Raw genomic sequence first — 57,671 nt, forward strand, 5'->3', positions numbered from 1 at the left:
ACCCACAATTTGCAGCGCACCTCCGAGGCCCCGCCCGAGCACCATTTCGTGGCCACCGGTGATGCCGGGCAGTTCGAGTCGCTCGCCCGCCGGTTCCTGGGTCCGGAAGTACTGTCCGTCCGCCACGTAGACCATGTGGCTGCGCAGTACCCCACGGGCAGCCTGGCCCGGATCACCCCCGAGATGATTGCTGCCGCGCAAAGCGCGCGCAACCGCCCCAGGATCTCGAACTTCGTGGGCGGCGGGTTCGCCGGGGCGCGCCGCGGCGGAGGGCGCGCGCTGTGAAGCTGACCATCGTGGGATGCACGGGTTCGTTCCCGGGGCCCGGCTCCCCGGCGTCGTGCTACCTCCTGACCGCCACCGACGGTGAACGGACGTGGAAGGTGGTGATGGACCTTGGCAGCGGAGCGCTGGGGGCCATCCAGCGATACACGGACCTGGAGGACATCGACGCGATCTTCCTCACCCATTTGCACCCGGACCACTGCATGGACCTGTGCGGCCTGCACGTTGCCATCCGCTGGAAGCCCGGCGGCTGGGGCCGCGGCCGGGTCCCCGTATGGGGCCCCGCCGCAACCGCTGACAGGATGGCCACCGCGTACGGGCTGGACCTGGACCCCGGCATGCATGATGAGTTCGACTTCACCAACTGGACCGAACGCGAACCAGTGACTGTGGGGCCGTTCACCATCACCCCCTTCGCCGTAAACCACCCCATCGAGGAGGCCTATGCCCTCCGGGTGGAGGTGCTTGAGCCGGGCAGGGACGGCACTCCGGTGTCCCGGATCCTGACCTACTCCGGGGATACCGATTCCTGCGCAGGGCTTGAGGAAGCTGCCAAGGACGCCGATTTGTTCCTGTGCGAGGCAGCCTTCGAAGAGGGCCGCGACGACGGCATCAACGACGTGCACCTCACGGGCAAACGGGCGGGGGAGGCTGCGGCGGCAGCCGGCGCCCGGCGGCTCCTGCTGACCCACATCCCGGTGTGGACGTCCCAGACCACCGTGCTGGCCGAAGCCCGGCCGGTGTTCCCTGGCGACGTGGCCGTTGCTGTGGCGGGCGTGCACTACACCATTTAGCGGTGGCCGCACTCGATAAGCTAAAGGCATGACATCTGAAGCAACTGCAGTACCCATTGTGCGAGCCGACGGCCGTGCCCCCGACCAGCTCCGGCCCATCAGCATCACCCGCGGATGGTCCAACCAGGCTGAGGGATCCGCGCTGATCGAATTCGGCAACACCAGGGTGCTGTGCACGGCCTCGCTGACCGCCGGTGTCCCGCGATGGCTCAAGGGCGAGGGCCGCGGCTGGGTTACGGCGGAGTACGCGATGCTGCCGCGCGCCACCAACACGCGCTCGGACCGCGAGTCCGTCAAGGGAAAGATCGGCGGCCGCACGCACGAGATTTCGCGCCTGATCGGCCGCTCGCTGCGCTCCATCATCGACACCAAGGCCCTGGGCGAGAACACCATCGTGCTGGACTGCGACGTGCTCCAGGCCGACGGCGGCACCCGCACCGCTGCCATCACCGGCGCCTACGTGGCCCTGGCCGACTCCATCCGCTTTGCCCGCGACACCAAGCTCATCGCCAAGAACGCCCAACCCCTCCTGGACACCATCGCGGCCGTGTCCGTGGGCATCATCGACGGCGTTCCCATGCTGGACCTGCCGTACGTGGAGGACGTCCGGGCCGAAACCGACATGAACGTGGTGGTCACCGGCTCCGGCAAGTTCGTGGAGGTGCAGGGAACCGCAGAGGGTGCCCCGTTCGACCGGGACGAGCTGAACCAGCTCCTGGACCTGGCGCTGCTGGGGACCGCCCAGTTGGCTGCCATCCAGCGCGAGACGCTGGCGGACACCCTGTGAGCGGTGCGGCGCCCCGGTTGGTGCTCGCCACGCACAACAAAGGCAAGCTCCGCGAACTCCGTGAGCTGCTGCGCGGCCAGGTGCCCGGGCTCGACGTCGACACCCAGGTTGTGGACGCCGCGGCGGCGGGTGCGCCGGACGTCGTCGAAAACGGCGTGACGTTCGCCGAGAACTCGCTGCTCAAGGCACGCGCGGTGGCCGGCGCCACCGGCCTGGTGGCGATCGCCGATGACTCCGGGCTCGCCGTGGACGTCATGGGCGGCGCCCCCGGCATCTTCTCTGCCCGCTGGGCAGGACGGCATGGTGACGACGCAGCCAACCTCGAACTCCTGCTGAACCAGCTGTCCGACGTTCCGGACGAGCACCGCGGCGCCGCGTTCGTCTGCGCCGCAGCACTGGCGGTGCCCTCGGATGCGCAAGGTCCGGGGCGCGAGGTCGTGGAGTACGGGCAGCTGGAGGGCATCCTGCTGCGCGAACCGCGGGGGGCAGGCGGTTTTGGCTATGACCCCGTGCTGCAGCCGGCCGGGGAGGACCGCAGCTGCGCCGAACTGTCCGCCGAGGAGAAGAACGCCATCAGCCACCGCGGCAAGGCCTTCCGGGCGCTGCTGCCGTCCATCGTGGCTGCGCTGGAAGCTGCGGGGTAGGAAGACCCACAAAAAGGTGCGCACCCCGGCGGGGTGCGCACCTTTTTGGACGTTCAAAAGGGGTCGGAAGGCTACTGCTCCGGCCGGCCGCCGTGGATGTTGCGGGGAGTCTTCTGCTCCGGGCGGCCGCCGTGGATGTTGCGGGGAGTCTTCTGCTCCGGGCGGCCGCCGTGGATGTTGCGGGGAGTCTTCTGCTCGTCTTTCGGTTCGTGTTCCTCGATGAATTCATCAACGGTGTCAGTGCCATAGGCCTTTGCCTGGCGTTTGGCGGACAGCCCGCGCAGGAGTTCGATGCCGATGGGAACCACCGAGACCAGCACGATGGCGATGAAGATGATGTCCAGGTTGTCGCGGACCCAGGGGACCTTGTCGCCCAGCAGGTAGCCCAGCAGCGTAACGCCGCCGCCCCACAGCACTGCGCCGATGACGTTGTAGATGAAGAACTTCCGCCGGCTCATTTGCGCAACACCCACGATGACCGGAACGAAGGTCCGGATGATGGGAACGAAGCGTGCCAGGATCAGGGCCTTGCCGCCGTGCTTTTCAAAGAAGGCGTGGGCATTCTCGATGTTTTCACGCTTGAAGAGCCGCGAGTTGGGCTTGTTGAAGAGGGTTGGGCCGGCCTTGGACCCGATGAGGTATCCCGTCTGGTTGCCGATGATGGCTGAGACCACGATCAGCAGGGCCAGGAGCCAGATGTTGAACTTGATGGTGTCCGTGGCCACCAGCAGGCCTGCGGTGAACAGCATGGAGTCGCCGGGCAGGAAGAATCCCACCAGCAGGCCGGTCTCGGCAAAGACGATCCCGCACACCAGCAGGACCACCCAGGGGGCGAGCGCGGGATCGGCCAGGAAGACCTGGGGGTTCAGCCAATCGGGCAGGAAGGAAGCCATTTTCGGCTGGACCGGTCCCGCACCGCCCAGCATGGACACAGCGAGGTCATTCATCACAGGAAAGTTCACCCCTCAAGGGTACTTGACGGGGCTGTGTCTCCCCGGGTGGGGCGTACGCGGCAGGTAAGGTAAGGGCCGTGGGTTTGGATTTTACGGCGATCGACTTCGAAACAGCGAACGGCTTCCGCGGCTCCCCGTGCTCGGTGGGGCTGACGAAGGTCAGGGGCGGCAGGATCGTGGCGGAAGCCTCCTGGCTGATGCGCCCGCCGCCGGGCTACGACCACTTTGACCACAACAACGTCCGGATCCACGGCATTACGGCCACGGACGTTGCGGGCACGCGCCGCTTTGGCGAGCTGTTCCCGGAAATCGGCGCCTTCATCGGGGACGACGTGCTGGCCGCCCACAACGCAGCGTTCGACCTGGGCGTCATCCGCTCCGCACTGGAAGTATCCGGCCTGCCCGGTCCCGCCTACGACTACGTCTGCACCGTCATGCTCTCCCGGCGCTGCTACTCGCTCGTCTCCAATTCCCTTCCCTTTGCCGCCGAGGAAGCGGGCGTGCCGCTGGTCAACCACCACGACGCAGCGGAGGACGCCCGTGCCTGCGCCGGCATCCTCATCGACATCGCCGCGCGCAACGGTGCCAACAGCATCGCCGAACTCTATCTGTCCCTGGGGCTGGCGATGCCCCGCCAGCAGGCCTTCGATCCCGCCACCGGCGACCTGTCAAAGCCCAGCCTGGCGGCCATGGCAGGCGCCTCGGGCAACGGGGCCGCCCTGGTCCGCCGGTTCCAGTCCGGCTGGCCGGAGGAAGGGTTGAACCCGGAACCCAACCTGGACGCCGAGCCCGGCCACCCGTTGTACGCCCAGACGGTGGTGTTCACCGGGCAACTCTCTATTAACAGACCTGAAGCAAAGGTGCGCTCCGCCCGGTGCGGCGCGCGGACAGAAAGCCGCGTCACCGGTCGGACCACCGTCCTGGTGGTGGGGGATGGGTTCGTCGCCTCGGACCTGCGCTCGGGCAGGCTCACCGGCAAGGCCCGCCGTGTCCTGGAACTCCATGAGCGGGGACAGGCCATCGAAGTGTTGTCCGAGGGCGAGTTCCTGCAAATGGTGGGCAGCGGGGACGTTCCCGAAAGCCCGGGCCCGGGTGCCGGCGATTCTTTCGATGGCGCCTACGCGCCTGCCGTCAGCGCCTGACTTTCCGGCGCTGGAGGGGGCGAACGGTCATGCGGCGCAACAAAGCTTGGTCGCCCGGGGGCAGCCTCCTTACGCTTGCGTCATGGCCTCCCTGTTCGCTTTCCCCAATCCCGTCAATGAATACGCCGCCCGCGTCACGGCAGCGCTCGTGGTGCTGCTCGCCGTCGTCACGGCCGTGGCAGGTTCCGTTTGGGGGCTGGCTGCCATCACCATCGGTTTCTGGCTGAGGCTGCTCTTTGGCCCGCGGATTTCCCCCCTGGCGCTGCTGTCGGTGAAGGTGATCACCCCCAGGCTGGGAAAGGTGAAGCTGGTCCCCGGGCCGCCGAAGCGCTTTGCCCAGGGGATCGGCGCCGCGGTGTCCACCGCCGCCCTGCTGCTGTTTGCTGCCGGTGCGGCACCGGCAGCCTGGGCGCTCCTTGGCATCCTGGTGGTTGCGGCGTCGCTGGAGGCCTTCGCCGGGTTTTGCCTGGGGTGCACGATCTTCGGGTTCCTGCAGCGCCGCGGGGTGATCCCCGAGGACGTCTGCGAGGCCTGCAACAACATCAGCCTTCGCCGGTCGTAACCCTTACCAGCTGATCGGCCATGCCCTGGACTACCTCCGGTGCTTCCAGGGCCCCTAGCCACTGCGCCGGGAGGCAGTCCTCCCCGTACAAGGCCCCCAAAATGTTTCCCGCCAGCGAGCCTGCGGTATCGCTTCCGCCCCCGTGGTTCACGGCCAGCGCCACGGCTTCCCGGAAATGCCGGGCCGGCTGCACGGCAGCGCCGTCGGCCGGCAATGTGGCAAGGACCGCATAAAGCGCGACGGCGAGTGCTTCCTCCGCCATCCAGCCTTCCCCCAGCACCCGGACCAGTTCCTCGGGGCTGGCGACACCCCTGTCCGCCAGGCGGACCGCGGCCTCAAGCCGTGCCGGCAGTTCGGGCGCCACGTCGGGCAGTGCGGCCGCCTGTTTGGTGACGGCGGCAGCAGCCTCCCGCAGCCCCTCGCCGCTCACCAGCCTATGGACCAGCAGGCTGAAGATGCCCGCACTCTGGCGCGCGGCGGGGTGTCCGTGCGTCAGGGCGGCGGCGTCGGCACTCAGCTTGTAGGCGGCGTCGGGAGCAATGTGCGGAACCAGCCCGAACGGCGCCGAACGCATCACCGTGCCGGCACCCTTCGCCCCGGCGTTAACAGGCCGCGCGGCGGTTCCCATTTCTCCGGTGGCGAGCCCGGTGATGCAGTCCTTCTCGGGATGCCTGCGCTGCCGGAGCACCTCGTTGCCGTCGATCCAGCGGGGCTGGGGCGCCGGCGCGGACGGTGCGCCCTCTTCGCCCTGAGTCGCCAGCCAGCGGAGGTAGGCCAGCCAAAGGCACGCGTTCACGTCGGCGCCCACGCCGGAGTTGGCCCACTCCAGTGCCTCCACCAGTCCGTCCACGGTGTACAGGGTCAGTTGGGTGTCGTCGGAAAAGTGGCACGGGCCGGACAGGTCCTCCAAGCCCGTCAAACCCTGTGCTCCGAAGCGCTGCCGGATCTCGGCGATGGAATCGAACTCCACGGCGTAGCCCAGCGCATCTCCCAGCGCTCCTCCCAGCAGGGAACCGTGGATCCGGGACTTGAGGGTGGGCACGGGGATGCCTGGGTCAGAGCTCATGGAGTAAATTTACCGTCCATGGACCGGGCCCGGCGTACCCCGGCCCCGGTCCACCGCGGACAGCCGCTGCCCAGCAAACGCACAGCCTGTGCTGGAATACTGCTCGGGTTGCCCCGCGCCGCCGCTGCTGGACTGTTCCGCCACTGCTGCACGTCCAGCACTGGGCGAGTGCAAGGCCCCGAACCGCAGCAGCCCTGAACCCCGCAAGCACCAGACCCCCAAAAGCAAAGGTCCCACCATGAGCACCCCAGTCCCCGCCCGCGACGCACAGCAGTCCGGCGGCACGGCTCCCGCGCACAGCGGTCTGTTGCCCCGCCTGGTGGCCGAGGCTTTCGGCAGCCTCTTCCTGGCGGTGGCCGGGCTGGGCGTGCCGCTGTTCAGCATTCCGCAGTCCAGCCCGGTTCCCGCTGCCCTTGCTGCCGGCCTGGCCATCACAGCGGCAATGCTCGCCTTCGGACATATCTCCGGCGGCCATTTCAATCCGGCCATCACCCTGGGACACCTCCTGGCCGGACGGATCCGGGCCGGCGCTGCCGCAGCGTATGCCGCCGCCCAGGTGGTGGGGGCGCTGGTGGGTGCGCTTGCCTTGTTCGGCATCCTGCGCACCCTGCCCAGCATCCCGGACAGCCGCACTGCCTTCGATACCGTGGCCGCCGGCTTCGGGGAACACTCGATCATCCAGGCACCCCTCGCCGCCGTCGTGCTCCTGGAACTGCTGGGGGCCGCGATCATCGTGGCTGTCTTCCTTGGCGCCGGCCGTGAAGGCGCCGGCCGTTCTGCCGCGCCCGTTGCCGTCGGCCTGTCCTTCGCGGCCCTGCTGCAGCTGGGGCAGTCGGTGGGGAACCTGCCGTTCAACCCCGCCCGCGCGGTCGCTTCAGCCGTTTTCAGTTCCGGCTGGGCCGTGGAGCAGCTGTGGGTCTTCCTGGTGGCGCCGCTGGCCGGCGGCGCCATCGCGGGGTTGGTATTCAGGATCGCAGGGGTGGCTGGGCCGGCTGCGCCCGGTGCCGCCAGTCGGGCTTCCGACGGCGGCACGGCCCGTGCGAACGGAACAGACCGGGGCGCCGTGGACGGGGATGTTGTGGAAGCGGATGCTGTTGGCGTTGAGGACGGCATCGAGGCTGATGGCGCGGATGACATCGTGCCCGCTGCGGCGGCCCGCCAGGAAAAGACAAGCGGGGTCAGCGAGGCCCAGGAGTTCTTCGACGGCAAACGGTCCTGACCGCTTTTCGCCGCGGCGTTTTTCTTCACTGTCAGTGGCTGCCGATAGCTTAGGGACATGCGGTTACTTCATACCTCGGACTGGCATCTGGGCCGTTCCTTCCACGGCGTTGGCATGCTGGACCACCAGCGCGCTTTTGTGGACCAGGTGGTGGCGGCGGTGGAGCGGGACAGCGTCGACGTTGTCCTGATCGCCGGTGATGTCTATGACCGGGCGCTTCCGGGCGTGGACGTGGTCCACCTGCTCGACGACGCACTGGTACGGCTCACTGCCGCGGGCGCAAAGGTGGTGCTCACCAGCGGGAACCACGACTCCGCCATCCGCCTGGGGTTCGCCTCCCGCCTCCTGGCGCGCGGGGGAGTGCACCTGCGCACAAGGGTGGAGGACCTCGCCCATCCGCTCCTGCTGCCGCTGGGAACGGATGCTGCCGGAAAGGACGCCATACTGGCGCTCTACGGAATTCCCTGGCTTGAACCGCGATTGGTCGCCGAACAGCTCGGCGCGGAAACGGCAAGCCACTTCGAGGTCACGCGCGCGGCAACCGGCCTGATCCGGGAGGACATCGCCCGGCGCGCGGCTTCGGCCACCGTCCACTCCGTGGTCCTGGCCCACACCTTCGCCAGCGGAGGCATCAGTTCCGACAGCGAACGGGACCTCAGCATCGGCGGAGTGGGCGCAGTTCCGCTGGATCTGTTCGACGGTTTCAGCTACACGGCGCTGGGCCACCTGCACGGGCGGCAAAAGCTGTCTGACTCGGTCCGGTATTCGGGTTCGCCACTGGCCTACTCGTTTTCCGAGTCCACCCATCAGAAGGGGGCCTGGCTCGTGGATATCGGTCCGGAGGGAGTGACCTCCGTGGAGGAGGTCCTGTGGGAGGCGCCGCGTCCCCTGGCCGTGCTGCGTGGTCCGTTGGAGGATCTGCTGGTGGAACCCGGTCACGCCTGGGCTGAAACCGCCTATTGCCAGGTCACGCTGACTGATGCCCAGCGTCCCGCCCGTGCCATGGAACGGCTCCGCGCCAGGTTCCCGGACACGCTGGTCCTGGCGTTCGATCCTCAGGGCGCTGCTTCCGCCGCGCAGGCCAGCTACAGCAGCAGGCTCGCAGGAGCGCCGGATGACCTCGCCGTATGCTGCGGCTTCCTGGAACACGTGCGCGGACGCAGCGCGGACCAGGCGGAAGAAGCCGCGCTCGCCGCCGCACTGGAGAATGTCAGGCTCCTGGAGGCGTCACGGTGAGGATCCATCATCTGCGCATTTCCGGGTTCGGACCATTTGCCGGAACCGAAGACATCGACTTTGACCGCCTCAGCGCCCACGGCCTGTTCCTGCTCAACGGGCCCACCGGTGCCGGCAAGACCAGCGTGCTGGATGCCATCTGCTTTGCCCTGTACGGCTCCGTTCCCGGTGCCCGGCAGGACGGCAAGCGGCTGCGCAGCGACCACGCGGAGCCAGGGCAGGAACCAGCCGTCACGTGTGAGTTCTCCGCGCAGGGCCGCCGCTTTGAGGTAACCCGGTCCCCGGCGTGGGAGAAACCCAGTGCCCGGGGGAAACACGGCTTCACGGTCCAGCAGGCCAAAACGCTGCTCCGTGAACGGGTGGGCGGCGCCTGGGTGGAGAAATCCGCCCGCAATGATGAAGCGGGCGCGGAAATCATGGCCCTGCTGGGAATGGACCGCGAACAGTTCACCCGGGTGGTGATGCTGCCGCAGGGTGATTTTGCTGCCTTCCTCCGCTCCAAGGCTGCTGACCGCCTCGACCTGCTGCAGAAGCTCTTCGGCACCCAGCGTTTCGAGGCCCTGGAACAGGAACTGTCCCGGCAGGCCGCCGCTGCCCGGGAGGACGTCGCGGTCCTCTCCGGGCAACTCGGGCTCCTTGCCGCGCGCGCCGAAACCGAAGCCGCCCCGCTGCAGCTTCCGGACAGCGGGGCCCCGCCGGCGGACGACATCCCAGGCCGGCTTGGATGGCTGCAGGATTCCGTTGCACGGCGCCTCGGGGACCTGGTGCAGCAGGCCACAACCGCTGGAACGGTCAGCCACGACCGTCGCGCTGCGGTGGAACTGGAGGCCGTGCGGCATGAGCGGCACCGGAAACTCCAGGCGGCCGCCGCCCGGCAAAAAGCACTGGAGGAAGAGGCGCCGCAGCAGGAAGAACGCTCCTCCCGGCTCACCAGGCACCGCCGGGCCGAGGTCCTGCAAGGGCAGCTGCAGGCTGCGGACGCCGCCGCTGCCAAAGTCCACGGCGCCGCTGCCGCCGCCGAATCCGCCATGACGTTGCTCCGCCTGGCCGCCGGGGACCACAGCGAACTGGCCCAGCTTGGTATGGGAACGGCAGGGGAGGCTGCCGGCACCCCGGGAGCCGCCGCCATCCTTGGGATCCCTGGCGCTGCAGATGGAGGCGTGCCCGGGGCTGTGGAGGAACTGGGCCGCCTGCGTTCGCTGCTGGCCGTCGTCGAGGCACGGCTGCCGGACGAGGACAGGCTCCAGGACCTGCGGAAACGGAGCCATGGGCTGGCCGGCAAGCAGGACCAGCTGCAGTCGGCCGTGGAGCTGCTGGGCCATCGTGCGGCGCACCTGCTGGCGGAACGGGAGCAACTGGCCGGCGGCATGGACCGGCTTGAGGCCCGTTCGGTGGAAGCCGCACTGCGCCGCAAGGAAGCTGCCGCCGCCGCGGAGCTCCTGGACGTGGTCAATCGGCACGGGACTGCTGTCAAGGGCAGGAACCTGGTCAGGATCCGCCATGAAGACTCGCGGGAGGAGCTGTTGGAGGCCAAACGCCGCTGGCTGGACCTGCGGGAGGAACGTCTCGTCAATGCCGCATCCGAGCTGGCCGCCGGGCTGGTTGCCGGAGAACCCTGCCCTGTCTGCGGAAGCGGGCATCACCCCGGTCCCGCAGATGCAGGCACGGGAGGACCTGGCCTGGCCCAGGACGAGGAGGAGGCCCACGGCGTCTACGAGGCTGCCGAGGCCACCCACGCCCTGGTGGCCGCGGAACTTGCCGGGGCAGAACAGGCAGTGGCCGTCCTCGCCGGACAGGGCGGAAACACCCCGCTTGAGGATGCACGCTCCGGCGCGGACAGCGCACTCGCGGCGGCAGCGGACGCCGAACAGGCCGCAGAGGAACTCCAGGACAGGCGGCACCGGCTGGAAGCACTGGACGCCGACATCGAGCAGGTCCGCGCCAAGCTGTCCGAAACGGAGGCTGAGCTGTCCCACACCGAGGCGTCCCTGGCCGATCTGGCCGAACAGGCTGCTGCGCTGGACAAGGCACTTGAAGGCCTGCGGGGCAACCACCGCAGCTTGAACCGCCGGCTGCGGGCACTTGAGGAAGCAGTAGCGGTACTGGATAAGGCCGTCGAGGCGCAGGGGCGCCTCGACAGTGCCCGGCTGCAGGCCGCCGAAGCGCAGGAACACCTGGAACTCGCGCTGCCCGGTGCGGGCTTCGCCACGCCGGACGATGTCCGTGGCCAGCTTCTCGCAGCAGCTGAAGCGGCAGCAGTGGAAGCGGCAGTCCGCGCTGCCCAGGACGAAGCCGCCCGCGTAGCAGGATTGTTCGAGTCGGAGGACATTGTGCTCGCTCTGGCCGAAGCCGCAGGAGGCTTCGTTGCGGATGGGGAGCGGCTGGCAGCGTTGCGCCTCGAGGCGGAAGCCGCCCAAAACGACGCGCGGGAAGCTGACCTGGCTGCCGGCCTGGCCTCCCGCTGCCTGGCTTCCCTGAAGTCCATCGCCGCCGAATACGAGGCCCTGGTGTGTTCCTCGCGGGAACCGGCGGAGCGGGCGCAGATGCTTGCCGGTTTGGCTGACGCCGCAGCCGGCCGCGGCGAGAACACCTACCGGATGAGCCTCAACAGCTATGTCCTGGCCGCGCGCCTGGAGCAGGTGGCGCTCGCCGCGTCCGAGCGCCTGGTGGCCATGAGTGATGGCCGCTACCTGCTGCAGCACACTGACGCCAAAGCGGCGCGCGGTGCAAAGTCAGGCCTGGGACTTGAAGTGGTGGACCAGTGGACGGGCTTCCGCCGGGACACCTCCACCCTGTCAGGAGGCGAGTCCTTCATGGCGTCGCTCTCGCTGGCCCTGGGGCTCGCGGACGTGGTCCAGCAGGAATCCGGAGGGGTGGAGATTGAGACCCTATTCGTGGACGAGGGCTTCGGGAGCCTCGATGAACAGTCCCTGGAGCAGGTCATGGATGCCCTCGAAGGACTCCGCGACGGCGGCAGGGTGGTGGGACTCGTGAGCCACGTGGCGGAGATGAAACAGCGGATCGGCACCCAGTTGCAGGTACTCAAGAACCGCAACGGCTCGAGGCTGCGGATCTCCGAAAGCATGGACTCGCTCCTCTGACCCAGGCCGATATACTGGGGCGCGTTACCGGGTTTTGCGCATCGGGAGGAGGGACGATGCGCACCTTACTGAACGAGCCCGGAATTGACACCACAAACTACCCCTTCAAACACCCGCAACACCACTGCCCGGGCCCTGACGGGCCGGGAAAGCCCAGGCCAGGAAGACCTTGGCCAGGAAATCCTTGGCCAGGAAAGGACCGGCCGGGATTCCGTGGCGGGCGCAGTGCGGGGACGCTTTTCGAGGCTTCCCCAACTGGCTGGCCCGGCCTTTATTCCGCTTGGACTCTTTGCGCGGCTTCCCCTGGCCATGCTGACCATGGGCACTCTTACCCTGGTCACTTCCGTCAGTGGCTCCTTTGCAGTCGGCGGGACGGCAGCAGGCGCGGTGGGTATCGGCTCCGCACTGGGCGCTCCGGTGCTGGGGTCCCTGGCGGACAGGCACGGACAGCGGCCCGTTCTGTTGGTGTCCGCAGTGCTCAATACGGTGGCCGTGCTTGCCCTTGTCCTCGCCGCCAATGCCATTGATGTGGGGGATTTCGCGCCCGCTGTCCTGGCGATCGCCCTAGCAGCCGGAGCCACGTGTCCGCAGGTGGGACCACTGGCCCGGGTCAGGTGGATGGCACTGACAGCCAACGCCGGAAAGACGGCCGGGCCGTGCGACCCTGCCCGGGACCTGGACACGGCACTCTCCTTTGAGAGTACGGCCGATGAGGTGACCTTCGTCCTGGGACCGGCCCTGGTGGGAATCCTTGCCAGCCTCGTGTCGCCCTGGCTTCCATTGGCTTTGGCAGCAGCCATGACCATCACGCTTGTCCCGGCCTTCGCCGTGCACCCCACCCACCAGGCGGTGCCCGCCACGAAGCGTCCCGCAGCCAGGAGGCGCAAGGGTGCTACCGACGCTGCGAAGCTGCCGTGGGCCGTGGCCCTGCCCGTCTTTGCCATGGTCTGCATGGGCACATTCTTTGGTTCCACCCAAGCGGCCCTCAGCGCGTTCTCTGCACGGCTTGCGGGCGCAGAAATCGCGGGGCTGCTGTATGCCGTCATGGGCCTCAGTTCCGCGGCCGCGGCACTGTCAGTTGCTTACTGGCCGCGGCGGGCCGGCCTGGCGCTGCGCTGGGTGGCTTGCGCTGTCCTGATGGCGGGACTGGCGCTCCTGCTGCTGGTACCGTCGTCACTGCCCACGATGGCGGCAGTCCTGTTCGTCCTGGGACTTCCGGTGGGCCCGGTCATGGTCACGGTCTTCGCAGTGGGCGGCACGTTTGCTCCCGCCGGCCGGCTTGGCACGGTCATGACCGCGCTGGCCAGCGGCATCGTCGCCGGAACCGCCATTGGGTCCGTGGCGGGAGGACAGCTGGCCCAGCTCCACGGGCCTGCGGCCGCGTTCCTTGTCCCGGCCTGTGCGGGAGCGGCGCTTGCACTGCTCGGCGCGGGGGCCGCCGTCGTGCTCCGACGGAGGGCCTGACAGGGCGCAGGTCTTCGGACCGGCCCCGGCTGCTACCGCTGTTACGCCAGCTGGCCCTCGATCCTGGCCGCGCTTTCGGCGATGGCGGCCCCTAGCGCCTCGGGATCATGGGTGGAACGGATATAGACGACGGCGAGTGCGGCCGGCCGCCCGCCGGGCACCCGGACAGGGGCTGCCAGCGAGGAGACGCCGGCAATGACTTCATCATGGCTGGCCGAATACCCCCTCTTCCGCGCCTCTGACGCCTCCGGCCGGTAAGGAATGCCGGTGTCCAGCCGGTCCCACTCCACTTCGGAGAGGGCGGACTGAATGGCAATACCCGGCGCGCCGGCATTGATGGGGTGGCGGGTGCCCGGGTGCTGGGCCACGGTCGCCCCCGAATGCCGCGGCTCGACCGTGACGAGCGTTATGCAGTCATGGTGGTCCCACACCGCCACGAACGCCGTCATATCCAAAGAGTTCGCCAGCTGGGTGAGCTCCGGGAGTGCGGCGCTCTGCAGGTTTCGCGACACGCCGCGCGCCAGGACCGCGAGGCCGGGGCCCGGCTGGACGCGGCCTGCGTCGTCGCGCACCAGAAGCGAATGGTCCTCCAGGGTGCGCAGGATCCGGTAGGCCACCGAACGGTGGACGCCCATGGCATCGGCCAGTTCGGCGATGGTCAGCGGGCCCGGAGCGGCTGCCAGGATCTCAAGGGCGCGGATGCCACGCGAAAGGGTCTGGGACGGCGAAGCCTGCGGCGCCGCCGCTGCAGCGGGAGAAGTCATGATGTCCATCCTAGGTGGGCCGGGTCGCCCTGCCGTGAGCCTTGTCTCATTCCGGGGCAAACGGTATTGTCCTGTATACGAACTTACAGTTCAAATATAGAACTCGTTTCTTCCCGTGTGAATCGCCTCAAATATCCCCATTCCGTGTCCCGCATCACAATTTCCGTAGTACCCTAATAACTAACTGACCGTTCTGTCGGTAATCCTGAAGGTGTCCGGGTGGCACTGCCGCCCGATAAACAATGGAGTTTCAATGACCACACCTTCCAAGGTGGACACCCTTTCTGGTCCCAGCAGCCGGAGGGAAGAACGCAAGGTCCTCGCCGGCACCCTGGTCGGCACCACCATCGAGTGGTATGACTTCTTCATCTTTGCCCAGCTGACCGCAACGCTGCTGTCCCCGCTGTTCCTGGCACCCCTGAATGAGTCCAACCCGGGCCTGGCGCAGATCCTCTCCTTTGCCCTCATCGGCATCAGCTTCCTGTTCCGTCCCCTGGGCGGAGTGATCGCAGGACACCTGGGCGACCGCCTGGGGCGGAAGGCCATGCTGGTCTTCACCCTGGTGATGATGGGTGCGGCGACCGCATTGATCGGCGTCCTGCCCACCTACGCGCAGATCGGTGCCTGGGCCCCGGTGCTCCTCATCCTCCTGCGGGTCATCCAGGGCTTCTCGGCCGGCGGTGAGTGGGGCGGTGCCGCCCTGATGGCCGTGGAGCATGCGCCGATCAACCGGCGCGGACTCTTCGGCGCCTACCCGCAGATCGGTGTCCCCGTGGGCATGATCCTGGCCACCGGCCTGCTGTTCTTCCTCAATACCAGCATGTCCAAGGAAGACTTCGCGGCCTGGGGCTGGCGGGTGCCGTTCCTCCTTTCCATCGTCCTGATCGTGGTGGGCTACCTGATCCGCCGCGCAGTGGCCGAGAGCCCGGTGTTCCAGGAGATGGCCCTGCGCAAGGAGGAGAGCAAGGCGCCGCTGGGTGAGCTGGTCCGGAACCACAAGCTTCCCGTCCTGTATTCGACCTTGATCTTCATCGGCAACAACGCGGCGGGTTACCTGCTGATTGCGTTCTTCATCTCCTACGCCACCAAGACCCTGAAGATGCCCACTCCCCAGATTCTCCTGGCCACGACGCTGGCGTCCTTTGGCTGGCTGATCTTCACCCTGGTTGGCGGCTGGCTGTCTGACCGCATTGGCCGCGTCAAGACCTTCCTGCTCGGCTACGCCATCGTCTTTGCCTGGATGATCCCCATGTTTGCCCTGATCGACACCAAGGACATCATGCTTTACGGCGTTGCCCTGTTCGTCCTGACCATCGGCCTGGGCCTGTCGTACGGCCCCATGTCCGCCATGTACGCCGAGATGTTCCCCGCCAACGTCAGGTACTCCGGTATCTCCATCGGCTACGCCTTCGGTGCCATCCTGGGCGGGGCTTTCGCGGCAACCATTGCCGAATCGCTGCTGCAGTCCACTAAATGGACCGGTTCGATTGGCATCTACATCATGGTCCTTTGCGTGATCTCCGCTGTCGGCGTGGTTCTGGCCAAGGAAACCAAGGGCCGGCCGCTGGGCGTCAGCAGCCACCACTGATCCACAACAACAGCAGGCCCGGACCGCATGGTCCGGGCCTGCTGTTGTCCATGTCCGGTCAGCGTGCCAGCAGCGCGACTGCGTCCTCGTCGCTCAACTGCCCAAAGTGCCGGTAGTGGCTCCCCACGGCCCGGAACTTACCCGGAAGGTGCAGGCAGACCACGGCATCGCAAACCCGCTCAAGCGAGGCTCCTGCTTCAACGGAACCCACGGGAGCGGCGGCAACAACGGCAGCGGCGCCGCCTCCGCGCACGGCTTCGACGGCGGCACGCATGGTGGCACCGGTAGCCAGTCCGTCATCCACCAGGATGACAGTCTTGCCCGCCACGTCAACGGCGGTTCCCGGGTACAGTTGCGCCCGGCGGAGCAGCTCGGCGCGTTCACGCTCCTCCACGTCAGCCAGCAATTCCTGCCGCACGCCGTGTTCGAGTAGCCGCCTCAGCAGGGGTTTATTGATCAGCCGGACCGTGCTGCCGTTCGCCCAGGCCAGGGCGCCGTACGCGGTTTCCTCGTGCCCGGGAATCCCCAGCTTCCGCACCAGGACGGTGCCAAGCGGCAGGCCAAGGACCGTTGCGGCGGCCGCCGCGACGGGGATGCCTCCCCGCGCCAGGCCCAGGACCACGCAGTCCGGCCTGTCCTGGAACTGGATCAGCGCGGCGGCCAGGCGCTGGCCTGCCTCCGTTCGGTCTTCGAAACGCGTACCCATGTTTCCTCCCGGCGCTGCGGCCTGCCCGCAGCGTACCGCTGGTAGTGCCGGCCCGATTCCGGCAGCGGCAAGACGCCGCTCAGACGGCCAGGAACGAAATGGCTGCCTGCTTGAAGGCCCTGCTGGTGATGGCGTTGGTGTGGTTCCGGCCCGGGAGGACCAGCTGTTCCGCCATGGAGCCGGCCCCGCGGGCCAACTCGGCGAGCTTGGGCAGGGTGGCGGCCCGTTCGTCCTTGTCGCCGGCAACCAGCAGCATCGGCACATGCGGGACTGCTTCAGCGGGGTCGTAGGGCTCCGCCTTGATGGCCTCCACCAAGGACAGCAGCGCGAAGATGTTGTTGCTCGGCAGCAGGAGTGCCATCTTCAAGAGCTGGGCCGTGGACTCGTCGCTGATCGGCGTGCCGTCTGCCAGGTAGTCCTGGGCGGCCGGCAGGTCGAACGCGGCCAGGGGGTCCGAGTCGTTGGGACCCCCCAGCACCAGGCGGTGGACCAGTTCCGGCTGGGTTGCGGCGAATTCCCAGGCGAGCCGCGATCCCAGCGAATAGCCCACCACGTCCAGCCCGCTGGAAGGCTCCCCGTCCTGGAGGGGGCGCGCGCCGGCGTCGAACGCCGCCTGGAGCAGGTCCGCCCTGATCCTGCTGGGGGAGTAGGAGTCCCGGTCCTCCGGCGCGCCGCTGCGGCCGTGGCCAGGAAGGTCCACGGTGATGACCCTGCGGCCGGCATCGAGCAGGGCCGACACCCAGCCGGTGTCCTGCCAGTTGAGCTTGGAGGAGGAGGAAAAGCCGTGCAGCAACAGGACCGGCCGCAGGCCTGCGTCGTCCGCGGGGTCATGGACCGCCACATACAGCTGCGGGTCGGTGCCTTCGACGGTGTGGGCCTGCTGCTGTCCTGTATGCCTGCCGCTCATGGTGTGGGTCCTCATCAGGTACGGCGCCAGGGCTGACCCGGCGCTTCGGTGCGTCGTGCTTTGGAATTACTCTACCCGCCGGGAGCGGGCAGAAATCCGGGCCCCGGCGGCACACGCCAGCGTGATCCCGGCGATCAGCGCGAAGGTGCTCAAGAGCTGCACGCGGCTTCCCTCCGCGCTGAAGCCGACCGCGAAAATCAACCCCAGCAGGACCAGGCCCAGGACGGTCAGTCCGGGAAAGCCCTTCATCCGCAGCGGGAGCGGGACGCCGTTTCGGTCGGCCCGTCGGCCCAGGATCAGCTGGGAGACCAGGGCGCTGCCCCAGACCACCAGGCAGGTGGATCCCACCAGCTGGAACAACGCCGGAAGGATCCTGTCCGGGAACAACAGTTCCAGGACCGTGGCGATGAAGCCGAAAGCCACCGATGCCGCCACCGCGGGCAGGGGCACACCGGCGCCGTTGAGGCGGGTCAGGAAACGCGGCGCCTCGCCCCGTTGCGCCAGGGAGTAGGCCATGCGCGACGCGCCGTAGAGGTTGGCGTTCAGGGCCGAGAGGAGTGCGACGACGGCAACAAGGGTGAAGGCGGTGGAGGCACCGGGGATCCTGGCCGCGTCCAGGACCCCGGCGAAGGGCGAGGCAAGGCTTGTGGACGTGGCGGGAAGGACGGCGGCAATGACAAAGACGGAGCCGATGTAGAACACCAGGATGCGCCACACCACGGTCCGGATGGCCTTGCCTACACTTCGTTCAGGATCCTCGGTTTCGGCTGCGGCCACGGAGACGATTTCCGTTCCGCCGAACGCGAAGATCACCACGAACAGGGCGGCAGCAACCCCGCCCAGGCCCTGGGGAGCAAAGTTGGCGGTGAGGTTTTCCGCGCCGGGGGATTCGACGCCGGGCAGAAGGCCCAGGAGCAGGGCGGCACCAACGGCAAGGAACAGGACGATGACGGCCACCTTGAGGATGGCGAACCAGAACTCGAACTCACCGAAATTCCGGACCCCGGCCAGGTTGATGCCGGTGAACACCAGCATGAACAGCAGCGCGAGCGCCCAGACCGGGACCACCGGCCAGACGGAGAACAGCAATCCGGCTGCACCGAGTGCTTCGGCTGCGATCACCACCACCAGTTGCAGCCACCACAGCCAGCCGATGGTGGCCCCGGCGGTCCGGCCCATTGCCCGCTCCGCATAGACGGAAAAAGCTCCGCTGTTTGGATTTGCGGCCGCCATCTCGCCCAGGGCCCACATCACCAGGATGATCAGCGTTCCGGCAACGAGGTAGGAAATGAGGACCGCCAGGCCGGCTGCCTGGATGCCGGCGCCCGATCCCAGGAACAGACCCGCCCCGATGGCGCTGCCCAGCCCCATCATGGTGAGCTGGCGCGGCTTCATGCTGTGGACGGCCGGAGCCTTGCGCAGCGGTGGTGCGGATGTGGTGGGGGCAGACTTCGTCGTCATGGGCAATGCACCTTCTGGGGGCTGGTTCGGGTCCGGTCTGTTGTCTCCGGGAGTCCTTGTGGGACCTCTCGAATTTACCGGCATACCGGACGGGCCCAAAAACGGTGCGGGGAGCCGGACCGCCGGCTACCGCGCCCGGCTGCTCGTTGGCCCGCCCAGGCGACGGTCACGGACGTCGGCAGAAACATTTCCCAATGCGGCGCGGCTGGTCGTAGAATTAGTTTTGGTCAAGTTGACCATAACTACGAACAAGCCGGGTGGCTCAAGGATGAGGGAAGGCGGTGGGGCGGTGTACTACAGCTCGGCAAATGTGTCCGAGAGGCAGGCGGCGCCGCCGTCGCTGGCCATTTCCACGGTGATTTTCGCCCTCCGGCCCAGCGCCACCTCCGGCCGGCCCACGATCTGGCTTCCCCTGGTGCGCCGCATCAGGGAACCTTTCAAGGGGTTGTGGGCGCTGCCGGGCGGACCCCTCAGCCATGACGAGTCCCTTCAGGACGCCGCGGCCAGGAACCTGCGGGAAACCACTGGCCTGGCGCCCAGCTACCTTGAGCAGCTGTACGCCTTCGGCGGCCTGCACCGCTCACCGACGCAGCGTGTGGTTTCCATCGTCTACTGGGCGCTGGTCCAGCCCACCGAGGCCGCCCTGGCTGACGAGTCCGAGAACGTCAGGTGGTTCCGGGCTGACCGCCTGGGTGAGCTGGCCTTCGACCACCACGCAATCGTTGAGTATGCGCTCTGGCGCCTGCGCAACAAGCTGGCCTACGGCTCGGTGGCGTACCACCTCCTGGGCGAATACTTCACCCTGGCCCAGGTCCGCGAAGTCTATGAAGCCGTCCTGGACCGCCAGTTGGATCCCGCCAACTTCCGGCGGCAACTCAAATCCACTCCGGAGATCGAGGAAACCGGGGAATACCTCCAGGGCGGCAAACACCGCCCGCCACGCCTCTACCGCTTTACCGGCCGGCCAGGCCTTGACCCAGACAACAGGAGCACACCATGAGCAGCGTCAACACGGCAATCCAGCTGATCACGCGCGAACAAGCCGAAAAAGGCGCAGCAGCTGAACGCAGCACCTGCAGCCCGGCGCTGGCCAGGGGCCCGTGGGACTACGACCTGGCCGAGGCGCTGGCCGGCGTACCCGCCTACGGGCCGGGTGCGTCAAGTGCGGATCCTGCGCCGGCCGCCACGCCGCGCCAGGGCCAGCTGCCCGAGGAGTACAAGCTGGCCAGCGACGCCGAACTCGGGGAGCGGATCAAAGCCGCCAAGGCCGCCCTGGGCGGGCGGGCAGTGATCCTGGGCCATTTCTACCAGCGCGACGAGGTGATCCAGTACGCCGATTTCGTGGGAGACTCCTTCCAGCTGGCCAACGCAGCGCTCACCAGGCCGGAGGCCGAGGCGATCATCTTCTGCGGCGTCCACTTCATGGCCGAAACCGCTGACATCCTCTCCACCCCTGAGCAGGCCGTGATCCTGCCCAACCTTGCGGCGGGCTGCTCCATGGCCGACATGGCGGACGCGGACTCCGTGGAGGAATGCTGGGAACAGCTCGCCGGGATCTTCGGCACCGAGCCCGACGCCGACGGCCGCGTTCCGGTCATCCCGGTCACCTACATGAATTCCTCCGCAGCCCTGAAGGCGTTCTGCGGCGAAAACGGCGGCATCGTCTGCACGTCCTCCAACGCCAGGACGGTCCTGGAGTGGGCGTTCCAGCGGGGGCAGCGGGTGCTGTTCTTCCCCGACCAGCACCTTGGCCGCAACACCGCCAAGGCCCTGGGCGTGCCCCTGGAGCAGATGCCCATGTGGAACCCGCGCAAGGATCTGGGCGGCAATGACGAACAAGCACTCCTGGACTCCCGCGTCATCCTCTGGCACGGGTTCTGCTCCGTGCACAAGCGCTTCAACGTGGCCCAGATCGAGAAGGCCCGTGCGGACTTCCCCGGTGTCCAGGTCATCGTGCACCCGGAGTGCCCCATGGAAGTGGTGGACGCCGCGGATTCCGCCGGCTCCACCGACTTCATCAGGAAGGCCATCGCAGCCGCCACGGAGCCCACCACGTTCGCCATCGGCACCGAGATCAACATGGTCAACCGGCTTGCCGCCGAGTACCCGCAGCACACCATCTTCTGCCTGGACCCGGTGATCTGCCCCTGCTCCACCATGTACCGGATCCACCCCGGCTACGTGGCGTGGGTGCTGGAAGAACTGGTGGCCGGCCGCGTCGTCAACCGCATCACCGTGGACGACAATGTGCAGGCCAACGCCAGGACGGCGCTCGAGCGCATGCTCGCTGCGAGGCCGTGATGACCCGACGCCTCGCCGTCGTCGGAAGCGGCATCGCGGGCCTTTACGCTGCGCTGCTCGCCGCCGATGCGGGCGCTGACGTGGCGCTGCTGACCAAAGGCGCGCTGGACCACAGCAACACCTGGTACGCGCAGGGCGGCATCTCGGCCGTACTCGCCGAACCAGCGCCCGGGGACACCGTTGCCGCGCATGTCGCCGACACCCTGCGGGCGGGCGCGGGCCACTGCAACGAGGCCGCGGTCCGGCTGATGTGCACGGAGGCGCGGCGGGACATCGCGGGCCTCCAGCGCTATGGGGTCGCCTTCGATACGGGGCCCGGGGGCTCAGGGCAGGCCGACGCAGGCCAAGCTGGGGCACCGCACGACGCCGGCCCGGCCCTTGGGCTTGAAGCGGCACACAGTGCCCCGCGGATCCTGCACGCCGGAGGCGACGCCACGGGGGCGCGCGTCGCGGGCGCGCTGATCCAGGCCGTCCTCGCCTGCCGGGACGAGGGGAAGCTCACCGTGCTCAGCGAAGCGCACGTTACCTCGCTGGTGGTCCGCGAAGGGTGCGTGGCAGGAGTCGAGTACCTCCAGGACGGACGGCAGACCAGCCTGGACGCTGACGCCGTCCTGCTCGCCAGCGGGGGAGCCGGCCAGCTGTTCGCCCAAACTACCAACCCCGCCGTGGCCACCGCCGACGGACTGGCGCTCGCCGTCCGCGCCGGGGCAGCCACCGCGGACCTCGAATTCTTCCAGTTCCACCCCACCTGCCTGGTCAGCTCCGCCACCGCGCACCCGGCCCGGCTGGACCGACCGCTGCTGATCTCCGAGGCGGTCCGCGGCGAGGGCGCACTCCTGCTGGACTCCAATGGCCGGCGCTTCATGAAGGCGTACCACCCCGACGCCGAACTGGCACCCCGCGACGTCGTCTCACGCAGCATCGCACTCCACCTGGCCAAACTCGGCGACCCCAACGGCCACGTCTACCTCGACGCACGCGGAATCGAGCAGGCCAGGGGCGGCGGCTTCCTCCGCCGGCGGTTCCCCACCCTCACCCGCAAGACCCTCGACGCCGGCATCGACTGGACCCGCGAACTGGTCCCCGTCGCCCCCGCCGCCCACTACTGGATGGGTGGCGTCACCACCGACCTCTCCGCCCGCACCACCGTCCCCGGGCTCTATGCCGCCGGTGAAGTTGCGTGCACAGGGGTCCAAGGGGCAAACCGGCTGGCCAGCAACTCCCTCCTTGAGGGGCTCGTTTTCGGCCGCCGCGCCGTTGAAGACTTCCTCTCCCGTGGGCCGAGCTGGGACGCGTCCCGCGTCAGCGATGCTCCGCTCGCTGTCTCGGCCGCGGGCGGCCTCCCCTTGACGCTCGCTTCCGCACCCCTGCCGCGAAACGCAAGTGCGCACGTCACCGTCCCTGCTGCTTTAGAAGGCGCGGCGGATTGGCAAGGCGGGTCCGGGGGGAGTTGGCCGTCCAGCTTCGGCGGGGGAGGAGAGGCCGGGGAGCCGTTTTCGCGGGAGGCGCTCCGGCGGTTGATGACTGCCAATGCCGGGGTGCTGCGCACTGGGGAGCTGTTGCTCAAGGCTGGCCGGACGCTTGAGTCCTGGGCCGCCGTCGTCCGTCCTGATCTGGAATGCGCTGCTGACCCTGTCGCCTGCGAGGACCGGAACCTTCTGCTCGCCGCGCAGCTGCTGGTCACTGCCGCCCTCAACCGCCGTGAATCGCTGGGGGCGCACTACCGCAGTGACGAACCCCTGCAGACCGAAACCACATACCCTCCGCGCCCGAAAGCGAGCCTCCTCCGTGACTGAACCCGCCGTGATCGACCAGGCAGCACCCCTGCACCCGGCACTGGATCTCACACTTCCGCCGGCACCCGTCCGGGAGATCCTGGAACGCGCCTTCGCCGAGGACGCGCCCTCCGGGGACATCACCTCCCAGCTGCTCATTCCCGCCCATGCCCGGGCCACTGCCGTCCTGAACGCCCGCGTGCCCGGTGTCCTCAGCGGCGCCACCGTGTTCCGCGATGCGATGCAGCTGGTGGACCCGGGCACCCACGTGGAGCTGCTCCTGGCGGACGGGGACACGTTCGACGCCGGCACCCACCTCGCGCGGGTCAGCGGCACCGCGCGCTCCGTGCTGATGGCTGAACGCGTGGCCCTCAACCTGGTCCAGCGGATGTCCGCCATCGCCACGAAGACAGCCGAATTCGTGCGCCTTGCCGAGGGAACGCGGGCCCGCATCACGGACACGCGCAAAACTACCCCCGGCCTGCGCATCCTGGAACGCTTTGCAGTGCGGTGCGGCGGCGGCTTCAACCACCGGTACAGCCTCTCCGACGCCGTCCTGGCCAAGGACAACCACCTCGCCGTGATGACCGGCGGAGACCCCGCACAGCTCACCGCGCTCCTGCTGGCCGCCAAGGCACAGCTGGGGCACACCACCCACTTCGAAGTGGAAGTGGACAGCAAGGAGCAGATCGAACCGGTGCTGGCCGCCGGAGTGGACACCATCATGCTGGACAACTTCACTGTCGAGGAGTTGAAGGCAGGGGTGGCCCTGGTGGCTGGACGGGCCCGGGTGGAAGCGAGCGGAAATGTGAATGCGGGCACGGTCGCGGCCATCGCCGCCGCCGGTGTGGACGTCATCTCCGTGGGCGCACTCACCCATACCGTGGCAGCCCTGGACCTGGGCCTCGACGTCGAACTGACCGCCGCGTGAGCCTGCCGTGATCTTCCTTGACGCCGCCGCCGCCACCCCGGTCCGCCGTGAAGTGCTGGACGCCATGTGGCCCTACCTTACGGGCGGATTTGGTAACCCCTCCAGCCACCACACGCTCGGTGAAGGGGCAGCCGCTGCGCTCGCGGCGGCGCGCTCGGCGGTGGCCGGCGTCCTTGGTTGCCGGCCGGGGGAAGTGGTATTCACGTCAGGGGGAACGGAAGCGGACAACCTGGCCGTCAAGGGCATTGCCCTGGCCCGGCAGGCAGCGAACCCGCAGCTGGACCGCGTGGTGATCAGCGCCGTCGAACACCCTGCCGTGGAGGAGTCCGCGCGCTACCTGGAGCGCTTCCACGGCTTTGCCGTTGATGTGGTGCCCGTCGATCCAACCGGCCGCGTCACGCCGGCGGCCCTGGCCCACGTGCTGCGTCCGGAGACCGCCTTGGTGAGCATCATGTACGCCAACAACGAGGTGGGCACTATCCAGCCCATCGCGGCACTGGCGGAAATGGCCCACGCCCGCGGCATCCTGTTCCACACCGACGCCGTCCAGGCCGCCGGCTGGCTGCCACTGGACACCAGGGCGCTGGGCGTGGATGCCATGAGCATCTCCGGGCACAAGCTGGGCGCGCCCAAGGGCTGCGGCATGCTGTTCGTCCGCAGCCGCGTCCGGCTGGAACCGCTCATCCACGGCGGCGGCCAGGAGCGGGGCCGCCGGTCGGGAACGGAAAACGTTGCCGGGGCGGTGGGCCTGGCCGCTGCCCTCACGCTCGCGCAGGGCCGCCAGGCAGAGCAGTACGCAAGGGTGGCCGCCCTGCGCGACCGGTTCATCGGTGCGGTGCTGGCGGGGGTGCCGGAGGCCGTGCTCACCGGCCATGCCAGGGAACGGCTGCCGTCGGTGGCATCATTCTGTTTCCCTGGAACCAGCGGTGAGGCTGTGCTCCTGGAGCTGGAACGGCATGGCGTGGTCTGCTCCAGCGGTTCGGCCTGCGCAGCCGGCTCGGATGAGCCCTCCACCGTGCTCACCGCTTTGGGGATTTCCGCCGAGGTGGCACAGACGGCGGTCCGGTTCAGTTTCGACGCCTCGGTGGCGCAGGCGGACCTGGACGCTGCGGCGGCTGCCGTCCGTGCCGCCGTCGCCAGTATCAAAAGCCTGGGCGCGGGCCAGGACCGTTAGCCGGGCCCCGGTAGACCCCTAGCGGTGGCGCGCGCGGCGGAAGATCCAGTGCCGCAGCATGCTGAAGCGCACGGCTGTGGCCAGGAAGCCGGACAGCGTGGTGGCCATCAGTTCGTCCCCCACCGTGGCGCGGGGATTGAACCAGTGCAGCACGCCCAGGCTGCTGCCGGTGATCACCAGCGCCACCGCGATCACCACCAGGCCGTTGAGGTGGTCACGCGTGCGGCGTTGCTGGCCCGCGATCTTGAAAGTCAGCCGGCGGTTCAGGGCCGTGTTCAACAGGGACGTGAGGACCAGCGCCACCGCGTTGGCCAGCTGGGCACCAAGCCACGGCCGGAGCAGCGCGTAAAGCCCCAGCGACGCCGCCGTGCAGATAACACCGACGCCGGAGAAACGGAGCAGCTGCCTGATGACCGGAAAGCGCAGGACTCCCCGGTAGTGCCTGGTAGCGGGAAAGCGACGGGCAGTGGTCTCTGGCACTGCGGGTGCGGACGGTCCCTCCCTCACGCGGTGGCACCGGCAGCACGCTCAGCACCGTGGGCAGGGGACAGGAACGGGATGTGCACGGGGCAGCTGCGAAGACCCGCCATACGTCAGTACAGCTCGCCCACGGGGATGTCCACTGCCAGCCGGTTGGAGGGCCCCGGCAGGGGGCATGCCCACGCCTCGTTGTAGGCGCAGGAGGGGTTGTAGGCAAAGTTGAAGTCCAGGACGAACGTGGCGCCGGGCCCGGTGCCGTTGACGCCGTGGAATGCGCCCTTGATGGTGTCCAGCAGGTACCGGCCGGCTCCGTAGCTCCCGCCTGGCTGTCCGGCCGTGGCGTCGCGGAACGGGACAAAGATGCCGCCGCCGTACCCGTGGATCTTCCAGACCCCGAGCTGCCCCATCTCGGGCAGGTCGAACGTGCCCAGCCGCACGAAGTGGACCACGCCGTCGGTCCCGGTGTCCACGCTCATTTCGCGGCCCGCGCCTTCCTTGGTCAAGGGCACGTGGAATCGGTAGATGGGATCGTAGTCGGCAGTCTTCAGCCCGGAGAAGCGCGCCTTGTCCGCCGCGGTCAGCGCGGACGCGGGGTGGGTGGCGAACATCAGGTCCCGCTGGTGCCGCCAGTAGGAGTGTGCTTCCGACGGGCTTTCGGCAGAGATCCTGCGGACTTGGGCGTAAAGCGAAAAGGTACGCAGCCGCCAGTCGGCGATGTCCAGGGCGGAAATGTCCGCGGGGTTGTCTTCGGCTGCGCCGTGCTGCTCTTCCGCCATAACCTCCACCCTAGTCGCAGGCCGGGGCGGGAAGCGTCCGACGGCGACACGCCGGGCGGGCGCCGGGTGGGGGCTGGCTGAGGGGCTGGCTAAGGGGCCCTGCCTTGGGTGCGAAACACCCCTTCCCCGGCCGGTGCAGGGGGCCTGGCGCGGCTAGGCTGGCTCCCATGAGAGGCAAGGCAGTATGGCGCATTGTTCCCGGAGTGTCCCTGATGGCCGCCGCGGTCCTGCTGGCGGGGTGTTCCGGGCCGCAGGCAGGCAGCCCTGGCTGGACGGCCCAGCCTGCCCCATCCGGGACGGCAACGGGTTCATCCACACCGGGTTCCTCAACGTCCGGGACCGCTGCAGCCTCTCCGGCCACTTCAGGCTCTGCCCCGGAGTCAGCCTCCGCGACCTCCACGGAAGCCCAAAGCGTGGCCACCGCGGCTTCCTGGAAGACATTCTCCGACCCCGCCAAGACGGTCAGTTTCGACCTGCCCGCGGACTGGATCGCCCAGTCGGTAGCGCCAGAGGCAGGTACCCTGCCCGGCGGACTCAAGGTTGACGTGAAGAAGCCCGACGGCACCTTCGTGGCCGCGCTCCGCACAGGTCTGCCGCCGTCGTCCGCTGACTGCCCCGAAGGTGCACGGCACCCGTACACGGTGATCAGCAGCGTCCCGTTTGAGCTGGCCGCGCAGGGCGGGGACGGAACCATCCCGCCGCGGATGGTTTACCGGGTGATCCAGGGGTACCGCTATTTCGGTTCCTACGGCATCACCAACCTGGTGGGCGGGACGGACGGGCAGGCGTGCGAGCTGCGCAACGTAGTGCGTGGTCCGGCGGGCACGGGGGACTACTCGTTCGGCGACCTGGTGGCCCTCAAGGCCTTTGCGCCCGATGAGAAGGTCGCTCCGGCGAAGGCGTTCGACACGCTTGGCCAGGCGGCCCAGTACGTCAGGGAGAGCCCTGACTTCGCCAACGTGCAGCGGATGCTAATGTCGCTAAAGGTCAAAAACTAGTCCCGCTGCCCGCACTCACCAGGTGCCGGGGTACGCGACTTCCGTCCACCCCAACATCCCCGGAGAGACATGGAACGCTCTGTTTCCGCACGCCTGGCCTTCAGGACCATCGCCAATACCAAGGTAGCCATGGCCATCGCCGTAGCGAGGAACAGCGGCTACTCATCCTTTGGGGAATCCCTGTCCGTCATGGCCGGCGAAGCGGAGGTCCCACTCACGGAGGTTTCCGACCACCATGGCGGCCGGTTCCACTACATGGAGTTCGCCGAGCCCACTGACGTCACCGTGGAATATGCGGCCACTGTGGCCGGACGGGCAGTGCCGGAAGACGCCGGCCTTGCCGAGCGGATCCGCTACGTACGTCCCAGCCGGTATGCCGAGTCGGACCGGCTGCTGCCCACGGCCTACGCCGAGTTCGAGGGGGTCCAGGGCGCGGACCTGGTCCACGCCGTCCGCAACTGGGTCAACGGCGAGCTGCGCTACATCAGCGGCTCCTCCCGGGGCACGGACGGCGCCGTGGAGACCCTGCTCAGCAGGCGGGGCGTCTGCCGGGACTTCGCGCACCTGGCCATCGCCCTGCTCCGGTCCAAGGACATCCCCGCCCGCCTGGCGGCTGTCTACGCCCCCGGCCTGAGCCCCATGGATTTCCACGCCGTGGCGGAAGCCTACGTGGAAGGAGCCTGGCACGTCATCGACCCCACAGGGCTCGCCCCGCGGGAGTCGATGCTGCGCATCACTGCCGGCCGGGATTCGTCGGACACGGCGTTCCTCTCCACGGTGGGCGGAAGCCTGGTGCTGAACCAGCTGCGCGTTACCGCAGTAGTCAACGGGGACCTGCCCCGCGAGGATTCCTCCCGGCTGGTGCAGCTGGGCTGATTCCGGCTGGGTTAACGCTTACCCAGCGAGTTCCTCAGCTTGTCAGTGAGCCGCATCAGTTCCTTTTGCTCCGCAGCGGTCAGTGCCGGTCCCACCAGGGCCGAGATATCCCGTACGTGCTCGCGGCCAATCTCCTTCTGCAGCTCCCGCCCTTCGTCCGTCAGCTTTAACAGCACGCCGCGGCCGTCCTGGGGTGCCGGCATCCGGGCCACGAGCCCCCGCTTTTCCAGCCGCTCCACCAGCCTGCTGAGGCTGGACTGGCTCAACAGGACGTTGTCGTTGAGCTCGTTGAGCCGGAGCCAGCCGGACGGGCAGCGGGAGAGCGTGAAGAGGACGTCGTATTCATTCACGGCCAGCTTCCGGAATGCCGGCCCGGACTGCAGCTTCCGCATCACGGCAACCTGGGCCCGGAACAGCGACTCCCAGGTTTCGGCAGCCAGCCGCACCGGCGATTCCGATCCTCGCGCGGCCATCACGCCTCCGAGGCGGCGTTTTCGGCCTGCTGTGACGCCAGCAGGGCGGCCACGCGGCCGGCGTGGGTGGGCGGCTCCGGAACGTGCGCGGGCTTGAGGGCCGCGTACTCCTTGCGAAGGACCGGCAGGACTTCCTCGCCAAACAGGTCCAGCTGCTCAAGCACGGTCTTCAGCGGCAGGCCCGCGTGGTCAATCAGGAACAGCTGGCGCTGGTAGTCCCCGAAGTGCTCGCGGAAGGTCAGGGTCTTTTCGATGACTTCCTGGGGGCTGCCCACGGTCAGCGGGGTCTGTGAGGTGAAGTCCTCCAGGGACGGCCCGTGGCCGTAGACAGGGGCGTTGTCGAAGTAGGGGCGGAACTCCTTTACCGCTTCCTGGGAGTTCTTCCGCATGAAGAACTGGCCACCGAGTCCAACGACTGCCTGGTCCGCAGTGCCGTGGCCGTAGTGCTCGTACCGTTCGCGGTAGAGGCCGATCAGCTGCTGGTAGTGCTCCTTGGGCCAGAAGATGTTGTTGGCAAAGAAGCCGTCACCGAAGTACGCGGCCACCTCGGCGATTTGGGGGGTGCGGATGGAGCCGTGCCACACGAAGGGGGCGACACCGTCCAGCGGGCGGGGGGTGGAGGTGAAGTTCTGCAGAGGGGTGCGGAACTTGCCGGACCAGTTCACGGTGTCCTCGTCCCACAGCTTGCGCAGGAGGCTGTAGTTCTCGATGGCCAGCTCCACGCCGTCCTGGATGTTCTTGCCGAACCACGGGTACACGGGGGCGGTGTTGCCGCGACCAAGGACCAGGTCCACGCGGCCGTCGGCCAGGTGCTGGAGCATGGCGAAGTCCTCGGCGATCTTCACCGGGTCATTGGTGGTGATCAGCGTGGTGGCCGTGGAGAGGATGATGCGTTCGGTCTGGGCGGCGATGTAGGCCAGGGTGGTGGTGGGGGAGGAGGAGAAGAAAGGCCGGTTGTGGTGCTCGCCGATGGCGTAGACATCCATGCCGATTTCCTCGACCTTTTTGGCGATGGCCACCGAGGCCTTGATGCGCTCATGTTCGGTGGGAGTACGGCCGGTGGTCGGGTCCGTGGTGATGTCGCTGACGCTGAATACACCGATCTGCATGATGTGCCTTTCCGTTCCTGGACTTGCTGGGCTTGGTTTCCAGTGTAGACCAAATTAGATGCATTTGCATCTAATGCTACCTTCAACACCCAGGTGTCCGGGTTATTCCCACGCCCTGGCCAGCGCGGGACCGGCCCCGGACGCAGCGATGCCCGCACCATGCAGTGGTGCGGGGCATCGCGGGGGAGCAGTGCCTTATTCGGCGCCGGGAGCGGCGCGCCGGCCGCTGACCTTAGGCACCTGGCCGGTGGTCCAGTCCCTGAACTCGGCGTCGATGTCGGAGCCCGGACCGGTCCGCGGGCGCGCCTGCATGTCCCGCAGCAGCGCCTTCTTCTCGCGGCGTCCCTCCACCAGCCGGTACAGCACCGGAACGAGGATCAGGGTCAGCGCGGTGGAGGACACCAGCCCGCCGATCACCACCACGGCCAGCGGCTGCGAGATGAAGCCGCCGCCGCCGGTAAGCCCCAGTGCCATGGGGGTCAGGGCAAAGACCGTGGCAAGCGCGGTCATCAGGATGGGCCGGAGGCGCTGGCGTGCGCCGTTGGTGATGGCGTCTGCCACGTTCATGCCGGGGCGGCCGTCGCGCGGCTGCCGGTACTGGTTGATCAGGTCGATCAGCACGATCGCGTTGGTGACCACGATGCCCACCAGCATCAGCATGCCAATGAGCGACGGCAGGCCCAGTGGCACTCCGGTGAGCAGCAGCAGGGCCACGGCGCCGGTTGCCGCGAAGGGAACCGACACCAGCAGGATCAACGGCTGGACGAGGGACTTGAACGTGGCCACCATGATCACGTACACGATGGCGATGGCGGCCAGCAGCGCCAGCCCCAACTGCCGGAAGGATTCGGCCTGCTGGGTCGTGGCGCCGCCGATGGTGGCGGTGACCCCGGGCGGCAACTGGACATCGGCCAGGCGCTTCTGGACTTCGGTGTTCACTGCGCCCAGGTTGGAGCCCGACGGCGTGATGGACACCTTGGCGGTGCGCTCACCGTTGCTGGCGGTGATTGAGACGGGGGTGTCCACCAGCTCCACGGTGGCGATGCTTCCCAGCGTCACCGGCCGGCCGCCCGCCGGCAGCGGGATGTTCCGGACGGCGTCGATGCTGGTGAACTTGGTGCCCTGGCCGATACGGACGGGGAAATCGTTGGTGTCGATGCGGACAGTGCCGGCAGGGATGGGGCTGATGGTGGACGCCAGGACCCCGGCCACCTGCTGCTCGTTCAGTCCGGCGGCTACGGCCTTGGCCCTGTCCACCTTGACCTGCACCACGGGCTGGCTGGCGGCCAGGTTGCTGGCCACTTCGCTGGTGCCGGGCACGCCCGCCATTGCGGCCACCATGGTGTCGCTGGCGGCCTGCAGGTCGGCACTGGTGGCAGCCTTCAGGGTGATGTCCACGGTGGATGAGGTGCCGAAGCCGCCCTGCTGGGTGCCCACAGAGACCTTGCCGGAATCAGGGACCTTCGCGAGCTCCGAGCGCACGGTGTCCTGGAGCCGTTCCTGGTTGGCTTTTTCATCCGTAACCACCGTGAAGGTGGAGTTGGAGGATCCGGTGGAGGTGAGCGCGGCGAAGCCGGCCTGGGCGTTGCCGGAGGTCACCTGGACGTCCTTGATGCCGTCGATGCCGCGCAGCACCTCTTCGAGGCGGATGGCGGCGGCACTGGTGTCCGCCAAGCTGGTCCCGGCCGGCAGCACCTGTTTCACGGTCAGGCTGTTCTGCCCCGAGTTCCCCAGGAGGTTCGTGGCCAGCAGCGGTGTCATGGCGCCGGTCGCGCCGAGCACCAGGACGGCGGCCACCAGGGTAATGACGGGATGTTTCTGCGTGGACCGGAGGATGGGAAGGTAGCCGCGCTGCAGGCGGCTGCGCTGCTCGGCGTCGTGGGCCTTCGCCTTGGCCTCGCCGGCCATGCGTTGCGCCTCCGAAGAGCCTGCAGGCGCCCCGCCCGGTGCGTCCTTCGGGTTCTTGAGGAACCAGTAGGCGAGCACCGGGACGATGGTGAGGGACACCAGCAGCGATGCCAGCAGCGCCATGGTGACGGTCAGGGCGAACGGCCGGAACAGTTCACCGGCCAGTTCACCCACGAAGGCGATGGGCAGGAACACCGCCACCGTGGTCAGGGTGGAGGCGGTAATGGCGCCGGCCACCTCCCTGATGGCGGTGAGGATCGCCGTCGACTTTTCCTCGCCGTAACTGAGGTGCCGCTTGATGTTTTCGATGACAACGATGGAGTCGTCCACCACCCGCCCGATCGCGATGGTGAGCGCGCCGAGCGTCAGGATGTTCAGCGAGTAGCCGGTGGCTGACAGGCCGATGAACGTGATCAGCAGGGACAGCGGAATCGACACCGCAGTGACCAGCGTGGAACGGGCGGACATCAGGAAGAGCAGGATGACGGCTACCGCAAACCCCAGCCCCAGCAGGCCTTCCGTGGTGAGGTCCTTGATGGACTTTTCAATGAACGGCGCCTGGTCGAAGACGGGGGTGAACTTTGCGTTCGAGCCCAGCTCCGCCTGGAGGTCGTTCAGGGAGTCCCGCACGGCGTGCGAGATGGCCACCGTGTCGCCCTCAGGTTTTTTGGTCACGGAGATGGCCAGCGTCTCGGCCCCGTTGGTGCGGGTGATGGAGGTGCGTTCGTCATCCTTGAGCGAGACGTCGGCCACCGAACCAATGGTGGCTGCGTTTTTGGCGCCTGCCAGCGGCAGCGCCTTTATGGCGTCGAGGGAGTCGACCGGGCTGCCGATCTGCAGCGAGAGGGTCTTGCCCTGGTCCTGCAGTGTTCCGGCCGGGACCAGGGCGCCGTTGTTGGACAGGGCGTCCTTGATTGCCGAGAGGCTCACTCCCGCGGCCGCCATGGCGTCTGTCCGGGGAAGGATCTCGATGTGCTGGGAGGCGCCGCCGGTCACATCGGCGCTGCGGACGCCGTCGAGCTTCTGCAGCCGGGGCACGCTCAGGCGCTGAAGGTCGGCGTTCAGGTCGCTGAGCGGCTTGTCCGAGGACACTGCGAGGAACACGATGGGGAAATCGCTGATGCTTCCGGCGATGGCCTGCGGCTGGACGTCGCTGGGCAGGGTCCGCTTGGCGTTGGAGATGGCCCGGTCGATCTGGTTCCTGGCCCGGTCCAGGTTCGATCCGTAGGTGAACACCATGGTGATCTGGGAGACCCCGGTCCGCGACGTGGACGACGTGGATTCCAGCCCCTCCACGCCATTCAGCGCCTTCTCCAGCGGACCGCTGACCTGCTTGTCCACCACTTCGGGCGACGCGCCAGGCATGGCGGTGAGCACCGTGATCTGCGGGAACTCAATGGAAGGAATGAGCTCCTGCTTCAGCGATGACATGGTGATCACGCCGAAGACCGAGGCGAAGACGGTGATCAGCGCGATCAGGGCCCTGTTCGCCAGGGATAAGTGCGCCAACCGGAACATGGGTGGTCTCCTGGGGGTCTAAGTGACTGGTAATGCCCTGGGGTGCCAGCCGCTGGCCCCGCAGGGTCAGTGGCTGGCGGAAACGCTCTCCAGCTGGAGGGACTTGGCCGTGGCGCGCTCCAGCTCCGCGGCAAGGTCCGGACTCTCATCCAGCTTGACCCCGTAGCCGGGCATCATGTCCTTGAGCTTGGACTGCCAGCCCTTGAAGTTCTTGGGGAACGTCTTCTGGAGCAGTTCGATCATGATGGGAACAGCGGTAGAGGCTCCGGGCGAAGCGCCCAGGAGCGCGCCGATGGAGCCGTCCCGGCCGGCGATCACTTCGGTTCCGAACTGGAGGATGCCGCCCTTTTGCGGGTCTTTCTTGATGATCTGTACACGCTGGCCGGCGGTGATGAGTTCCCAGTCCCCGCCCTTTGCCTCGGGGTAGTACTCGCGCAGCGCCTCGACCTTCTGGCCGTGCTTCTTGACAACTTCCTTGACCAGGTAGGCGGTGAGGTCCATGTTGTCCTTGGCCACGGCGAGCATCGGGATGATGTTGCCCGGGCGGATGGAGAGGGGCAGGTCCAGGTAGGAGCCGTTCTTCAGGAAGTTGGTGGAGAAGCCTGCGTAGGGTCCGAACAGGAGCGAACGCTTCCCGTTGACGTAACGGGTGTCCAGGTGCGGGACGGACATCGGGGGAGCGCCCACGGAGGCCTGGCCGTAGACCTTGGCGCTGTGCTGGGCGGCGATGGCCTCGTCAGTGCAACGGAAGAACTGGCCCGACACCGGGAAGCCGCCGTAGCCCTTGCTTTCGGGGATGCCGGAGGCCTGCAGCAGGTGCAGGGCCCCGCCGCCGGCGCCGACAAAGACGAACTTGGCGTGGATCTTGCCGTGTTCCCCGGACCGGGGGTACTTCAGCGTAAGGTCCCAGCCGCCGTCGGACGCGCGGGAAATTCCGGTGACGTCGTGGCGGTAGTTGATTTCGACGCCGTTGTTCCCGAGGTAGGTGGTCAGCTCCCGGGTCAGTGCGCCGAAGTCGACGTCGGTGCCCTCGGCGGCGCGGGTGGCGGCAATGCGCTGCTTGGGGTCGCGCCCCTTGACGATCAGGGGCGCCCACTTGGCGATCTGGGCGTGGTCCTCGGAGTATTCCATGCTCCGGAACAGGGGGTGCGGCTTCAGTGCCTCGTACCGGGTCTTCAGGAACCGGGTGTGGTCCTCGCCGATCACGAAGCTCATGTGCGGGACGGTGTTAATGAAGCCCTTGGGCGTGCCAATCAGGTTGTTGTCCACCAGGTGGGACCAGAACTGGCGGGACAGCTGGAACTGTTCGTTGATGACCAGCGCCTTGGCGGGATTGACCGTGCCGTCCTTGGCTGCGGGGGAGTAGTTGAGTTCGCAGAGGGCGGCGTGGCCCGTTCCTGCGTTGTTCCAGGGATCGGAACTTTCGAGCCCCGGCTGGTCCAGCCGTTCGAACAGGGAGATGGTCCAGTCCGGCTCCAACTGCTTGAGGAATGCCCCCAGCGTGGCGCTCATGATGCCGCCGCCGATCAGGACAACGTCGGCGTGTGGGGTCTTGGAAATGAAGGTCACGATCAGTCTCCGATTGCAGCGGCTCTGGCTGTCACAGAATATCCCCGCGCGGCCCTCATACTGAAATTGGCCCGGCCCGTCAAGGCTTTAGCTGGACCTTCGTGAAAACTTCGTTTAAGACCGGTGATGCCGGGTAGCTCAGCACGCGGTCTGAAAGGGCAAGCGCGGAGATGGGGAAGGCGACGGGAACCGCCGGCACGGTCGCGGCGATCTGGGTATTGATGGTGTGATAAAGCTCATCACGCTCCTTGCCGTCCGGCAGTCCCCGTGCCCGGTTGATCTTCGAGAACACCTGCGGATCCTGGTACCCGAACTCGCCGTTCTTCTCCCCGAACAGCGGGCCCACAAAGTTGTCAGCATCGGAGTAGGAGCCGTTCCAGCCGAGGATGTGGAGTGCGTGGTCCCCGGTGGACTGGACCTTCTGGAGATAGCCGTCCGACCAGTCAACCGGCACGGGCCGGATGTTGAAGCCGACGGCGGTGAGTTGGCGGCTGAGCTCTGCGTAAACCTTCTCGGGCGTGGGCAGGTAGGGCCGCGTGACGTTCAGGGGGTAGTAGAACTTCAGTTCCTCGCCCGCGTAGCCACCCTCCTTGAGGTAATCCTTGGCCTTCGCAGGATCATGCCCCAGTGCGGGCGCGTCGTTGTTGAAGCCGCTGATCTTGGGCGGGACAAACTGGGTGGCCTTGGCGGTGTTGTCGATGAAGAACTTGCGGATCAGGGTTTCCTTGTCGATAGCGAGCTCCACCGCCTGCCGGATCTTCTGGTTCTGGAGCACGGGGACGTCCTGGTTCATGCCCACGTACATCACCGAGAACGGGTCGCGTTGCACGATCTGCTTGCCCCGTTTCACCAGCTGGTCGAAATTCCCCACGGTCACCGCGTCGTAGCCGTCGATCTTGCCGTCCAGCAGGGCCTGGAGCCGGATCTGCGGGTGGTTGTAGGCCAGGAAGTTGATCGTGGCGATCTGGCCGCGGTCACCCCAGTAGGCCTTGTTGCTGGACAAGGTGACGTTGTCGCCGTCCCAGGCCGCCAGGGTGAAGGGCCCGGTTCCGACGGGGTTCGTGGCGAACGCGGACATCGCCTGGCCGCCACGGTTCTGATCCAGGACGTCGGCCTTTCCTGAGGCAAGGGCTGCAGGGGACGCGATGGCGAAGGCCGGGAGGGTCAGCGCCTGGAGGAACGCCGTGAAGCGCTGGGTGAGGTCGATCTGTACCGAGTCGGCGCCCAGCGCGGTGCAGCTCTTGAAGATGGACAACCCGGGCTCGTCCGAGTGCGCCTTGAACACGCCCTTGAAGGAGCTGCCCGGTGCCTGCTTCCGCAACTCGGGGGAAAAAGCGAACCAACGGTTGAAATTCGTGCAGACGGCGTCGGCGTTGAAGGGGGTGCCGTCCTGGAATGTGACCCCGGTGCGGAGCTTGAAGGTGTAGGTCCGGCCTTCGTTGGACTCGTTCCATTCGGTGGCCAGCAGCGGGGTGGGCTTGCCGGTGGTCTGGTCCACACCCACCAGGCCTTCCAGGATCTGCCGGGTGATTCTCTGGGACTCAACGTCGTTGGACAGCGCCGGGTCCAGTCCCAGGGGCTGGGCGGCGGTGCCGAAATTGAAGGTGGCAGCGGGCTCCGCCGGCGGGGAACTGGGCGGGCCGGATGTGGGGGAGGGGGACGGCATGCCCGTGCACGACGTCAAGCCCAGCGCCATGATGACGGCGCCGGCCTTGATGACCGTCCGCCGCGATGTACTGCTGGGCACTCGTTTATCACCTCTGGATGCTGCCGGATCCGCCGCTTGCGGGCCGGGGTCCAGTCTAGAGGACAGGACCTGGAGCCGGTCCCAGGTTTGAGCTTCACGTGACAGGGCCGGGTCCGCTGGCTGCCAGCTGACCCGGCCCTGTCGGGGCCCTGGAGGACCTACTTGGGCATGAGGACCGAATCGACCAGGTAGACGGTTGCGTTCTTGGTCTTGACGCCGCCACAGATGACATTGGCGTTGTCCACCTTAAGGTTGTCGCCGCTGCCGGTCACAGTCACCGAACCACCCTGGACCGTGGCGTGCGTGCCGGCGATCTTGTCGGGGGTGATCTGGCCCGGAACCACGTGGTAGGTCAGGATCTTGCTCAACAGCGCATCGTCCGTCTTCAGGGTCTCGATCGTGGCGGGGTCGATCTTCTTGAAGGCGTCGTCCACCGGCGCGAAGACGGTGAATTCGCCGCCGTTGAGGGTGTCAACCAGGTTGACCTTGGGGTTCAGCTTGCCGGAAACCGCCGCGGTGAGGGTGGTGAGGATGGGGTTGTTGGACGCGGCGACGGCCACCGGGTCCAGGGCCATGCCCTCCACCGAGCCGGCACCGGTGGGAACCTGCTTGGCGTAGGCGGCGCAGCCTGGGCCAACCAGGTTTGCCGCCGGGGCCATTTTGCCTGCCGAGGAACTGGCCGAGGCGCTCGCGGACGGCGACGCCATGCTGGAGCTGGGCGAGGAGGCCATCGGCGCCGAGGACGCCGAGGAGCCGGAGGTGCTGCCCGAACCGCCACAGGCGGTGAGGCTGAGCAGAGCGGCCGCTGCAACGCCTGCGACGGTGAAAGTGGTGCGCTTGAGGGTCTGCATTTCAATTCTCCTTGGATCGTGTGGCTGCCGCTCCGGACTCTGTGTTCGGGGCGTGCCGTCTGCCTTGAGGTAGGCACCTGCGCTTGGCTGGTGTCTCAATGGCTATTCGGCCGGTGGGCAGCAGCGGATGGGTGGATCCATGGAGTTTTTCTGTTCGTGGCAGCGTTCCGGCACCACGACTGCAGGTGATTAACGAAGGAATCCCCCGGCCGGAGCCGGGGGATTCGCCATGTGCGCAAGGGGGGACTTGAACCCCCACGCCCGAAGGCACAGGAACCTAAATCCTGCGTGTCTGCCAATTTCACCACTCGCGCGCGGCTTCCTGGCGTGAACGCTGAATCGTTCGACGCCGGATGCCAGTGTCCATTGTAGCGTTGCCCCGGGCGGGTGCCCGGGAACGCGCGGGCCCGGTCAGGCGTCCAGGTCCAGGTCCCGCCGCAGTTTGGCTACGTGGCCGGTGGCCCGGACGTTGTACTGGGCCAGGGAAACGTTGCCGGACGGGTCCACCACGATCGTGGAGCGGATAAGGCCCTGGTACGTCTTGCCGTAATTCTTCTTCTCGCCCCACGCGCCGTAGGCCTCGGCCACGGCGTGGTCCGCGTCCGAAAGCAACGGAAACGTCAGCGACTCCTTGGCAGCGAACTTTGCCAGTTTTTCGACGGGGTCGGGCGAGATGCCCAGGACGTCGTAGCCGGAGGCCTGGAGTGAGGCAAGGCTGTCCCTGAAATCACAGGCTTCCTTGGTGCACCCTGGAGTGGAGGCGGCCGGGTAGAAGTAGACGATGGTGGAGCGGCCGGGCCGGGGCGCCAGGCTGACGTCCTTGCCGGTTGAATCCTGCAAGGTGAAAGCAGGTGCCTTGTCGCCGGTAACGAGTCTTTCAGCCATTGTTTTTCTCCTTGTCGCGGGCGGGACACAACAGCCTAGTAAGCCGGTTGAGCGAGTGCTAATCGGCACTTGGTTATACTGGCTGCTATGCCTGATATGGATCACTGGCCCACAGGGCGCCTCCTGTCCACTGCTGCGCGTCTCGTTGAACACTCGTGGAACGAAAAACTTGGCGCCATCGGACTCACCCACGCCGGTGTTATCGCCATCGAGGTCCTTGCCGCGCAAGGGCCCATGACCCAGGCCCAACTCGCCCAGTACGTCCGCGTCCAGGCCCAGACAATGGGCAAGACACTCAGCCGGCTTGAGTCCCACGGCCACATCGCCCGGGTGCGCAGCACGTCGGACCGCAGGAGCCACGTGGTGTCGCTGACAGAGCAGGGCAAGGAAGCCGTTGCCCAGGCGGTGGAGATGGAGCGTTCGGTGCTGGCATCGGCGTCGATTGATCCCGAACTGCTGCGCCAGGAACTCAAAGCCGTGGTCCGTGAACTGGCCAGCCAGTTCTCCACGACGCCCAGCAACGCCGCGGCACTGGTGGAGAACGCTGCCAAGTAGCTGCTGGTGCCGCTGACCGCATAAGGGAAGCGCGGCCTGGTTCGGAGGAACCGGAGCCGCGCTTTTTTGTGCCCGGCCGCCGGGCCGCCGTCGGACTTTCCCCGCCCCCATCGATTGCCCCGTAACTGCCGTTTTGACTCCCGAAAAGGACATCTACGGAGCAATCGATGACGTGGCCAGGAAAACAAAACAGCCCCCGGCTCGTGTTTCCACAAACCGGAGGCTGTTTTCCCAGTTGTGCACCCCCCGGGACTTGAACCCGGAACCCATTGATTAAGAGTCAATTGCTCTGCCAATTGAGCTAGAGGTGCATCTTTTTTGCTTCCATCCCCGGGCTTTTTCTTTCCCGTTGATCTCCGCAACGACATGAAACTCTACACGAACTTTTGATGCAAGTGAAATCGGCGCCGATGGTGGGACCGGGTTCACTGGAAGGCGCTCAAAACCAGCACAAAATCAGGGTTTTCGTTGTTCGTCAGCAGCCATAATCTTCCGCCCGGGGTTCGGACCACGTCCCTGATGCGACCGTACTTTCCTGTGAAATAGGCCACAGGCGCACCCGCGTCACTTCCGTGCAAGGGTACCGCCCATAACCGTTCGCCGCGGAGTGCGCCCAAATAGGCAATACCGCCGAAAATCTCCAGTCCGCTGGGCGAGGAGTCGCGCGTGGAGGGCCATACGACTTTTGCGTCCTGGAACTCCGCGCGGTGCGGCGCTCGGTGACCAGCGGCCAGCCGTAGTTGCCGCCGGGCAGGATCAGGTTCAGCTCGTCGTCCACGTCGGGCCCGAACTCGCTGGTCCACAACCGGCCGGATTCATCCCAGGCCAGTCCCTGGACGTTCCGGTGCCCCAGGCTGTAGACGGCGTTGCCGAACGGGTTGGCGGGGGCGGGGCTGCCGTCGGGAGGGAGCCGAAGGATCTTGCCGCCCAGTGCGTTGGCGTCCTGGGGCTGCTCGCGGCGCGTGCGTCGCCGGTGCCCACGTACAGGAAACCGTCCGGGCCAAAGCGGATCCTGCCGCCGTTGTGCGTGCCGGCCTTCGGGATTCCGGTAAACACGGTCTGGGGCTGGCCGATTGCCAGGGAACCACCGGCGTTGCCTTCGACCGTCAGCCGAACCACCCGGTTGTCCTGCTGCGCGGTCAAGTAGGCATAGAGGTAACGGTCGGCGTCAAAGTGGGGTGATAGTGCCAGGCCCAGCAGTCCTCCCTCTCCGGCGGGCACCACGCCCGGGACTTTGCCCAGTGTGGTGGCTTTTCCATCCCGGACTGTCTTCAGCAGGGCGCTGTCACGCTCGGAGATGATGGCGGTGCCGTCCGGAAGGAACACTGCTGCCCAGGGGATATCCAGCTGCAGGTCCGAGCGTTCCTGCACAGTCGGAACAGGAACGGCGGACGCAGAGGCGGATGGCGCAGGGACGGCGACGGCGGGAGCTGGGGAGGTGCCGGAGCTGCCCGGGCTTGTGCTTTGTGGGGGCGGGCCCGAGGTGCCTGTGCAGGCGGTGAGCACCAGGTATAAGGCCAAATAGGGGAGGCCCGCCGCAAAGCGGCGGGCCTTCATCCTGTTAGAGCCGTCTGCGGCGCGGAGCGCGGAAGCCCGCGGCCTCCGCATGCGCGGCGGATTCAAACCAGACTTCCGCCCGGGTCTGCTCATAGTCGGGATGTCCTTCTTCGTAGAAGACCATCGCGGCGGCATCGCCCTTTACCGTGTAGTCCGCTGGTCCGCTGCCATCAGGGCCCGGTGCGGCCGAACCGGCGCCGTAGGGCTCATTGGCTGCGAGGTGGCCGGTTGGCTCGGCGGCAGCTGCGCCCGCCTGCCCGGATGGCTGTTGGTGGTCCGCCCCGTTTTCCACAAGGGCGGACGACTGGGTCCGGTCCAGCGTTTCGGCCCTGCCGGCGTCGCCTTGGATGCCGGAGGAGACCGGCGCGGCCGGTTCCTGGTGACTTATTGCTCCGGCGCTGTCCGCCCGGTGCTGGGGCGCCTGGCCGCCTGTCTCCATGCCGCCGTCGTCCACGCTCTCCACCGCAGCTGTTTCGGCCCCGGGGAGGGTGGGGGCATGAGGTGCGGTGTACTCGTCGTGGTGCACGGGGCGGCTTTCCGCGGCCGAAGCTTGCCCGGAAGGCGTGTCAGGGCTGGCGCCGGCCTGTGGCTCCATTCCCGTGGAACCTGCAGCCGCGCCCGTGGCGGAGGAGCCTGACCTGGAGCCGGGTCCGGCCTCGGACCACTGGGTTTCCCATTCGGCCTGGTCTGCGACCTGGTCCTGCCGCCGGCGTTCCTCCTGTTCAGTGCCGCTGTCGGAAGGGTGTGCCGCTGGCGTGGGGGTGGCTGCCGAGTCCGCCGGCTCCTCAGCCGCGGAAGGGACGGCTGGTTCGGCGGGTTTCCCGAATCCTGCTGCCGTGGGGATGCCGGTCGTCCCTGCAGCCTGGGCGGACGCGGCGGCGCTGCCGCCCGCCAGGGCTCCGTCGGTCCGCGTTCCGTCAGTCCGGGCTCCGGCCGACGACCCGCCGGGAGGGTTGGCGGCTTTGTTGCGGTTCAGCAGCCACCAGATGATGATGGCGGCGACGACTACGAGAATGATCCAGAAAACAATGTCCATGGCAAGCCCTTCTGTCCAGGTGGATGGGTGTCCTGTCCCTGACGCTACGTGGGGTCACCACTGCTGTCCAGAGAAGCTCCGGCATCCGGTCGCGTCTCAAAGGATGGGATGGAAGTCCACTATCCGAAAGGAATTTCGGAGGTTTTCCGTTCGGCCCGCTCCCGGCGGTCGTTTCGCCAGTGTCCGAGCCCTAGACTTTCCCCTATGAGTGACGCCCAGACCGCAACCGAGAACCAGCCTGACATCAAGCCCCGCAGCCGCGTGGTAACCGATGGCATCCATGCGGCGCCGGCGCGCGGCATGTTCCGGGCCGTCGGAATGGGGGATGACGACTTCGCCAAGCCGCAGGTAGGCGTGGCGAGTTCATGGAACGAGATCACCCCCTGCAACCTCTCGCTGAACCGGCTCGCGCAGGGCGCCAAGGAGGGCGTGCACGCTGGCGGCGGTTTCCCCATGCAGTTCGGCACCATCTCTGTGTCCGACGGCATCTCCATGGGCCACGAAGGCATGCACTTCTCCCTGGTCTCGCGCGAAGTCATCGCCGACTCCGTTGAGACCGTCATGCAGGCCGAGCGGATCGACGGTTCCGTCCTGCTGGCCGGCTGTGACAAGTCCCTGCCGGGCATGCTTATGGCGGCTGCCCGCCTGGACCTGGCCAGCGTGTTCCTTTATGCGGGGTCCATCATGCCGGGCTGGGTGAAGCTTGAGGACGGCTCCGAAAAGGAAGTCACCCTCATCGACGCCTTCGAAGCCGTCGGTGCCTGCGCCGCAGGCAAGATGAGCATGGAGGACCTCACCCGCATCGAAAAGGCCATCTGCCCCGGCGAAGGTGCCTGCGGCGGCATGTACACGGCCAACACCATGGCCTGCATCGGCGAAGCCCTGGGCATGTCCCTCCCGGGCTCCGCAGCCCCGCCCTCGGCAGACCGCCGTCGGGACGAATTTGCCCGCAAGTCCGGCGAAGCGGTGGTCAACCTGCTGCGCCACGGCATCACCGCCCGCGACATCATGACCAAAAAGGCCTTCGAGAACGCCATCGCCGTCACCATGGCGTTCGGTGGCTCCACCAACGCCGTCCTGCACCTGCTGGCCATCGCCCGCGAGGCGGAAGTTGAACTGACCCTTGACGACTTCAACCGCATCGGCGACAGAATCCCGCACCTGGGCGACCTCAAGCCCTTCGGCCGGTACGTCATGACCGACGTCGACAGGATCGGCGGAGTGCCGGTCATCATGAAGGCACTGCTCGACGCCGGCCTGCTGCACGGCGACTGCCTCACTGTTACGGGCAAGACCGTCGCGGAGAACCTCGAGGCCATCAACCCGCCGGACGTGGACGGCAAGATCCTGCGCGCGCTGGACAACCCGATCCACAAGACCGGCGGCATCACCATCCTGCACGGGACCATGGCTCCCGAAGGCGCCGTGGTAAAGAGCGCCGGCTTCGATGCCGACGTCTTCGAAGGCACCGCCCGCGTTTTCGAGCGTGAGCAGGGCGCACTGGATGCGTTGGACAACGGCCGCATCCACGCGGGCGACGTCGTGGTCATCCGCTATGAAGGCCCCAAGGGCGGGCCGGGCATGCGCGAAATGCTTGCCATCACCGGCGCCATCAAGGGTGCAGGCCTGGGCAAGGATGTCCTGCTGCTGACTGACGGCCGCTTCTCCGGCGGTACCACCGGCCTGTGCATCGGCCACGTTGCCCCGGAAGCGGTCGACGGCGGTCCTATCGCCTTCGTGAAGGACGGCGACCGGATCCGCGTGGACATCGCGGCGCGCACCTTCGACCTGCTGGTGGAGGAGGCTGAACTCGAGGCCCGCAGGGTGGGCTGGGAGCCGCTGCCGGCCAGGTACACCAAGGGCGTCCTCGCCAAGTACGCCAGGCTGGTCCACAGCGCGAGCCAGGGAGCCTGGACCGGTTAGCAAGCCCTAGCGCCCAGGTGCCGCGGCTTAATAAGGAAGCTCCGAGGGGCCCCAAGTGTTCGGCGTCCGCGCCGTGCGCTTGGGGGAGGAGCGTCCGCCTGCCGCCTAACGCTGTTGGGCTTCGGGGTGGTTTGACCGGGATAGGATCGAAGGGTGGACAATGAGGTCCACATGGTGAGATTGGGTTGTCGCTCGTTGACACGTATCTTGCCAAGAGGGAAAACTAAACGCATGACTTTCGTTACCGTCGGCATCGTCGTCGTCGTACTTACCAAGCGCGTGGCACCTTAGCCCTGGTAACGAGCCGTCACGCGCAAACCCCTCAAAAGCCGCCAGGCCGAGGGGTTTTTTTATTTCCACCGTTCCAAACCAGTTCCAGAACCAGAGAAGATCCACAAGGAAGAGTCCGATGAGCAAAGGATCGCCCATCAGCCCCTCGCTGATGGCTACCAAGTCCGCTGGAGCCGCCAAGGCTCCGGAACGCGCCGACCGGACGGCTGACCACGCCGCCGTCGTCGCCGACCTTGCTGCCGTCTCTCCTGTCCTTGGGCCGAACAACGTCGTACCCCCGACGGTGATGACCGGCTCGCAAGCAATCGTCCGCTCGCTCGAAGAACTCGGCGTGGACGATATTTTCGGTTTGCCTGGTGGCGCGATCCTGCCCACCTACGACCCCTTGATGGCCTCCACCATGAACCACGTGCTGGTCCGTCACGAACAGGGAGCCGGCCACGCCGCGCAAGGCTACGCCATGGTCACCGGGCGGGTGGGTGTCTGCATCGCCACCTCAGGCCCCGGCGCCACCAACCTCGTTACCGCCATCATGGATGCCCACATGGACTCCGTGCCCCTGGTGGCCATCACCGGCCAGGTATCCAGCGGCGTGATCGGCACCGATGCTTTCCAGGAAGCCGACATTGTGGGCATCACCATGCCCATCACCAAGCACTCCTTCCTGGTCACCGACCCCAACGACATCCCGCACGTCATGGCCGAGGCCTTCCACCTGGCTTCCACCGGCCGTCCCGGCCCGGTGCTGGTGGACGTCGCGAAGGACGCCCAGGTGGGGCAGATGACCTTTTCCTGGCCTCCGAAGATCGACCTGCCGGGCTACCGGCCGGTCACCCGGGGCCACAACAAGCAGGTGCGTGAGGCGGCAAAGCTCATTGCCGCTTCCACCAAGCCGGTCCTGTACGTGGGCGGAGGCGTGGTCAAGGCCCACGCCTCGGCCGAACTGCGCGCCCTCGCCGAAGCAACCGGGGCGCCTGTGGTGACCACCCTCATGGCCAAGGGCGCCTTCCCGGACTCGCACCCGCAACACGTGGGCATGCCGGGTATGCATGGCACCGTTTCCGCCGTCACGGCACTGCAGCAGTCAGACCTGCTGATCACGCTCGGCGCGCGCTTCGACGACCGCGTCACCGGCGTACTGAAGACGTTCGCGCCCAATGCCAAGGTCATCCACGCGGACATCGATCCCGCGGAAATCTCCAAGAACCGCGCCGCCGATGTGCCCATCGTGGGGTCCGTCAAGGAGATCATCCCGGAACTGACCGAGGCCGTGCGCAGCCAGTTCGAGGCCTCGGGAACCCCGGACCTGACCACCTGGTGGGCGTTCCTGAACAACCTCAAGGAAACGTACCCGCTGGGCTGGACGGAACCGGACGACGGCCTCATCGCCCCGCAGAAGGTCATCCAGCGGATCGGCGCGCTGACCGGTCCCGAAGGGATCTACGTGGCGGGCGTGGGCCAGCACCAGATGTGGGCTGCCCAGTTCATCAAGTACGAACGCCCGCATGCCTGGCTGAACTCCGGCGGCGCCGGAACCATGGGCTATGCCGTACCGGCCGCCATGGGCGCCAAGGTCGGTGAGCCGGACCGCGTTGTCTGGGCCATCGACGGCGACGGCTGTTTCCAGATGACCAACCAGGAACTGGCCACCTGCGCCATCAACAAGATCCCCATCAAGGTCGCCGTCATCAACAACTCCTCGCTGGGCATGGTGCGGCAGTGGCAGACCCTCTTCTACGAGGGCCGCTACTCCAACACCGACCTCAACACCGGCCACGACACCGTCCGCATCCCGGACTTCGTCAAGCTGGGGGAGGCCTACGGCTGTGCCTCGTTCCGCGTCGAACGCGAAGAGGACATTGACGCCACCATCCAGAAGGCCCTCGAGATCAACGACCGCCCCGTGGTCATCGACTTCGTAGTGAGCCCCAACTCCATGGTGTGGCCGATGGTGCCCGCCGGCGTAAACAACGACCAGATCCAGGTTGCCCGCAACATGACCCCGGAATGGGAAGAGGAAGACTGAGCATGAGCCGCCACACACTCTCCGTCCTGGTTGAGGACAAGCCCGGCGTCCTGACCCGCGTCGCCAGCCTCTTCGCCCGCCGCGCCTTCAACATCAACTCCCTGGCCGTTGGCCCCACCGAAGTGCCGGGTGTCTCCCGCATGACGGTGGTGGTCGACGCCGACGGCGACCTCATCGAGCAGGTCACCAAGCAGCTCAACAAACTGGTCAACGTGATCAAGATCGTTGAGCTGACCCCAGAATCTTCCGTACAGCGCGACCACATCCTGGTCAAGGTACGTGCGGATGCCGCAACACGCCTGCAGGTAACCCAGGCCGCAGACCTGTTCCGTGCCTCAGTGGTCGACGTCTCCACCGACTCCGTCGTCATTGAAGCCACCGGCCACCCGGAAAAGCTCACAGCCCTCCTCTCAGTGCTGGAGCCCTTCGGCATCCGCGAAATTGTGCAGTCAGGCACCCTGGCCGTTGGACGGGGATCCCGCTCCATGAGTGACCGGGCACTCCGCTCCGCCTAGGCACACGCCAAAGGCGGGACGCCGCGCCCGCAACCGCAGCACCGTAAGACCACTATCTACAACCACTCAAGAGGAGTTACGCAAGTGACTGAAATGTTCTACGACGACGACGCCGACCTGTCGATCATCCAGGGCCGCAAGGTTGCCATCGTCGGTTATGGTTCCCAGGGCCACGCCCACGCGCTCAACCTGCGCGATTCCGGCGTCGAGGTCGTCATCGCCCTGAAGGAAGGCTCCAAGTCGACCGCCAAGGCCGAGGATGCAGGCTTCACTGTCAAGAACGTTGCCGACGCCGCCGAATGGGCGGACGTCATCATGATCCTGGCGCCGGACCAGCACCAGCGCGCGATCTACAACGACTCAATCAAGGGCAAGCTGACCCCCGGCAAGGCACTGGCCTTCGCCCACGGCTTCAACATCCGCTTCGGCTACATCCAGGCACCGGAAGGCGTCGACGTCATCCTGGTTGCCCCCAAGGCGCCGGGCCACACCGTCCGCCGCGAGTTCGAAGCCGGCCGCGGCATCCCGGACATCATCGCCGTTGAGCAGGACGCATCCGGCAACGCCTGGGAGCTGGCAAAGTCCTACGCCAAGGCCATTGGCGGCACCCGCGCCGGCGTCATCAAGACCACCTTCACCGAAGAGACCGAAACCGACCTCTTCGGTGAGCAGGCGGTCCTGTGCGGCGGTGTTTCCCAGCTGATCCAGTACGGTTTTGAAACCCTGACCGAAGCCGGCTACCAGCCGCAGATCGCCTATTTCGAGGTGCTGCACGAGCTCAAGCTCATCGTCGACCTCATGTGGGAAGGCGGCATCGCCAAGCAGCGCTGGAGCGTCTCCGACACCGCAGAGTACGGCGACTACGTCTCCGGCCCGCGCGTCATCACCCCCGAGGTGAAGGAAAACATGAAGGCTGTCCTGGCCGACATCCAGTCCGGCGCCTTCGCCAAGCGCTTCATCGAGGACCAGGACAACGGCGGCGTCGAGTTCAAGGAACTGCGCGCCAAGGCCGAACAGCACCCCATCGAGGCCGTGGGCCGCGAACTGCGCTCCCTGTTCTCCTGGCAGCAGCAGGACGTTGACTACGTGGAAGGCTCCGCAGCACGCTAAGGCGTGCCAGCCCAACCACGCAGACCGCAGCGGTGAGGCCGGGTTCACACTTAACAATGTGAGCCCGGCCTTTCCGTCGGCCTAGACTTGTTTCATCCCCAGGACTGCAACGCAGAGGATCAGCCGTGTCAAAACCCGTAGTACTGCTCGCCGAAGAACTTTCCCCCGCCACTGTCGAGGCCCTCGGCCCGGACTTTGAAATCCGCCAGACTGACGGCGCAGACCGTTCCCAGCTGCTCTCGGCGATCAGTGACGTAGACGCCATCCTGGTCCGCTCCGCCACCCAGGTTGACGCCGAAGCCATCGCCGCCGCCAAGAACCTGAAAGTCATCGCCCGTGCCGGCGTGGGCCTGGACAACGTCGACATCAAGGCGGCCACCCAGGCCGGCGTCATGGTGGTCAACGCCCCCACGTCCAACATCGTGTCCGCCGCAGAGCTGACCGTGGGCCACATCCTCAGCCTGGCCCGCCACATCCCGCAGGCCAGCGCCGCCCTCAAGGATGGCGAGTGGAAGCGCTCCAAGTACACCGGCATCGAGCTGTTCGAGAAGAAGATCGGCATCATCGGCCTCGGCCGGATCGGCGCCCTCGTGGCAGCCCGCCTCAAGGGCTTCGACACCAAGATCCTTGCCTACGACCCCTACATCACGTCCGCCCGCGCGGCGCAGCTTGGCGTGCAGCTGGTCACCCTGGATGAGCTCCTTGCCCAGTCCGACTTCATCACCATCCACATGCCCAAGACGCCGGAGACCGTGGGCATGCTCGGCGCGGACGCCTTCAAGAAGATGAAGAGCACCGCCTACGTGGTCAACGTCGCCCGCGGTGGCCTCGTGGACGAGGAAGCCCTCTTCACGGCCCTGCAGGACGGCGAGATCGCCGGAGCCGGCGTCGACGTCTTCGCCAAGGAACCCAGCACCGATCTGCCGTTCTTCAAGCTCGACAACGTGGTGGTGACCCCGCACCTGGGCGCCTCGACCGATGAAGCCCAGGAAAAGGCCGGCGTCTCCGTGGCCAAGTCCGTCCGCCTGGCCCTCGCCGGCGAACTGGTGCCCGACGCCGTCAACGTTGCCGGCGGCGTCATTGCCCCCGACGTCCGCCCGGGCATCCCGCTGATCGAAAAGCTGGGCCGGATCTTCACCGCGCTGACCCACGCTTCCCTGACCCAGTTCGACGTCGAAGTGGCCGGCGAAATCTCGTCCCTCGACGTCAAGGTGTTGGAGCTTGCGGCGCTGAAGGGCATCTTCGCCGACGTGGTGACCGAGCAGGTGTCCTACGTCAACGCGCCGGTCATCGCCGAGCAGCGCGGCATCAATGTCCGCCTCATCACCACCCCGGACACCGAGTCCTACCGCAACGTCCTGACCTTGCGCGGTGCCCTGAGCGACGGCAGCCAGATCTCCGTGGCCGGCACGCTGACCGGGCCCAAGCAGGTCGAGAAGCTGGTGGGCATCAACGGCTTCGAAGTTGAAATCCCCATCAGCGAACACCTCGTGGTGGTTGCCTACACCGACCGCCCCGGCGTCATCGGAACCATCGGCCACATCCTGGGCATGAACAACATCAACATCGCCGGCATGCAGGTGGCCCGCTCCACCGAAGGCGGCCAGGTCCTTGCCCTGCTGACCATTGACAGCTCCGTGCCGCAGCAGGTACTCGACGCCATCAAGGCCGGCATCGGCGCAGAGATGGTCCGGGAAGTGGACCTGGAAGCCTAACAAAGGCAGGCGGCGGGGAAACGCCGCCACCGCTGCCCGGCGACGCGCCGGGCGAGGCCACATCTGATTGGCCGGTCTGCTTACAATGGCTTGGTCCTGATTCAGGACCGTAGCCGGCAGACCGGCCAATACCTTTTGCACATCCGTCCGCCACTGTCCACATCTGCCCGGGCGGATGTCAGTGTGCGCACGCAATCCAGGTTCCAGGGAGTTCCATGAACGCCGTCCAGAGGTTCATCAGAAGCAGGGTGCTGCTGTTGACCGCGGCCATCCTGATCGCAGCCATGTGCTTGTCGGTCGTCGTCCAAAGCCAGTCACAGGCCGCGCTCAACCGGACGGTTGATGAAAATTCCAGGGGGCTCTACGACATCCTGGTGCAGGCCAAGGCACCGTCCGGGGCGCTGCTGCAGCCCGAGATCGCCAACGGCGCCGGGGGCATCGGTTTCGACCAGCTGGACTCCATCAAGAAGCTCTCCGGCACCTCCGTGGCAGCTCCCATCAGCCTGGTTTCGCGGGTCACCCAGAACCTTGAGACGCCCCGCCTCGATGCCATGGACTACCTCGGCTACAACGCCGGGCTGGCAGGTACGGCCACGGCGGACCAGGCAGCAGGCGCCACCGCCCCGGACAAGTGGCCCGCAGCTGAATCCGTGCTCACGGACACCGCCAAGAAGTACCGGCTGACCGCCAGTGCCGTCAGCTCTGACGGCAACTCCGAGCAGACCCTGTTCAAGACCACCGCCGAGGGCACGCTGGGCAAGGCCCGCCTGGTGGAGGAAAAGGCACAGGGCGGCAGCAGCATCCGCATCGCCGCACCGGCAGGGGAGACCGGCATCAAGTTCCCCGCCCCCGCCGGCGGCTCGGAGCACAACCTCTTCAACCTCTCCGTGGGACTGCCGATGGCCCCCGAAGTCACCGAATCCGTAGTGGCCGTGGACCCCGCCGCCGAACGGGCCCTGCTCGGTTCGGCCGGTGACTTCCTGGCCCCGCTTGAGAAGGCACCGCCGGCTGACGCACGTGACGCGGGCGCCGTCGGCCGTTACCTGGAAGGCCTGTTTACCAACGGCATCAGCATGGACCAGCTCAAGGAAGGACCGGATTTCCTGGGCGTCAAACTCAAGTACTGGGCTCCCTTGATGACCCAGTACCAGCAGGCCAAGCGCACAGGCCAACTGACCAGCGGCTCCCAGGCCGTGCCGCTGATCGTGCGCTCAGGCACGTCACTGGACCTGAAGTACAACGTCAAGATTGAAGAAATTGACGACGCCGGCAAGGTCGTGAAGGACGTCGGTACCGTTTCGAAGTCCTTGGGCAAGGATTACCTGCCTTTCGTTTCGAAGGACCCTTTCGTGCTGTCCTGGCCTGGCTCCACGGACCACTCGTCGCTGCTGGGCAGCAACGGCAACTTCAACCCGGGCCTCTACACACCTGCCAAGTGGAGCACCGATTTCGCCGGTGCCCCCAAGTACACCGATGGCGACACCGCGTCCAACGGTGCCGTGGACAAGACCGCGGTGCCCGGCGAATGGGTCACCGTAAACCGACTGCCGGACAAGGCCTCCAACGGCGCGCCCGTGGACCAGACCCAGCGCAACCCCGTGGACGAGCGATCCTACCGGGACAACCTTTCCAAGGGCCAGCAGCAGGCAGCGACGCCGCTGCCCATGGTCTACGGAACATTCGACCCCGCCGCGGTGGAGGCAGCCTCCGGAGACGTCAACAAGCTTCCCCTCGGCGGCTACGACCCCACCCCGTTCACCCTGTCCAAGGATGCCGCCGGCAAGGACGTTCCGGCCGCTGAGCTCAAGCCGTCGCTGAGCGCCACCGGACTGGCCAGCCAGTCCGCCGGTGCCATCACGGACTACTACGGACTTGCCGCTGCCCGCGGCTACAAGCAGAATGCCGCCGTCATCGACGCCGTCCGCGTCCGCGCCAAGGCGCCGGGCAGCTGGAAGGAAGCCCAGCCCGAGGTGGAGAAGCTCGCCGCCGAAATCCGGGCCATGGGCCTGGACGCCACCGTGGTGGCAGGGTCAGCCCGCGAGGACACCAGCATCTTCGTGCCCGGCTACTCCAAGGACGGAGCCGGCAAGGAGTCTGCGCTGGGCACGGTCAAGCAGTCATGGGTCCGGCAGAACGCGGCGGAGGCGGTGGCCGGATCGCTCTCCGGAACCAACATCACCCTTCTGTTCCTGACGCTGTGCGGTGCGGCGCTGCTGACCGGCGCGTCCACGGTGAGCTACATCCGCAAACGCCGCAGCGAGGCCGGCACACTGCGCGCCATGGGCTGGACCCAGCGGCGGATCCGCAGCTGGGTGCTTGAGGAATTCGGCGTCGGAGCCGTGCTCCTGGCAGCCGCGGGCATCGTGCTCAGCCTGCTGAGCTGGAGCCTTGCCACCGCACTGGTGTGCCTCGCCGTCCTGGTGCTGTATTGCGGTGCCGCACTGTTCGCGGCGCAGCAGCTCCGCCACCGCGACGTGATCGACCAGGAGCCGCAGCATGACGAACGGCTCATCCAGGTCGATTCCCCGCTGACCTTTGCCAACCGGCAGCTGAGCACCAACAAGTTCAATACGCTGTCCCTCGCTGTTGCCGTCGGGGTCTTCGGCGCCGCCGTGGGTGGCCTGGTCGCGCTGCTGATCGACATTCCGAGGGCGGCGGGGGCCAGTGCGCTCAGCGGCCTGGCCGCGGCAGCCGTGACGCTGCCGAGCATCCTGCTGGCCCTTGCGGGCGTGGCCGTGGGGCTGGTGCTCACCCTGGTGACGGGACGCTTCGAGCTCAACGCCAAGCGCCAGTACCTGGGCATCCTGCAGGCCATGGGCTGGAACCCGGACATGCTCCGCCAGGTCCGGTTGTTTGAAAACGCGCTGGTGGGAACCGTGGCCCTGCCCCTGGGCGTGTTGGGCGCCCTGGGCATCGGCCTGCTGCTGGCCCCCTACGCGGCCATCTGGGCCGCCGTGGCCGGGCTGGTGGGTGTAATTTGCTGGATACCGATTGCAACGAAAGTAGTCCGATGACAAACCCGACGAACGTCCAGCGCAGCCGCAGGGGCGGCTCCAACGAGGTCCCCCTGCAGACCCGGGCCAGCACCATCGTCAGGTCGGCCGACCATGCCACCCCGCTGGAGATGCGCGACATCAACATCCGCTACGGCGGCGGAAAAGGCGGCGCCGAGACAGTGAGCGTAGTGGAAGGCTTCGACCTGACGCTGCACGCCGGCGAGATGCACTGCGTGGCCGGCCGAAGCGGCTCCGGCAAGACGTCCATCCTGACGGTCGGCGCCGGACTCACCCTGCCGACGTCGGGCCGCGTTTTCTGGGAAGGCGATTCCCTGGAAAGCATGGGCGACGACGAAATCGCCGACCGCCGTCGTGCACTGATCGGATACGTCGACCAGGGCGGCGCCCTGATTGACGGCATGAGCGCCCTCGAGAACGTCCTCCTGCCCGCCGTTCCCGACGGCGAGGTGGACCAGCGGCGCGACATGGCCAAGGACCTGCTGGACCTGGTGGGGCTGGGCCGCCGCATGCGGCACCGCCCCGCCCAGCTGTCCGGCGGTGAACGGCAGCGCGTGGCGATCGCCCGCGCACTGATCCTGGGCACCAGGGTCCTGGTGGTGGATGAGCCCACCGCCAGCCTGGACCGCGCGTCCGCCAACCGCATTATCAGCATCCTGAAGGACACCACCTCGGACGGCATCGCCGTGCTGGTGGCATCGCACGACCACGAACTGGTCCGGCTGAGCGATACCCTGACAGAACTGATCTAGCCCGCCCGCTTACGCACCGAAGGTAACCGTCCGCACCGTGACTGCTCCAGAGAAAACGCCGTTCTACATCACCACGGCCATCACCTACCCCAACGGCGTGCCGCACATCGGCCACGCCTACGAGTACATAGCCACCGACGCCATGGCACGCTTCAAGCGCCTGGACGGCTATGACGTGATGTTCCTGACCGGCACGGACGAGCACGGCATGAAGATCGCCCAGGCCGCGGAGAAGGAAGGGATTTCCCCCAAGGAACTGGTGAACCGCAACGCGGACATCTACAAGGCGGCGCACTCCGCCCTGGGGATCAGCTACGACCGCTTCATCCGGACCACCGACGAGGACCACTACGCGGCCTCGCAGGCAATCTGGAAGAAGATGGAGGCCAACGGCGACATCTACCTTTCCAAATACGAAGGCTGGTATTCCGTCCGGGACGAGGCCTTCTACGGCGAGGACGACACCGTGGTCAAGGACGACGGCGTGCGCTACTCGAAAGAGACGGACACCGAAGTGACGTGGACGGCGGAGGAGAGCTACTTCTTCCGGTTGTCCGCCTACCAGGACAAGCTGCTGGCGCTGTACGAGTCCCATCCCGAGTTCGGCGCGCCGCAGTACCGGTTCAATGAGGTCATCAGCTTCGTCAAGCGCGGCCTGGAGGACCTGTCCATCAGCCGGACCACCTTCGACTGGGGCGTTCCCGTGCCCGGCAATCACAAGCACGTCATGTACGTCTGGGTTGACGCGCTGACCAATTACCTCACGGGAGTGGGCTACCCGGACACCGAGTCGGAGAAATTCCGTAAGTTCTGGCCGGCGGACGTCCACATCATCGGCAAGGACATTTCCCGGTTCCACGCCATCTACTGGCCGGCTTTCCTGATGAGCGCCGGACTGGAACTGCCCAAGCGCGTCATGATCCACGGATTCCTGAATAACAACGGGGTCAAGATGTCCAAATCCCTGGGCAACGTGGTGGCACCGGCGGACTTCGTTGCCCGCTACGGTCTGGACCAGGTCCGGTTCTTCTTCCTGCGCGAGGTTCCGTTCGGTGCGGACGGCAGCTACAACCACGAGGCCATTGTGGGCCGGATGAACTCGGACCTGGCCAACAACTTCGGCAACCTGGCCCAGCGCTCCCTGTCCATGGTGGCAAAGAACTGCGGCGCAGCCGTCCCCGTGCCCGGGGAGTTCACTGCCGAGGACAACGCAATCCTGGCACAGGCGAACGGCCTGCTCGACGCCGCACGTGCCGCCTTCGACAAGCAGGAGTTCAGCCGCGCGCTGGAAGCCGTCTGGCACGTCCTGGGCGACACCAATGCCTACTTTGCCGAGCAGGCCCCCTGGGTGCTGCGGAAGACCGACGTCGAACGCATGAACACCGTGCTGTACGTGACGCTGGAGGTGCTGCGGATCGTTTCGATCCTGGCCCAGCCCGTCATGCCGAACGCCACCGCCAAGCTCCTGGACGCGCTGGGCCAGGCCGACGGCGATGCCCGGCAGTTCGCCGCGATCACCACGCCCATCGTGGCCGGCACCGCACTGCCCGCTCCCACCCCCGTATTCCCCAAATTTGAGGAACCCATGGAGTAGGACCACCCTCCGCAAAGCCGTGGGGGATGCGCTCCTGTTCAAATGCTGAGACGGTTTGACCACCATATGGATGTCTTGGCTACCCTGAAAACATGAGCGCATCCTCCATCGATCTTGCAGTTATTCCCGGCGACGGGATCGGCCCAGAAGTCATTGCCGAGGCCCTCAAAGTCCTGGAAAAGGCTGTTGCCGCGGAGGGGGTCGAGCTCAAGCCGACGCACTACGAACTCGGCGCAGAGCACTGGCTGGCCACCGGGGAAACCCTGCCGGACCAGGTCCTGGAAGACCTGAAGACGCGCGATGCCATCCTCTTCGGTGCGGTGGGTGCCGCCCCCGGCGATACCCGCATCCCGTCCGGGATCATCGAGCGGGAGTTGCTCCTCAAGCTCCGCTTCAGCCTGGACCACTACGTCAACCTGCGGCCCTCCAGGCTCTACGGCACGGTCGGCAGCCCACTGGCAAACCCCGGCACGGTGGACTTCATCGTTGTGCGCGAAGGAACTGAGGGGCCCTACGTCGGCAACGGCGGCACCCTGCGCGAAGGCACCCCGCACGAGGTAGCCACCGAGGTATCCCTCAACACCGCCCACGGTGTGGAGCGCGTGGTCCGGGACGCCTTCCGCCGCGCCAGCCTCCGCGAACGCAAGCACGTCACCCTGGTCCACAAGCACAACGTCCTGGTCTTCGCCGGGCACCTGTGGAAGCGCACCGTCGAAGCGGTTGCCCAGGAATTTCCCGGGGTTACCCACGACTACCTGCACGTGGACGCCGCCACCATCTTCATGGTCACGGACCCTTCCCGGTTCGACGTGATCGTCACTGACAACCTGTTCGGCGACATCATCACCGACCTGGCCGCGGCCATCACCGGCGGCATCGGCCTGGCGGCATCAGGCAACATCAACATGGACCGCGCCGCACCGTCCATGTTCGAGCCCGTCCACGGTTCCGCTCCGGACATCGCCGGCCAGGGCAAGGCAGACCCCACCGCTGCCATCCTCTCCGCGGCCCTCCTGCTGGAGCACCTGGGCTACGCGGCAGCCGCCGGCAGGATCGAAGCAGCGGTGGTTGCCGACGTCGAAAAGCGGGACGGCAGCGCACGCACCACCAGCGCCGTTGGCGACGCCATCGCTGCCGGCCTCTGACCCGCGCCGGGGGCTCCGGCATCGGGCGTAAGCTTGTCTCGAATCACCAAATGCCGCCTTGCTGTTCAGCGCTGAACCCCGGGCGGCCGATCGTGGAGGAACCATGACTCAGACCGCCCATGGCGTCGAATTCACCCGGCAGCCCTCGGCCAACCCGAAGTCTGCCGAAGAGCGTGCAGCCATCCTGGCAAACCCGGGATTCGGCAACTACTTCACCGACCACACCGCCATCGTCGACTACAGGGTGGACGCGGACGGCAACGGCGGCTGGCACAATGCCCGGATCGAACCGTACGGTCCGATCGTCCTGGACCCCTCGGCTGCCGTCTTCCACTACGGCCAGGAGATCTTCGAAGGGCTCAAGGCCTACCGGCACGCGGACGGTTCCGTCTGGACGTTCCGTCCCGAGGCCAACGCGGCGCGCCTGAACAAGTCCGCCCGCAGGCTGGCGCTGCCTGAACTGCCTGCTGAATATTTCCTCGGCGCCATCCGCGAGCTGGTGGCTGCAGACAAGGAATGGGTGCCCTCCGGCGACGGCGAAGCCCTGTACCTGCGGCCCTTCATGATCGCCACGGAGGCTTTCCTGGGCGTCCGGGCTGCCCGTGAAGTCTCCTTCCGGGTGATCGCCTCACCCGCCGGCAACTACTTCGGCGGCGAGCTCAAGCCCGTCTCCATCTGGATTTCACGCCAGTACGCCCGCGCCGGCCGCGGCGGCACCGGTGATGCCAAGTGCGGCGGCAACTACGCCGCGTCGCTGATCGCGCAGCAGGAGGCGGAGGCCAATGGCTGCAAGCAGGTGCTGTTCCTCGACCAGGCCAACGACAACGCCGTGGAAGAGCTGGGCGGCATGAACGTGTTCTTCGTCATGAAGGACGGCTCGCTGGCCACGCCCGCGCTGACCGGCACCATCCTCGAGGGCGTCACCAGGATGTCCGTGATCCAGGTGGCAAAGGACATGGGGCGCGAGGTTGCCGAGCGCCGGATCACGCTGGACGAGTGGCGTGACGGCGTTGCCTCCGGCGACATCGCCGAGGTGTTCGCCTGCGGCACCGCAGCCGTCATCACCCCCATCGGAGTCCTCAAGGACGCCACCGAGTTCATCGGTTCCGAGGACGCCAAGGCCGGGGAGGCCACCATGGCTATCCGGGAAAGGCTCCTGGGCATCCAGACGGGCGCCGAACCCGACACCCACGGCTGGCTGACCCGGCTGGCGTAGGCCACCACTTTCAGAATGTACGACGGCGCCTGCCGGACTTTGGTCCGGCAGGCGCCGTCCTGTGTTCCGGGCCGACGGCGGATGGTCAGCGGCGGGCTGCCTTGCGGGCGGCATTCTTCATGGCTTTGCGCGAGACGGGCTTGAGTGCCTTGCGGGCAGCTTCCTCCGCCAGCGCACGGTTGCGGCGGGCGTCGATGATGTCGTTCCACAGTGTGGTGGCAAAGGCGCCGCCGTCCTGGGCGTAGACGTCATAGGGGTAGCCGGCGAAGACGGAAGGCGTGGTACCGCCGCTGAACAGGTCCTTGCCGTCTGCCTTCGCCACGGCGTCGCCCACGGCCCAGGTCCGCGTCAGGTGGCGGGTGAGGTTCTCCTGCACGAAGACAGCGGCGTCACCGGAGCGGGAGGCCTGGTCCAGCAGGGTTTCCAGGTCCGAGGCGATCAGTGCGGCGCCGGCTTGGTCCGCGGGCGCAGGGGCGGCGGCCAGTTCCGCCGCGATTCCGTTGACGGCGTCCGTCCAGTCCGTGGTTTCACGGAACTTCTTCCACGTGGGAAACCAGATGACGGTGCCGGTCGCGTGGTTGTGGATGTGCAGGAGGCCGGTGGCCTTTTCGGTCGCCGAGTGGTCGTGGCCGTCCGTGTCCGCCTGGGCGAGAAGGTCTGCGAGTGATGGTGTGCTCATGGGCGGTATCCGGCTTCCTGGTGGGGATCGTTCTGCTGTCACTGGGTGCCAACCCCCGGCCGGCGCTGTTCTATTCCGCTGGCGCGCTGGGGGAGGGACCGGGCTGGATGCAAGGATGGGTGTGTGACCTCAGTTTCCGGCCCCGGCCTGCAGCGCAGCAGCGGGCTCACGCAGTTCATCCTTGCGCCCAATCCCGGTCCCATGAGCCTGGACGGCACCAACTCCTATCTCCTGCGTGCCCCCGGGCACGCCTCCGTGGTGATTGTTGACCCAGGCCCGCAGGATGAAACGCACCTGGAGGCACTGGCGGGTGCAGGCGCCGTCGAGCTGATCCTGGTGACCCACCGGCACGCGGACCACACGGCGGGTTCCGCCCGGCTGCACGGGCTTACCGGCGCGCCGGTTCGCGCCGCCAACCCCAGCCACTGCCACGGCGGCGGAGAACCCCTGGCCGACGGGGAAGTTGTCCGGGCAGCGGGCCTGGACATCACAG

At 67.0% G+C, this 57,671-nt stretch carries 47 protein-coding genes, 2 tRNA genes and 1 pseudogene (2 of these 50 cut by a window edge); 30 read left to right on the plus strand and 20 right to left on the minus strand.

Annotation, left to right across the window (positions count from 1 at the left end):
- The 4 genes in view from murI to rdgB are tightly spaced (at most 28 nt apart) and all read left to right on the plus strand, a layout consistent with a single transcriptional unit that may run on beyond the window.
- On the plus strand, window positions 1–285 hold the final stretch of the coding sequence (murI, locus tag IEW19_RS08335) for a glutamate racemase (RefSeq protein ID WP_373283575.1). It extends 747 nt beyond the left edge of the window; only the last 285 of its 1,032 coding nucleotides appear in the window; the start codon falls outside the window, past its left edge; its stop codon occupies window positions 283–285.
- Window positions 282–1,079: an MBL fold metallo-hydrolase gene (locus tag IEW19_RS08340; protein ID WP_188571186.1), complete on the plus strand. Its 798-nt coding sequence runs from the start codon at window positions 282–284 to the stop codon at window positions 1,077–1,079. Before murI ends, IEW19_RS08340 begins: the two co-directional genes overlap by 4 nt.
- 28 nt (window positions 1,080–1,107) lie before the next feature.
- Window positions 1,108–1,866, plus strand: coding sequence for a ribonuclease PH (gene rph / locus IEW19_RS08345; RefSeq protein ID WP_188571187.1), 759 nt, complete (start codon window positions 1,108–1,110; stop codon window positions 1,864–1,866).
- Window positions 1,863–2,510 (plus strand): RdgB/HAM1 family non-canonical purine NTP pyrophosphatase, encoded by a 648-nt coding sequence (gene rdgB, locus IEW19_RS08350; RefSeq protein WP_188571188.1) that lies wholly within the window; start codon window positions 1,863–1,865, stop codon window positions 2,508–2,510. Before rph ends, rdgB begins: the two co-directional genes overlap by 4 nt.
- 71 nt (window positions 2,511–2,581) lie before the next feature.
- On the opposite strand, the gene IEW19_RS08355 is transcribed toward rdgB, so the two are convergent.
- A complete protein-coding gene (locus IEW19_RS08355) occupies window positions 2,582–3,457 on the minus strand; it encodes a DedA family protein (protein WP_229748390.1) in 876 nt (291 codons plus the stop codon).
- Between the two features lie 83 nt (window positions 3,458–3,540).
- On the opposite strand from IEW19_RS08355, the gene IEW19_RS08360 reads away from it, so the two are divergent.
- Window positions 3,541–4,605, plus strand: coding sequence for a 3'-5' exonuclease (locus tag IEW19_RS08360; protein WP_188571189.1), 1,065 nt, complete (start codon window positions 3,541–3,543; stop codon window positions 4,603–4,605).
- Between the two features lie 82 nt (window positions 4,606–4,687).
- Window positions 4,688–5,167 (plus strand): DUF4395 domain-containing protein, encoded by a 480-nt coding sequence (locus IEW19_RS08365; protein WP_188571190.1) that lies wholly within the window; start codon window positions 4,688–4,690, stop codon window positions 5,165–5,167.
- Here the strand turns inward: IEW19_RS08365 and IEW19_RS08370 are convergent.
- The gene (locus tag IEW19_RS08370) at window positions 5,148–6,233 is read right to left on the minus strand and encodes an ADP-ribosylglycohydrolase family protein (RefSeq protein WP_188571191.1); all 1,086 of its coding nucleotides are present in this window, start codon (window positions 6,231–6,233) and stop codon (window positions 5,148–5,150) included. The genes IEW19_RS08365 and IEW19_RS08370 overlap by 20 nt on opposite strands.
- Before the next feature lie 238 nt (window positions 6,234–6,471).
- Here IEW19_RS08370 and IEW19_RS08375 point away from each other — a divergent pair, with 238 nt between their 5' ends.
- The 4 genes from IEW19_RS08375 (at window position 6,472) to IEW19_RS08390 (ending at window position 13,253) form a co-directional block, all read left to right on the plus strand.
- Window positions 6,472–7,452, plus strand: coding sequence for an MIP/aquaporin family protein (locus IEW19_RS08375; RefSeq protein WP_188571192.1), 981 nt, complete (start codon window positions 6,472–6,474; stop codon window positions 7,450–7,452).
- 57 nt (window positions 7,453–7,509) lie between these two features.
- Window positions 7,510–8,688, plus strand: a complete 1,179-nt coding sequence (locus IEW19_RS08380; RefSeq protein WP_188571193.1) for an exonuclease SbcCD subunit D — start codon at window positions 7,510–7,512, stop codon at window positions 8,686–8,688.
- The gene (locus IEW19_RS08385) at window positions 8,685–11,789 is read left to right on the plus strand and encodes an AAA family ATPase (protein ID WP_188571194.1); all 3,105 of its coding nucleotides are present in this window, start codon (window positions 8,685–8,687) and stop codon (window positions 11,787–11,789) included. The genes IEW19_RS08380 and IEW19_RS08385 overlap by 4 nt, the downstream gene beginning before the upstream one ends.
- A 213-nt stretch (window positions 11,790–12,002) precedes the next feature.
- Entirely contained in the window at window positions 12,003–13,253 is a 1,251-nt protein-coding gene (locus IEW19_RS08390) for an MFS transporter (RefSeq protein ID WP_229748391.1), read from the plus strand.
- A 41-nt stretch (window positions 13,254–13,294) separates the two neighbouring features.
- On the opposite strand, the gene IEW19_RS08395 is transcribed toward IEW19_RS08390, so the two are convergent.
- Window positions 13,295–14,017 (minus strand): IclR family transcriptional regulator, encoded by a 723-nt coding sequence (locus IEW19_RS08395; RefSeq protein WP_188571196.1) that lies wholly within the window; start codon window positions 14,015–14,017, stop codon window positions 13,295–13,297.
- Between the two features lie 253 nt (window positions 14,018–14,270).
- Here IEW19_RS08395 and IEW19_RS08400 point away from each other — a divergent pair, with 253 nt between their 5' ends.
- On the plus strand, window positions 14,271–15,605 hold the full coding sequence (locus IEW19_RS08400) for an MFS transporter (protein ID WP_188571197.1): 1,335 nt from the start codon (window positions 14,271–14,273) through the stop codon (window positions 15,603–15,605).
- Window positions 15,606–15,663: 58 nt separating this feature from the next.
- Here the strand turns inward: IEW19_RS08400 and IEW19_RS08405 are convergent, their stop codons facing one another.
- From IEW19_RS08405 to IEW19_RS08415, 3 genes are all read right to left on the minus strand, one after another.
- Window positions 15,664–16,311: a phosphoribosyltransferase gene (locus IEW19_RS08405; RefSeq protein ID WP_188571198.1), complete on the minus strand. Its 648-nt coding sequence runs from the start codon at window positions 16,309–16,311 to the stop codon at window positions 15,664–15,666.
- Between the two features lie 79 nt (window positions 16,312–16,390).
- The gene (locus IEW19_RS08410) at window positions 16,391–17,218 is read right to left on the minus strand and encodes an alpha/beta fold hydrolase (RefSeq protein ID WP_188571199.1); all 828 of its coding nucleotides are present in this window, start codon (window positions 17,216–17,218) and stop codon (window positions 16,391–16,393) included.
- Between the two features lie 66 nt (window positions 17,219–17,284).
- Window positions 17,285–18,679: an amino acid permease gene (locus IEW19_RS08415; protein WP_229748383.1), complete on the minus strand. Its 1,395-nt coding sequence runs from the start codon at window positions 18,677–18,679 to the stop codon at window positions 17,285–17,287.
- A gap of 268 nt (window positions 18,680–18,947) precedes the next feature.
- Here IEW19_RS08415 and IEW19_RS08420 point away from each other — a divergent pair, with 268 nt between their 5' ends.
- The 5 genes from IEW19_RS08420 to IEW19_RS08440 are packed head-to-tail and all read left to right on the plus strand — an operon-like array spanning window position 18,948 to window position 24,860.
- Window positions 18,948–19,679: an NUDIX hydrolase gene (locus tag IEW19_RS08420; protein ID WP_188571201.1), complete on the plus strand. Its 732-nt coding sequence runs from the start codon at window positions 18,948–18,950 to the stop codon at window positions 19,677–19,679.
- A complete protein-coding gene (gene nadA / locus IEW19_RS08425) occupies window positions 19,676–20,980 on the plus strand; it encodes a quinolinate synthase NadA (protein ID WP_188571202.1) in 1,305 nt (434 codons plus the stop codon). Before IEW19_RS08420 ends, nadA begins: the two co-directional genes overlap by 4 nt.
- Window positions 20,980–22,776, plus strand: coding sequence for an L-aspartate oxidase (locus tag IEW19_RS08430; RefSeq protein ID WP_188571203.1), 1,797 nt, complete (start codon window positions 20,980–20,982; stop codon window positions 22,774–22,776). Before nadA ends, IEW19_RS08430 begins: the two co-directional genes overlap by 1 nt.
- Window positions 22,769–23,686, plus strand: a complete 918-nt coding sequence (gene nadC / locus IEW19_RS08435; RefSeq protein WP_188571204.1) for a carboxylating nicotinate-nucleotide diphosphorylase — start codon at window positions 22,769–22,771, stop codon at window positions 23,684–23,686. The genes IEW19_RS08430 and nadC overlap by 8 nt, the downstream gene beginning before the upstream one ends.
- A 7-nt stretch (window positions 23,687–23,693) precedes the next feature.
- Window positions 23,694–24,860, plus strand: coding sequence for a cysteine desulfurase family protein (locus tag IEW19_RS08440; RefSeq protein WP_188571205.1), 1,167 nt, complete (start codon window positions 23,694–23,696; stop codon window positions 24,858–24,860).
- A gap of 18 nt (window positions 24,861–24,878) precedes the next feature.
- Here the strand turns inward: IEW19_RS08440 and IEW19_RS08445 are convergent, their stop codons facing one another.
- Window positions 24,879–25,367: a GtrA family protein gene (locus IEW19_RS08445; RefSeq protein WP_188571206.1), complete on the minus strand. Its 489-nt coding sequence runs from the start codon at window positions 25,365–25,367 to the stop codon at window positions 24,879–24,881.
- Between the two features lie 86 nt (window positions 25,368–25,453).
- Entirely contained in the window at window positions 25,454–26,116 is a 663-nt protein-coding gene (locus tag IEW19_RS08450) for a DUF1684 domain-containing protein (RefSeq protein ID WP_188571207.1), read from the minus strand.
- 167 nt (window positions 26,117–26,283) lie between these two features.
- Here IEW19_RS08450 and IEW19_RS08455 point away from each other — a divergent pair, with 167 nt between their 5' ends.
- Window positions 26,284–27,114, plus strand: a complete 831-nt coding sequence (locus IEW19_RS08455) for a hypothetical protein (protein ID WP_188571208.1) — start codon at window positions 26,284–26,286, stop codon at window positions 27,112–27,114.
- 69 nt (window positions 27,115–27,183) lie between these two features.
- On the plus strand, window positions 27,184–27,990 hold the full coding sequence (locus tag IEW19_RS08460; protein WP_188571209.1) for a transglutaminase-like domain-containing protein: 807 nt from the start codon (window positions 27,184–27,186) through the stop codon (window positions 27,988–27,990).
- Window positions 27,991–28,001: 11 nt separating this feature from the next.
- Here IEW19_RS08460 and IEW19_RS08465 read toward each other — a convergent pair whose 3' ends face one another.
- From IEW19_RS08465 to bcp, 8 genes are all read right to left on the minus strand, one after another.
- Window positions 28,002–28,463, minus strand: coding sequence for a MarR family winged helix-turn-helix transcriptional regulator (locus IEW19_RS08465; RefSeq protein ID WP_188571210.1), 462 nt, complete (start codon window positions 28,461–28,463; stop codon window positions 28,002–28,004).
- Window positions 28,463–29,572, minus strand: a complete 1,110-nt coding sequence (locus IEW19_RS08470; RefSeq protein WP_188571211.1) for an LLM class flavin-dependent oxidoreductase — start codon at window positions 29,570–29,572, stop codon at window positions 28,463–28,465. The genes IEW19_RS08465 and IEW19_RS08470 overlap by 1 nt, the downstream gene beginning before the upstream one ends.
- Window positions 29,573–29,767: 195 nt before the next feature.
- Window positions 29,768–32,998, minus strand: a complete 3,231-nt coding sequence (locus IEW19_RS08475) for an efflux RND transporter permease subunit (RefSeq protein ID WP_188571212.1) — start codon at window positions 32,996–32,998, stop codon at window positions 29,768–29,770.
- A gap of 66 nt (window positions 32,999–33,064) precedes the next feature.
- Window positions 33,065–34,567: a malate:quinone oxidoreductase gene (locus IEW19_RS08480; RefSeq protein ID WP_188571213.1), complete on the minus strand. Its 1,503-nt coding sequence runs from the start codon at window positions 34,565–34,567 to the stop codon at window positions 33,065–33,067.
- Between the two features lie 79 nt (window positions 34,568–34,646).
- A complete protein-coding gene (locus tag IEW19_RS08485) occupies window positions 34,647–36,314 on the minus strand; it encodes an ABC transporter substrate-binding protein (protein WP_229748385.1) in 1,668 nt (555 codons plus the stop codon).
- A gap of 158 nt (window positions 36,315–36,472) precedes the next feature.
- Window positions 36,473–37,165 carry a fasciclin domain-containing protein gene (locus IEW19_RS08490; protein WP_188571214.1) on the minus strand — a complete coding sequence of 231 codons (693 nt, stop codon included), beginning with the start codon at window positions 37,163–37,165 and terminating at the stop codon, window positions 36,473–36,475.
- Between the two features lie 232 nt (window positions 37,166–37,397).
- Window positions 37,398–37,479 (minus strand) — tRNA-Leu (locus tag IEW19_RS08495).
- A gap of 97 nt (window positions 37,480–37,576) precedes the next feature.
- Window positions 37,577–38,050, minus strand: coding sequence for a thioredoxin-dependent thiol peroxidase (bcp, locus tag IEW19_RS08500; protein ID WP_188571215.1), 474 nt, complete (start codon window positions 38,048–38,050; stop codon window positions 37,577–37,579).
- 96 nt (window positions 38,051–38,146) lie between these two features.
- Here bcp and IEW19_RS08505 point away from each other — a divergent pair, with 96 nt between their 5' ends.
- Window positions 38,147–38,605, plus strand: a complete 459-nt coding sequence (locus tag IEW19_RS08505) for a MarR family winged helix-turn-helix transcriptional regulator (RefSeq protein WP_188571286.1) — start codon at window positions 38,147–38,149, stop codon at window positions 38,603–38,605.
- 238 nt (window positions 38,606–38,843) lie between these two features.
- On the opposite strand, the gene IEW19_RS08510 is transcribed toward IEW19_RS08505, so the two are convergent.
- The 3 genes and pseudogenes from IEW19_RS08510 to IEW19_RS08520 all read right to left on the minus strand — a co-directional run bounded on the left by IEW19_RS08510 (window position 38,844) and on the right by IEW19_RS08520 (window position 41,198).
- Window positions 38,844–38,916, minus strand: a tRNA-Lys gene (locus IEW19_RS08510).
- A 114-nt stretch (window positions 38,917–39,030) separates the two neighbouring features.
- A pseudogene (locus tag IEW19_RS08515) lies at window positions 39,031–40,255 on the minus strand (PQQ-dependent sugar dehydrogenase).
- Window positions 40,167–41,198 (minus strand): sunset domain-containing protein, encoded by a 1,032-nt coding sequence (locus IEW19_RS08520; protein ID WP_188571216.1) that lies wholly within the window; start codon window positions 41,196–41,198, stop codon window positions 40,167–40,169. Before IEW19_RS08520 ends, IEW19_RS08515 begins: the two are co-directional and overlap by 89 nt.
- 204 nt (window positions 41,199–41,402) lie before the next feature.
- On the opposite strand from IEW19_RS08520, the gene ilvD reads away from it, so the two are divergent.
- The 10 genes from ilvD to IEW19_RS08570 all read left to right on the plus strand — a co-directional run bounded on the left by ilvD (window position 41,403) and on the right by IEW19_RS08570 (window position 56,499).
- Entirely contained in the window at window positions 41,403–43,121 is a 1,719-nt protein-coding gene (gene ilvD / locus IEW19_RS08525) for a dihydroxy-acid dehydratase (RefSeq protein ID WP_188571217.1), read from the plus strand.
- A gap of 409 nt (window positions 43,122–43,530) precedes the next feature.
- Window positions 43,531–45,438, plus strand: coding sequence for an acetolactate synthase large subunit (locus tag IEW19_RS08530; protein ID WP_188571218.1), 1,908 nt, complete (start codon window positions 43,531–43,533; stop codon window positions 45,436–45,438).
- Window positions 45,439–45,440: 2 nt separating this feature from the next.
- Entirely contained in the window at window positions 45,441–45,953 is a 513-nt protein-coding gene (gene ilvN, locus IEW19_RS08535; protein ID WP_043453275.1) for an acetolactate synthase small subunit, read from the plus strand.
- An 84-nt stretch (window positions 45,954–46,037) separates the two neighbouring features.
- A complete protein-coding gene (gene ilvC, locus IEW19_RS08540) occupies window positions 46,038–47,063 on the plus strand; it encodes a ketol-acid reductoisomerase (protein ID WP_188571219.1) in 1,026 nt (341 codons plus the stop codon).
- Between the two features lie 125 nt (window positions 47,064–47,188).
- A complete protein-coding gene (gene serA / locus IEW19_RS08545; RefSeq protein ID WP_188571220.1) occupies window positions 47,189–48,778 on the plus strand; it encodes a phosphoglycerate dehydrogenase in 1,590 nt (529 codons plus the stop codon).
- A gap of 215 nt (window positions 48,779–48,993) precedes the next feature.
- Window positions 48,994–51,792: an ABC transporter permease gene (locus tag IEW19_RS08550; RefSeq protein ID WP_188571221.1), complete on the plus strand. Its 2,799-nt coding sequence runs from the start codon at window positions 48,994–48,996 to the stop codon at window positions 51,790–51,792.
- Complete coding sequence (locus IEW19_RS08555) at window positions 51,789–52,544, plus strand: ABC transporter ATP-binding protein (protein ID WP_188571222.1); 756 nt, start codon at window positions 51,789–51,791, stop codon at window positions 52,542–52,544. The genes IEW19_RS08550 and IEW19_RS08555 overlap by 4 nt, the downstream gene beginning before the upstream one ends.
- Window positions 52,545–52,581: 37 nt before the next feature.
- Window positions 52,582–54,138: a methionine--tRNA ligase gene (metG, locus tag IEW19_RS08560; RefSeq protein ID WP_188571223.1), complete on the plus strand. Its 1,557-nt coding sequence runs from the start codon at window positions 52,582–52,584 to the stop codon at window positions 54,136–54,138.
- Window positions 54,139–54,230: 92 nt separating this feature from the next.
- Window positions 54,231–55,283 (plus strand): 3-isopropylmalate dehydrogenase, encoded by a 1,053-nt coding sequence (locus IEW19_RS08565; protein WP_188571224.1) that lies wholly within the window; start codon window positions 54,231–54,233, stop codon window positions 55,281–55,283.
- A 103-nt stretch (window positions 55,284–55,386) separates the two neighbouring features.
- Window positions 55,387–56,499 carry a branched-chain amino acid aminotransferase gene (locus IEW19_RS08570; RefSeq protein ID WP_188571225.1) on the plus strand — a complete coding sequence of 371 codons (1,113 nt, stop codon included), beginning with the start codon at window positions 55,387–55,389 and terminating at the stop codon, window positions 56,497–56,499.
- A gap of 85 nt (window positions 56,500–56,584) precedes the next feature.
- Here the strand turns inward: IEW19_RS08570 and IEW19_RS08575 are convergent, their stop codons facing one another.
- Window positions 56,585–57,178 carry a hypothetical protein gene (locus IEW19_RS08575; RefSeq protein ID WP_188571226.1) on the minus strand — a complete coding sequence of 198 codons (594 nt, stop codon included), beginning with the start codon at window positions 57,176–57,178 and terminating at the stop codon, window positions 56,585–56,587.
- A 123-nt stretch (window positions 57,179–57,301) separates the two neighbouring features.
- Here IEW19_RS08575 and IEW19_RS08580 point away from each other — a divergent pair, with 123 nt between their 5' ends.
- Window positions 57,302–57,671: the start of an MBL fold metallo-hydrolase gene (locus IEW19_RS08580; protein ID WP_188571227.1), read on the plus strand. 452 nt of this gene lie beyond the right edge of the window; 370 of the gene's 822 nt are visible here — the first part of the coding sequence; the start codon lies at window positions 57,302–57,304; the stop codon falls past the right edge of the window.

The organism is Arthrobacter liuii (assembly GCF_014639275.1).
GTDB lineage: Bacteria > Actinomycetota > Actinomycetes > Actinomycetales > Micrococcaceae > Arthrobacter > Arthrobacter liuii.

Bases quoted from the DNA above. Each gene is read 5' to 3' on its own strand.
- rph (WP_188571187.1), top strand. From the start codon at position 1,108: ATGACATCTGAAGCAACTGCAGTACCCATTGTGCGAGCCGACGGCCGT.
- IEW19_RS08355 (WP_229748390.1), bottom strand. From the start codon at position 3,457: ATGAATGACCTCGCTGTGTCCATGCTGGGCGGTGCGGGACCGGTCCAG.
- IEW19_RS08365 (WP_188571190.1), top strand. From the start codon at position 4,688: ATGGCCTCCCTGTTCGCTTTCCCCAATCCCGTCAATGAATACGCCGCC.
- IEW19_RS08370 (WP_188571191.1), bottom strand. From the start codon at position 6,233: ATGAGCTCTGACCCAGGCATCCCCGTGCCCACCCTCAAGTCCCGGATC.
- IEW19_RS08375 (WP_188571192.1), top strand. From the start codon at position 6,472: ATGAGCACCCCAGTCCCCGCCCGCGACGCACAGCAGTCCGGCGGCACG.
- IEW19_RS08380 (WP_188571193.1), top strand. From the start codon at position 7,510: ATGCGGTTACTTCATACCTCGGACTGGCATCTGGGCCGTTCCTTCCAC.
- IEW19_RS08395 (WP_188571196.1), bottom strand. From the start codon at position 14,017: ATGACTTCTCCCGCTGCAGCGGCGGCGCCGCAGGCTTCGCCGTCCCAG.
- IEW19_RS08400 (WP_188571197.1), top strand. From the start codon at position 14,271: ATGACCACACCTTCCAAGGTGGACACCCTTTCTGGTCCCAGCAGCCGG.
- IEW19_RS08405 (WP_188571198.1), bottom strand. From the start codon at position 16,311: ATGGGTACGCGTTTCGAAGACCGAACGGAGGCAGGCCAGCGCCTGGCC.
- IEW19_RS08410 (WP_188571199.1), bottom strand. From the start codon at position 17,218: ATGAGCGGCAGGCATACAGGACAGCAGCAGGCCCACACCGTCGAAGGC.
- IEW19_RS08415 (WP_229748383.1), bottom strand. From the start codon at position 18,679: ATGACGACGAAGTCTGCCCCCACCACATCCGCACCACCGCTGCGCAAG.
- IEW19_RS08420 (WP_188571201.1), top strand. From the start codon at position 18,948: ATGAGGGAAGGCGGTGGGGCGGTGTACTACAGCTCGGCAAATGTGTCC.
- nadA (WP_188571202.1), top strand. From the start codon at position 19,676: ATGAGCAGCGTCAACACGGCAATCCAGCTGATCACGCGCGAACAAGCC.
- IEW19_RS08430 (WP_188571203.1), top strand. From the start codon at position 20,980: ATGACCCGACGCCTCGCCGTCGTCGGAAGCGGCATCGCGGGCCTTTAC.
- IEW19_RS08450 (WP_188571207.1), bottom strand. From the start codon at position 26,116: ATGGCGGAAGAGCAGCACGGCGCAGCCGAAGACAACCCCGCGGACATT.
- IEW19_RS08455 (WP_188571208.1), top strand. From the start codon at position 26,284: ATGAGAGGCAAGGCAGTATGGCGCATTGTTCCCGGAGTGTCCCTGATG.
- IEW19_RS08460 (WP_188571209.1), top strand. From the start codon at position 27,184: ATGGAACGCTCTGTTTCCGCACGCCTGGCCTTCAGGACCATCGCCAAT.
- IEW19_RS08465 (WP_188571210.1), bottom strand. From the start codon at position 28,463: ATGGCCGCGCGAGGATCGGAATCGCCGGTGCGGCTGGCTGCCGAAACC.
- IEW19_RS08470 (WP_188571211.1), bottom strand. From the start codon at position 29,572: ATGCAGATCGGTGTATTCAGCGTCAGCGACATCACCACGGACCCGACC.
- IEW19_RS08475 (WP_188571212.1), bottom strand. From the start codon at position 32,998: ATGTTCCGGTTGGCGCACTTATCCCTGGCGAACAGGGCCCTGATCGCG.
- IEW19_RS08490 (WP_188571214.1), bottom strand. From the start codon at position 37,165: ATGCAGACCCTCAAGCGCACCACTTTCACCGTCGCAGGCGTTGCAGCG.
- bcp (WP_188571215.1), bottom strand. From the start codon at position 38,050: ATGGCTGAAAGACTCGTTACCGGCGACAAGGCACCTGCTTTCACCTTG.
- IEW19_RS08505 (WP_188571286.1), top strand. From the start codon at position 38,147: ATGGATCACTGGCCCACAGGGCGCCTCCTGTCCACTGCTGCGCGTCTC.
- IEW19_RS08520 (WP_188571216.1), bottom strand. From the start codon at position 41,198: ATGGACATTGTTTTCTGGATCATTCTCGTAGTCGTCGCCGCCATCATC.
- ilvD (WP_188571217.1), top strand. From the start codon at position 41,403: ATGAGTGACGCCCAGACCGCAACCGAGAACCAGCCTGACATCAAGCCC.
- IEW19_RS08530 (WP_188571218.1), top strand. From the start codon at position 43,531: ATGAGCAAAGGATCGCCCATCAGCCCCTCGCTGATGGCTACCAAGTCC.
- ilvN (WP_043453275.1), top strand. From the start codon at position 45,441: ATGAGCCGCCACACACTCTCCGTCCTGGTTGAGGACAAGCCCGGCGTC.
- IEW19_RS08550 (WP_188571221.1), top strand. From the start codon at position 48,994: ATGAACGCCGTCCAGAGGTTCATCAGAAGCAGGGTGCTGCTGTTGACC.
- IEW19_RS08555 (WP_188571222.1), top strand. From the start codon at position 51,789: ATGACAAACCCGACGAACGTCCAGCGCAGCCGCAGGGGCGGCTCCAAC.
- IEW19_RS08565 (WP_188571224.1), top strand. From the start codon at position 54,231: ATGAGCGCATCCTCCATCGATCTTGCAGTTATTCCCGGCGACGGGATC.
- IEW19_RS08570 (WP_188571225.1), top strand. From the start codon at position 55,387: ATGACTCAGACCGCCCATGGCGTCGAATTCACCCGGCAGCCCTCGGCC.
- IEW19_RS08575 (WP_188571226.1), bottom strand. From the start codon at position 57,178: ATGAGCACACCATCACTCGCAGACCTTCTCGCCCAGGCGGACACGGAC.